General features: G+C 50.6%; 45 protein-coding genes and 1 tRNA gene (1 of these 46 running past the window's edge). 26 read left to right on the top strand and 20 right to left on the bottom strand.

The features are described from left to right. On the top strand, positions 1-416 hold the end of the coding sequence (locus Q3C19_RS02505) for an HlyD family secretion protein (protein WP_083380868.1). It extends 619 nt beyond the left edge of the window; the window shows 416 of its 1,035 coding nt (coding positions 620-1,035); its start codon lies off the left edge, out of view; its stop codon occupies positions 414-416. A gap of 7 nt (positions 417-423) precedes the next feature. After that, a complete protein-coding gene (locus Q3C19_RS02500; RefSeq protein ID WP_302727009.1) occupies positions 424-2,028 on the top strand; it encodes a hypothetical protein in 1,605 nt (534 codons plus the stop codon). 34 nt (positions 2,029-2,062) lie between these two features. On the opposite strand, the gene Q3C19_RS02495 is transcribed toward Q3C19_RS02500, so the two are convergent. Continuing rightward, on the bottom strand, positions 2,063-2,335 hold the full coding sequence (locus tag Q3C19_RS02495) for a hypothetical protein (protein ID WP_277121479.1): 273 nt from the start codon (positions 2,333-2,335) through the stop codon (positions 2,063-2,065). 145 nt (positions 2,336-2,480) lie between these two features. On the opposite strand from Q3C19_RS02495, the gene Q3C19_RS02490 reads away from it, so the two are divergent. The 10 genes from Q3C19_RS02490 (at position 2,481) to rodA (ending at position 16,896) form a co-directional block, all read left to right on the top strand. Continuing rightward, on the top strand, positions 2,481-3,011 hold the full coding sequence (locus Q3C19_RS02490) for a hypothetical protein (protein WP_159434429.1): 531 nt from the start codon (positions 2,481-2,483) through the stop codon (positions 3,009-3,011). A 612-nt stretch (positions 3,012-3,623) separates the two neighbouring features. Next, positions 3,624-4,199, top strand: a complete 576-nt coding sequence (locus Q3C19_RS02485; RefSeq protein ID WP_022162983.1) for a flavodoxin family protein — start codon at positions 3,624-3,626, stop codon at positions 4,197-4,199. A gap of 136 nt (positions 4,200-4,335) precedes the next feature. Further along, positions 4,336-6,330 (top strand): ribosomal protection-like ABC-F family protein, encoded by a 1,995-nt coding sequence (gene abc-f, locus Q3C19_RS02480; RefSeq protein ID WP_302727005.1) that lies wholly within the window; start codon positions 4,336-4,338, stop codon positions 6,328-6,330. Between the two features lie 48 nt (positions 6,331-6,378). Next, positions 6,379-8,415, top strand: a complete 2,037-nt coding sequence (locus Q3C19_RS02475; protein ID WP_302727003.1) for a M13 family metallopeptidase — start codon at positions 6,379-6,381, stop codon at positions 8,413-8,415. An 831-nt stretch (positions 8,416-9,246) separates the two neighbouring features. After that, complete coding sequence (purH, locus tag Q3C19_RS02470; RefSeq protein ID WP_302727001.1) at positions 9,247-10,773, top strand: bifunctional phosphoribosylaminoimidazolecarboxamide formyltransferase/IMP cyclohydrolase; 1,527 nt, start codon at positions 9,247-9,249, stop codon at positions 10,771-10,773. Positions 10,774-10,913: 140 nt separating this feature from the next. Next, the gene (locus tag Q3C19_RS02465) at positions 10,914-11,936 is read left to right on the top strand and encodes a rod shape-determining protein (RefSeq protein ID WP_022163505.1); all 1,023 of its coding nucleotides are present in this window, start codon (positions 10,914-10,916) and stop codon (positions 11,934-11,936) included. A gap of 88 nt (positions 11,937-12,024) precedes the next feature. After that, a complete protein-coding gene (gene mreC, locus Q3C19_RS02460; protein WP_022163506.1) occupies positions 12,025-12,867 on the top strand; it encodes a rod shape-determining protein MreC in 843 nt (280 codons plus the stop codon). A 7-nt stretch (positions 12,868-12,874) separates the two neighbouring features. After that, the gene (gene mreD / locus Q3C19_RS02455; protein ID WP_022163507.1) at positions 12,875-13,378 is read left to right on the top strand and encodes a rod shape-determining protein MreD; all 504 of its coding nucleotides are present in this window, start codon (positions 12,875-12,877) and stop codon (positions 13,376-13,378) included. A 55-nt stretch (positions 13,379-13,433) separates the two neighbouring features. Then, a complete protein-coding gene (mrdA, locus tag Q3C19_RS02450; protein ID WP_022163508.1) occupies positions 13,434-15,299 on the top strand; it encodes a penicillin-binding protein 2 in 1,866 nt (621 codons plus the stop codon). Positions 15,300-15,435: 136 nt separating this feature from the next. Beyond that, on the top strand, positions 15,436-16,896 hold the full coding sequence (rodA, locus tag Q3C19_RS02445) for a rod shape-determining protein RodA (protein WP_277121484.1): 1,461 nt from the start codon (positions 15,436-15,438) through the stop codon (positions 16,894-16,896). On the opposite strand, the gene Q3C19_RS02440 is transcribed toward rodA, so the two are convergent. From Q3C19_RS02440 to metF, 4 genes are all read right to left on the bottom strand, one after another. Beyond that, a complete protein-coding gene (locus Q3C19_RS02440) occupies positions 16,850-17,377 on the bottom strand; it encodes a gliding motility lipoprotein GldH (RefSeq protein ID WP_302726997.1) in 528 nt (175 codons plus the stop codon). The genes rodA and Q3C19_RS02440 overlap by 47 nt on opposite strands. Continuing rightward, the gene (gene ricT / locus Q3C19_RS02435) at positions 17,355-18,971 is read right to left on the bottom strand and encodes a regulatory iron-sulfur-containing complex subunit RicT (RefSeq protein ID WP_302726995.1); all 1,617 of its coding nucleotides are present in this window, start codon (positions 18,969-18,971) and stop codon (positions 17,355-17,357) included. Before ricT ends, Q3C19_RS02440 begins: the two co-directional genes overlap by 23 nt. Positions 18,972-19,027: 56 nt before the next feature. Continuing rightward, complete coding sequence (gene holB / locus Q3C19_RS02430) at positions 19,028-20,161, bottom strand: DNA polymerase III subunit delta' (protein ID WP_302726993.1); 1,134 nt, start codon at positions 20,159-20,161, stop codon at positions 19,028-19,030. A 98-nt stretch (positions 20,162-20,259) separates the two neighbouring features. Further along, positions 20,260-21,213, bottom strand: a complete 954-nt coding sequence (gene metF, locus Q3C19_RS02425; protein ID WP_071148521.1) for a methylenetetrahydrofolate reductase [NAD(P)H] — start codon at positions 21,211-21,213, stop codon at positions 20,260-20,262. A gap of 821 nt (positions 21,214-22,034) precedes the next feature. Between metF and Q3C19_RS02420 the strand changes: the two genes are divergently transcribed. The 7 genes from Q3C19_RS02420 to Q3C19_RS02390 all read left to right on the top strand — a co-directional run bounded on the left by Q3C19_RS02420 (position 22,035) and on the right by Q3C19_RS02390 (position 29,827). Continuing rightward, positions 22,035-22,541, top strand: coding sequence for a hypothetical protein (locus tag Q3C19_RS02420; RefSeq protein WP_302726991.1), 507 nt, complete (start codon positions 22,035-22,037; stop codon positions 22,539-22,541). A gap of 100 nt (positions 22,542-22,641) precedes the next feature. Continuing rightward, entirely contained in the window at positions 22,642-23,241 is a 600-nt protein-coding gene (locus Q3C19_RS02415) for an outer membrane beta-barrel protein (RefSeq protein WP_302726989.1), read from the top strand. 214 nt (positions 23,242-23,455) lie between these two features. Then, complete coding sequence (locus Q3C19_RS02410; RefSeq protein ID WP_302726987.1) at positions 23,456-24,178, top strand: hypothetical protein; 723 nt, start codon at positions 23,456-23,458, stop codon at positions 24,176-24,178. A 313-nt stretch (positions 24,179-24,491) separates the two neighbouring features. After that, positions 24,492-25,811, top strand: a complete 1,320-nt coding sequence (gene fucP, locus Q3C19_RS02405) for an L-fucose:H+ symporter permease (RefSeq protein WP_071148523.1) — start codon at positions 24,492-24,494, stop codon at positions 25,809-25,811. Between the two features lie 108 nt (positions 25,812-25,919). After that, positions 25,920-26,837 (top strand): homoserine O-succinyltransferase, encoded by a 918-nt coding sequence (gene metA / locus Q3C19_RS02400; protein WP_277121463.1) that lies wholly within the window; start codon positions 25,920-25,922, stop codon positions 26,835-26,837. Continuing rightward, a complete protein-coding gene (locus Q3C19_RS02395; protein ID WP_277121461.1) occupies positions 26,834-28,717 on the top strand; it encodes a U32 family peptidase in 1,884 nt (627 codons plus the stop codon). Before metA ends, Q3C19_RS02395 begins: the two co-directional genes overlap by 4 nt. 39 nt (positions 28,718-28,756) lie before the next feature. After that, positions 28,757-29,827, top strand: coding sequence for a hypothetical protein (locus Q3C19_RS02390; RefSeq protein ID WP_302726982.1), 1,071 nt, complete (start codon positions 28,757-28,759; stop codon positions 29,825-29,827). A 330-nt stretch (positions 29,828-30,157) separates the two neighbouring features. Here Q3C19_RS02390 and Q3C19_RS02385 read toward each other — a convergent pair whose 3' ends face one another. Continuing rightward, positions 30,158-32,608 carry a TonB-dependent receptor gene (locus Q3C19_RS02385; protein WP_302726980.1) on the bottom strand — a complete coding sequence of 817 codons (2,451 nt, stop codon included), beginning with the start codon at positions 32,606-32,608 and terminating at the stop codon, positions 30,158-30,160. Positions 32,609-32,694: 86 nt separating this feature from the next. Continuing rightward, positions 32,695-33,312, bottom strand: coding sequence for a response regulator transcription factor (locus Q3C19_RS02380; protein ID WP_022161968.1), 618 nt, complete (start codon positions 33,310-33,312; stop codon positions 32,695-32,697). Positions 33,313-33,562: 250 nt separating this feature from the next. On the opposite strand from Q3C19_RS02380, the gene Q3C19_RS02375 reads away from it, so the two are divergent. Continuing rightward, positions 33,563-34,051, top strand: coding sequence for a DUF805 domain-containing protein (locus Q3C19_RS02375; RefSeq protein WP_022161967.1), 489 nt, complete (start codon positions 33,563-33,565; stop codon positions 34,049-34,051). Between the two features lie 139 nt (positions 34,052-34,190). Here Q3C19_RS02375 and Q3C19_RS02370 read toward each other — a convergent pair whose 3' ends face one another. The 3 genes from Q3C19_RS02370 to radA are packed head-to-tail and all read right to left on the bottom strand — an operon-like array spanning position 34,191 to position 37,634. Then, positions 34,191-35,792: an NAD(P)/FAD-dependent oxidoreductase gene (locus Q3C19_RS02370; protein ID WP_302726977.1), complete on the bottom strand. Its 1,602-nt coding sequence runs from the start codon at positions 35,790-35,792 to the stop codon at positions 34,191-34,193. 40 nt (positions 35,793-35,832) lie between these two features. Next, positions 35,833-36,219 carry a GxxExxY protein gene (locus Q3C19_RS02365; protein WP_302726975.1) on the bottom strand — a complete coding sequence of 129 codons (387 nt, stop codon included), beginning with the start codon at positions 36,217-36,219 and terminating at the stop codon, positions 35,833-35,835. Positions 36,220-36,266: 47 nt separating this feature from the next. Next, positions 36,267-37,634: a DNA repair protein RadA gene (radA, locus tag Q3C19_RS02360; RefSeq protein WP_302726973.1), complete on the bottom strand. Its 1,368-nt coding sequence runs from the start codon at positions 37,632-37,634 to the stop codon at positions 36,267-36,269. A gap of 158 nt (positions 37,635-37,792) precedes the next feature. Between radA and Q3C19_RS02355 the strand changes: the two genes are divergently transcribed. Continuing rightward, the gene (locus tag Q3C19_RS02355; RefSeq protein ID WP_071148528.1) at positions 37,793-38,335 is read left to right on the top strand and encodes a carbonic anhydrase; all 543 of its coding nucleotides are present in this window, start codon (positions 37,793-37,795) and stop codon (positions 38,333-38,335) included. A 147-nt stretch (positions 38,336-38,482) separates the two neighbouring features. Here Q3C19_RS02355 and Q3C19_RS02350 read toward each other — a convergent pair whose 3' ends face one another. Beyond that, positions 38,483-39,520, bottom strand: coding sequence for an asparaginase (locus Q3C19_RS02350; protein WP_071148529.1), 1,038 nt, complete (start codon positions 39,518-39,520; stop codon positions 38,483-38,485). A 459-nt stretch (positions 39,521-39,979) separates the two neighbouring features. On the opposite strand from Q3C19_RS02350, the gene thrA reads away from it, so the two are divergent. From thrA to Q3C19_RS02325, 5 genes are all read left to right on the top strand, one after another. After that, the gene (gene thrA, locus Q3C19_RS02345) at positions 39,980-42,412 is read left to right on the top strand and encodes a bifunctional aspartate kinase/homoserine dehydrogenase I (protein WP_302726969.1); all 2,433 of its coding nucleotides are present in this window, start codon (positions 39,980-39,982) and stop codon (positions 42,410-42,412) included. Between the two features lie 99 nt (positions 42,413-42,511). Then, positions 42,512-43,765, top strand: a complete 1,254-nt coding sequence (locus Q3C19_RS02340; RefSeq protein ID WP_302726967.1) for a cofactor-independent phosphoglycerate mutase — start codon at positions 42,512-42,514, stop codon at positions 43,763-43,765. Between the two features lie 22 nt (positions 43,766-43,787). Next, a complete protein-coding gene (thrC, locus tag Q3C19_RS02335) occupies positions 43,788-45,128 on the top strand; it encodes a threonine synthase (RefSeq protein WP_302726965.1) in 1,341 nt (446 codons plus the stop codon). Positions 45,129-45,324: 196 nt separating this feature from the next. Continuing rightward, positions 45,325-46,194 (top strand): mechanosensitive ion channel family protein, encoded by an 870-nt coding sequence (locus Q3C19_RS02330; RefSeq protein ID WP_071148603.1) that lies wholly within the window; start codon positions 45,325-45,327, stop codon positions 46,192-46,194. Between the two features lie 257 nt (positions 46,195-46,451). Continuing rightward, a tRNA-Asp gene (locus Q3C19_RS02325) sits at positions 46,452-46,525 on the top strand. Between the two features lie 185 nt (positions 46,526-46,710). On the opposite strand, the gene Q3C19_RS02320 is transcribed toward Q3C19_RS02325, so the two are convergent. From Q3C19_RS02320 to Q3C19_RS02280, 9 genes are all read right to left on the bottom strand, one after another. Continuing rightward, the gene (locus tag Q3C19_RS02320; protein ID WP_302726963.1) at positions 46,711-47,769 is read right to left on the bottom strand and encodes a hypothetical protein; all 1,059 of its coding nucleotides are present in this window, start codon (positions 47,767-47,769) and stop codon (positions 46,711-46,713) included. A 171-nt stretch (positions 47,770-47,940) separates the two neighbouring features. After that, positions 47,941-48,177 carry a hypothetical protein gene (locus Q3C19_RS02315; protein WP_302726961.1) on the bottom strand — a complete coding sequence of 79 codons (237 nt, stop codon included), beginning with the start codon at positions 48,175-48,177 and terminating at the stop codon, positions 47,941-47,943. Then, a complete protein-coding gene (locus Q3C19_RS02310) occupies positions 48,170-49,048 on the bottom strand; it encodes a CPBP family intramembrane glutamic endopeptidase (protein WP_302726959.1) in 879 nt (292 codons plus the stop codon). Before Q3C19_RS02310 ends, Q3C19_RS02315 begins: the two co-directional genes overlap by 8 nt. 208 nt (positions 49,049-49,256) lie before the next feature. Beyond that, entirely contained in the window at positions 49,257-50,216 is a 960-nt protein-coding gene (locus Q3C19_RS02305; RefSeq protein WP_302726957.1) for a hypothetical protein, read from the bottom strand. Positions 50,217-50,270: 54 nt separating this feature from the next. Further along, positions 50,271-51,488 (bottom strand): transposase, encoded by a 1,218-nt coding sequence (locus Q3C19_RS02300; protein WP_302726955.1) that lies wholly within the window; start codon positions 51,486-51,488, stop codon positions 50,271-50,273. A gap of 261 nt (positions 51,489-51,749) precedes the next feature. Continuing rightward, positions 51,750-52,772 carry a DUF6562 domain-containing protein gene (locus Q3C19_RS02295; RefSeq protein ID WP_302726953.1) on the bottom strand — a complete coding sequence of 341 codons (1,023 nt, stop codon included), beginning with the start codon at positions 52,770-52,772 and terminating at the stop codon, positions 51,750-51,752. Positions 52,773-52,791: 19 nt separating this feature from the next. Beyond that, positions 52,792-53,550 carry a DUF3575 domain-containing protein gene (locus tag Q3C19_RS02290; protein ID WP_302726951.1) on the bottom strand — a complete coding sequence of 253 codons (759 nt, stop codon included), beginning with the start codon at positions 53,548-53,550 and terminating at the stop codon, positions 52,792-52,794. Between the two features lie 31 nt (positions 53,551-53,581). Then, on the bottom strand, positions 53,582-56,188 hold the full coding sequence (locus Q3C19_RS02285; RefSeq protein WP_302726949.1) for a DUF4962 domain-containing protein: 2,607 nt from the start codon (positions 56,186-56,188) through the stop codon (positions 53,582-53,584). 169 nt (positions 56,189-56,357) lie between these two features. Continuing rightward, on the bottom strand, positions 56,358-57,629 hold the full coding sequence (locus Q3C19_RS02280) for a sulfatase (protein WP_302727193.1): 1,272 nt from the start codon (positions 57,627-57,629) through the stop codon (positions 56,358-56,360). Between the last annotated feature and the right edge of the window lie 42 nt (positions 57,630-57,671).

Genomic DNA, 57,671 nt, shown 5'->3' with positions numbered 1-57,671 from the left:
GCCTGAACTTGTCGTATACCGTTGTGCTGGCCACCTGCGACGGCGTGACCGGCCGTAAGGACATCCACGAAGGCCAGTTGGTTCAGCCGGGACAGACGCTGGTGGACATCGTCGATGGCACCGACCTGTGGGTAGTGGCCAACTACCGCGAGACACAGCTGCCCAACATCCACGAGGGAGCCGAGGTAGAGATTACGGCCGACGCCGTGCCGGGCATTGTTTACAAAGGCACGGTAGAGTCCATCTCTGATGCTACGGGAGCCGCCTTTTCGCTCATTCCCCAGGACAACGCTACGGGCAACTTTGTCAAGGTAGAGCAGCGTGTCCCCGTGCGCATCAGCCTGCAGGGCAATCGTCCCGAAGACTTGCAGCGACTGCGTGCCGGGTTCAATCTGGAGTGTGAGGTGAAATATTGAGCAGACTATGGGAGCACCGATTCTTAACGGGCCGTTCACGATGCCCATGTTCCGCGAGTTTGTACCGCGCAAGATGCAGCCGTGGATTTATGTATTCTTCGCCGTTACCTTCCAGCTTTCCGGCGGGCTTTATTTAGGCGCACTCAACCAGATGGAGGGCGGCATGTCGCTGATGCGCGAAGACCTGCTGATGTGCCTTTACTCTAATCTGGCTGGCATGGCCATTTACTTCCCGTTGCTGTTTCGCATGAAGTTTCGTTTTACCAACAAGACGCTACTCACGGCCGCTGCGCTGGGTGCGCTGGTGTGCAACCTGGTGGCGCCTTACATCACCTTCCTGCCCCTGCTGTGGGCGGTGTGCTTCATCGAAGGCATCTGCAAGATTCAGGGTACTTTCGAAGCCATGTCGAACATACAGCTGTGGATGACGCCCAAGCGCGACTTCACCGTCTTCTTTCCCCTGCTGCACATCATTATCCTGGGCAGCATGCAGCTGTCCGACCTGATGACCACCTGGTTGCTGCACCACTATCATTGGACGTACATGCACCTGTTCATGGCAGGGTTGATGCTGGTGGACCTGCTGATACTTTCGACTTGTGTACGTCATTTCCGTTTCATGAAAAAGTTCCCGCTGGTGGGTATCGACTGGACAGGCGCGATGCTGTGGGCGGCCCTGCTGCTGCAGGTAGCCTACCTGTTCGACTATGGCGACTGGTACGACTGGTGGGACAGTCCCGTCATCTGTACGCTGACGTGCACCATCGTGCTGACGGCTTACGTCAGCGTCAAGCGCATGCTGGCCATCCGCCATCCTTTCTTAGAGCCCAAGATGTGGACCTACCGCTATCTGTTGCCCATTCTGGCACTGATTACGGTGGTCGAAATGATTCTGGCTACGGAGCGTGTGCTGGAGGAAAGTTTCTACGAAGGGGTGATGCACTATGCCGAGACCGTCAGCGTTCAGTTGGACTGGTTGGCGCTGGCTGGCATTCTGGCGGGCTGTCTGTTTGCCTACTGGTGGATGCACGTGCGCCGCTTCAACTACCTGCGGCTCCTTATCGTGGGTGTCATGGCGCTGGTGTGCTACCTGGCAGGTTATTATTTCCTGTTCTCGGGCGAGATACACCTGTCGCAGCTCTATCTGCCGACGATGTGCCGCGGCTTCGGCTACGCCATACTGAGTGCCACGTTTATGGTTTGCCTGGAGGAGATTATGACCTTCCAGCACTTCTTCCAGGCGCTCAGCGTTTTCAACATGCTCCACATGGTGGTGGGCGGCGTGCTGGGTTCGGCTCTTTACGGACGTGCCCTTTCCTACTACATGACGGACAACATGGCCCGCTACGGCAGCGCCATCGACCGCGTGTCGTTCAGCAGTTCGCCCTTCCCGCTGGGTGAATATATGAAGACGTTCGTCTCGCAAATGATGGAAGTCAGCATCCGCCAGATATACGGGTGGGTGCTCTACGGCTGCATCCTGTTGCTGCTGTTGTTCCTGCTCTACGACATGCCGGTGCGGCGCCAACTGAAGGAGATGCCCAGTTGGAAGAATGTGGCGCGCGAGGTGAAGAACACCTACCGCCGTTTCCGTTCGTTGCCCGACGAGTGACGGGTACGTGTTTGGACCTGAAGTAAATGGAATGTTAACGCCCTACCTGATAATATTGTAAAATATCCCGCAAAATATCAGCCCATGATGCTTTTTTCTCCGGGGCGACAGTTTCGTGCAACCGTTCCTGATTGTGCTCGTCTACCCGCGATGGCAAAGCCTTACCGCTTCCGGTGGTTGTTGAGTCAGAAGCAGGAGAGAGGTAATGTGTCAGGTAAGGGTTGGTCGCATTCGAGTTTCTGGAAGAATAGCAGGCAGTCAAAATCAGACAGTACCCCCATATACACATGTGTTTCAGTATCTTCATGGCAGCTGTGCTTTTTACAAAGAACGGTGTTTCTTCGTAGAGCTGCAAGTAAAGAGGGTTAAATTAGTTAAAAGTGTTTATTGCAAATAACGCTGGGCATGTTTGAATTGTACCTTTACAATGTAAAGATTAAAAGTATCACGCTATGAAGAAAGTCTTTCTTTTATTGATTCTCATGGCGCTTGGCGGAGTCTCTTACTCGCAGGTTCGGATAGTCGACAACGATTCTTTGAAGTCTGTCATTACTGCTTCCGACAAGCCTTATAAACTGATTTACGTTTTCTGTGATTACTGTCGTCCGTCTGTCGAACGTTTTCCGAAACTGTTGGAGGTGTTGAAAGGCAATTCGGATGTCGCTTTGTTTCCTATTTGCGCGCAAGGCTATGGAGAAGTAGCAGAGTATCTGAAAAGAAATGGGTTTTCGGAAACAATCTACCTGATTAACCAAAAGCGGAAAATTAAAATGATCGATCTGTATAATCCGATTAAGTTTACTTGTAAACTTCTGCACAAGCAGTTGGATATTCCGACAGATAAGATGGGGGCTTCGGACTATTGTCTGTTGGATAAGGACAATAAGGTTGTTCTTCAGACCCATTGGGAGATGCCGGATAGTTTGTATTTCGGACAGCTGAAGGAGTATTTTGCTCGTTTCCGCTCGCAGCCCGACGAGTGACGGGCGCAGGGCGGCGGAAGACTGCATTTGTCTTTGTGTTTCAGTTAAGGCGTTTCTGCTTGCAAAAAGAGCCGGAAACGCCTTTTTCTGTAACACGCTCTTTCGCTGAATCCCTCGAAATAGAGGGTGGAACTGCATAAAACGGCGCTAAAACCGCATGAATATACGCTGCGGATGCCGGAATTGCATCTTTTTGCCGTCTGAAACGCTTGTGCGGAACGTGCTCTGTGCTTGTCCGGTTGCCGAACAACGCTTGTGTGGCTCGGCAACAATGCTTGTGCGGCTCGGCCGGAAGGTATGTTATAGGGAGGAACAAAGCTTTCGGCGGGGCATTCGGGCGCTTTTTTCGTCTGTTTTGGTTGTAAGTATTTCGCTATCTGTTTGGCTGATAGACGAATAGTGCGTGTGCGCTTTGAAAAAATCGGCTGCCCGTCCTTCTGGCCGCAAATACGCGATTCTCGCGGACTTGGGTGTGCAAAGTGTCAGAATGATAGTTGGCCCGTTTCTCCTTTTCTTCCGCCCATCGGGCCGTTTGTCCGAAATAATATGTATATTTGCGGATATTCTCCGGATATTTATTCGTGGGAACGAAGGCTTAAAAACGGAAGCACTATGAACATACTTATCCTGAATGCCAGCCCCCGTCCCAACGGAGGCATCGCGCGCATGTTGCAGGCCATGGAGGAAGAAGCCCTGGCGTGCGGAGCCCGGGTGGTGAACCTGCGTGTCGCCGACCTGAAGGTGCGTCCCTGTACGGGTTGCATGACCTGCCGTACTGCCCAGCGTTGCACCTTGCCCGAAGATGACGCCCAATGCGTGGTGCGCCTGCTGGGCGAATGTCAGGTGCTCGTCATCGGTGCCCCCTGCTATTGGGGCAACATGCCCGGCACCCTGAAAGTACTGTTCGACCGCATGGTTTATGGCCTGATAGAGCAAAGCGGCACCGGACTTCCACGCCCGCTGCACGCCGGCAAGGACGCCGTACTGGTATCCACCAGTACCACCGCTTTCCCCTTCAACATCCTGTTCCACCAGACCAGCGGCACCATACGCGCCCTGAAAGCCATTCTGAAGTGGAGCGGCTTCCACATCTACCGCCGCATCGAGCGGGGAGGGGTGCGGCAGAAGCCCGTCGGCGAAAAAGATTTGAATCGTTGCAGGAAAGTGATGCGGAAGTTGTGCAAATAATCACTACCTTTGTGCCCTTGCAAACCGCGATGTAACTGTCCGGTTTTGTAGGTTTTTGCCGTTTACAGGTCCGTGCCCCCTTGCGAGGCTCCGGCTTGCAGGCCGAAAAACGTATCAACTTAAGATTATTGACTTTATGATATCTGTAGAAGGACTGAAAGTAGAATTCAACGCCACGCCGCTGTTCGAGGACGTGTCCTACGTCATCAATAAGAAAGACCGCATTGCGCTGGTCGGTAAGAACGGAGCCGGCAAGTCCACCATGCTCAAGATACTGGCCGGACTGCAGCAGCCCACGGAAGGCGTGGTAGCCGTTCCCCGCGACTGTACCATCGGCTATCTGCCGCAGGTCATGGTGCTGAGCGACTCGCGAACCGTGATGCAGGAAGCCGAGCTGGCTTTCGAACACATCTTTGAGATGCAGGCCGACATCGACCGCATGAACCGCGAGCTGGCCGAACGCACCGACTACGAAAGCGAGGACTACCAGAAACTCATCGACCGCTTCACCCACGAGAATGAACGTTTCCTCATGATGGGAGGCACCAATTATCATGCCGAGATAGAGCGCACGCTCCAGGGCTTGGGATTCAGCCGTACCGACTTCGACCGCCCCACGAGCGAGTTCTCCGGCGGATGGCGCATGCGCATCGAGCTGGCCAAGCTCCTGCTTCGCCGCCCCGACGTGCTCCTGCTCGACGAGCCCACCAACCACCTCGACATCGAGTCCATCCAGTGGCTCGAAAACTTCCTGGCCACCCGTGCCAACGCCGTGGTGCTCGTCAGCCACGACCGCGCCTTCCTGAACAACGTCACCACCCGCACCATTGAAATCAGCTGCGGGCACATCTACGACTATAAGGTGAAGTACGACGAGTTCGTCACCCTGCGCCGCGAGCGCCGCGAACAGCAGCTGCGCGCCTACGAAAACCAGCAGAAGCAGATTGAGGACACCGAAGCCTTTATCGAACGCTTCCGCTACAAGGCCACCAAGGCCGTACAGGTGCAGAGCCGCATCAAGCAACTGGAGAAGATAGAACGCATCGAGGTGGACGAGGAAGACAACTCCACCCTGCGCCTGAAGTTTACCTGCTCCAGCCGCAGCGGCAACTATCCTGTCATCTGCGAGGACGTAGCGAAAGCCTACGGCGACCACGTTGTCTTTCACGACGTCAACCTGACCATCAACCGTGGCGAAAAGGTGGCCTTTGTGGGCAAGAACGGTGAAGGAAAATCCACCCTCGTGAAGTGCATCATGGGCGAGATAACCGACTATACCGGCCGCCTTACCCTGGGACACAACGTACAGATAGGCTACTTTGCCCAGAACCAGGCACAGCTGCTGGACGAGAACCTGACGGTGTTCGACACCATCGACCGTGTGGCCGTTGGCGACATTCGTCTGAAGATACGCGACATATTGGGCGCTTTCATGTTCGGCGGCGAAGCCTCGGACAAGAAGGTAAAGGTGCTCTCCGGAGGCGAACGCACCCGTCTGGCCATGATCAAGCTGCTCTTGGAGCCGGTGAACTTCCTCATCCTCGACGAGCCCACCAATCACCTGGACATGCGCTCGAAGGACGTACTGAAGGAAGCCATCCGCGACTTCGACGGAACAGTAATTATTGTCAGCCACGACCGTGATTTTCTGGACGGACTTGCGACTAAAGTTTATGAGTTCGGCGGTGGATTGGTGAAGGAGCACTTAGGAGGCATTTACGACTTTATACGGAGTAAGAGTCTTGAGAGCTCCTCAGGCCTCACCCCCGACCCCTCTCCCAAGGAGAGGGGAGGGAGGCTGGACTCCCTCTTTGCCTCCAATAATAAGAAGAATACCGCTACCACTCCCCTCTCCTTGGGAGAGGGGCAGGGGGTGAGGCTCTGGCAGGAACAGAAGGAACTCAACAAACGTCTGAAGAAGCTGGAGCGCCGCGTGGCCGACTGCGAAGCCGAAATCGAACAGACCGAAAGCGCCATCGCCATTCTTGAGGAGAAAATGGCTACTCCCGAAGGAGCCTCGGACATGTCGCTCTACGAGCAGCACCGCAAGCTGAAGGAACAGCTCGACCACGTAATGGACGAGTGGGAGACAGCATCGACGGAGCTGGAGGAAGCCCAAAAGGGAGCCTGATGGCCGCCGGGTGAAGAACGGAAAACAACTTTATAAAACAGTATAACAATGAACATGAAACATTTTCTTCCCGTTGCAGCGATCTGCCTGCTGGCAGCATCGTGCAACACGGGCAAGCAGACGGCCGAACAGACAGCCGGCATTCAGCTTGCCAATCTGGATACCACGGCTCTGCCGGGTACCGACTTCTATCAGTATGCCTGCGGTGGCTGGATGAAAAACAATCCGCTGACCGACGAATATTCGCAGTATGGTTCGTTCACTGTGCTGGCCGAGAACAACCGCAAGCAGATTCAGGGCCTTATCGAAGAACTGGCTGCTTCGCAACACGAAGCCGGCAGCGTGGCACAGAAGGTAGGCGACCTGTACAAGATTGCCATGGACAGCGTGAAGCTGAATCAGGACGGTGTTGCCCCCATTCAGGCCGAACTGAAGGAAATCGGTGCGCTGCAGAGCAAGGAACAGCTTTATCCGCTGCTGGCACAGCTCTATAAGAAAGGCATCGCAGCCTATCTGGCCCTCTACGTGGCAGCCGACGAAATGAACAGCAACATGAACGCTGTACAGATAGCCCAGTACGGACTGAGCATGGGCGACCGTGACTACTATCTGCTGAACGATGAGGCTACTACTAAAATTCGTGAGGCTTTCAAAGTACATGTGAAGAAGATGTTCGGCCTGGCCGGATATTCCGATGCCGACGCTGACCGTGCCGTGAAGGTAGTGATGGACGTAGAAACCCGTCTGGCACAGGCTTTCCGTTCGCGTGTCGACCTGCGCGATCCTCATGCCAACTACAACAAGATGTCGATGGAAGACATCAAGAAGCAATACCCCACCTTCGACTGGGATGCTTATCTGAAAGGACTTGACCTGAACGATGTGAAGGAAATCATCATCGGTCAGCCCGCTTCGCTGGAGGCTTCGGTGAAGATTCTGGACACACTGCCCCTGGCTGACCAAAGCCTGTACTTGCAGTGGAAACTGATTGATGCCGCTGCTTCTTACCTGAACGATGCGATGAAGGAGCAGAACTTCGACTTCTACAGTCGTACGATGTCGGGTACCCAAGAGATGCAACCCCGTTGGAAGACAGCTGTCGGCGTAGTAAGCTCTACACTGGGCGAGGCTGTCGGACAGATGTATGTCGAGAAGTACTTCCCCGCCGCTGCCAAAGAGCGTATGGTGACCCTCGTGAAGAACCTGCAGGAAGCACTGGGACAACGCATCCAGAACCTTTCGTGGATGGGCGATTCGACCAAGGTGAAAGCTCTGGAGAAACTGGCTACCTTCCACGTGAAGATAGGTTACCCCGACAAATGGAAAGACTACAGCTCGCTCGAAATCAAGAACGACTCGTACTGGGCAAACATCGAACGTGCCAACCTGTGGGGACACGCCGAGATGGTGGCCAAGGCAGGCAAGCCCGTCGACAAGGACGAATGGCTGATGACGCCGCAGACCGTGAACGCTTACTACAACCCGACGACGAACGAAATCTGTTTCCCCGCCGCCATCCTGCAGCCGCCTTTCTTCGATATGAATGAGGATGACGCCTTCAACTACGGTGCCATCGGTGTGGTTATCGGACATGAGATGACACACGGATTCGACGATCAGGGTCGTCAGTACGACAAGGACGGTAACCTGAAAGACTGGTGGACCGAAGAAGATGCCAAGAAGTTCGAGGAACGTGCCAACGTGATGGTAGCCTTCTTCGACAGCATCGAAGTGGCTCCGGGCGTACACGCCAACGGCCGCATGACACTGGGCGAGAACATTGCCGACCACGGTGGTTTGCAGGTAGCTTTCCAGGCCTTCAAGAACGCTACTGCCGCTGCTCCGCTGGCAGTAAAAGACGGCTTCACACCCGAACAGCGATTCTTCCTGGCTTATGCCGGTGTATGGGCCAACAACATCCGTCCGGAATATGTGCTGCAACTGACCAAGATTGACGTACACTCGCTGGGCGAATGGCGTGTGAACGGCGCACTGCCGCACATCGGTGCCTGGTACGATGCCTTTGGTGTGACCGAGAAAGACCCGATGTTCGTGCCGCAGGCCGAGCGCGTCTCCATCTGGTAACAGGACGGTGATATAACCCTATATATGAGAGGGGAGGATTCTTCTTCGCAGACTGTCTGCGGCGGAGAATTCTCCCTTTTTTGTGCCCGTCAGTGAGTGCAGGGAAGGGATGAAAGAGATTTTGACAATGTGCTTGCCAGATAATGCGTTCTGCTTTCAAATTGTCGGGAAATGTTTTTTTGAATTGACAGACCTGTTTTCCGAAAGTAGGCTGAAAATGTGAAAAGTGGGCGGAATAGGTGCTGAATCTGCATGAATATGCGTTGGGTATGCGGGTTTTATACGCTTTTTGTCCCCAAAATGCTTGTCCGGCGCGCGCTCCGTGCTTGTTCGGAACGGGAGCAACGCTTGTGTGGCTCGCGAACCATGCTTGTGCGGCTCGTCAGCAACGCTTGTTGTGCTCGTCGGGATGGCTTTTTGGCGGTGGAAACAAGGCTTTTGGGGGAGCCGGAGGGGAGGCGTTTTTCTCTTTCAGATGTAAGGATTTCGCTATCGTGCTAAGAGGCAGCTATATGCGGATTTTTACTTCCGAAATTCTGGGACGGCGGGCTGTCGGACGGAATTTCGCGATTCTCGCGGCGTTGGCGGAGCAAAGTGTCACATTGTCAAGTACGGTGCGTGACGCCATTCCCGGTAGCGAATCTGCCCTCTGGACTGTGCGGACGGAGGTATTCGTATACGTCTGGCAGAAACAGGCGGACGTACGGGGGCTTGTCATTAAAAAGTATAATTTTTGCGATTAATTGCCTGTGTATGCGTCTCCTTACGAACAAAATTTGTAACTTTGCGGCATTATAGATTTAATTTGCGCGTAATTTAAATAACTGAATCATGTCCGAAACAAAAAGAATCAAAACAGCTTTGGTATCTGTATACCATAAGGAAGGTTTGGATGAGATTATCACCAAACTGCATGAAGAAGGTGTAGAGTTCCTTTCGACAGGCGGAACTCGTCAGTTTATCGAATCTCTGGGTTATCCCTGCAAGGCAGTGGAAGACCTTACCACATATCCCTCTATCTTGGGCGGCCGTGTGAAGACATTGCATCCGAAAGTATTCGGAGGTATCTTGTGCCGTCGTGGACTGGAGCAAGACATGCAACAAATCGAAAAATATGAAATTCCCGAAATAGACCTCGTCATCGTCGACCTGTATCCATTTGAAGCTACTGTAGCCAGCGGTGCCGACGAGCCGGCCATTATCGAGAAGATCGACATAGGCGGCATCTCGCTGATCCGTGCGGCTGCTAAAAACTACAACGATGTGGTTATCATCGCTTCGCAGGCACAGTACCAGCCCTTCCGCGACATGCTGATGGAGCACGGTGCTACTACTTCGCTCGAAGAACGCCGCTGGTTTGCGAAAGAAGCTTTCGCCGTTTCTTCGCACTATGACTCGGCTATCTTCAATTACTTCGACGGCGAAGAAGGCAGTGCTTTCCGCTGCTCGGCCGATAATCAGAAGACTCTGCGCTACGGCGAAAATCCGCATCAGAAAGGCTACTTCTACGGCAATCTGGATGCAATGTTCGACCAGATACATGGTAAGGAAATCTCCTACAACAACCTGCTCGACATCAATGCTGCCGTTGACCTGATTGATGAGTTTGGCAACGACATCACTTTCGCTATCCTGAAGCACAACAACGCCTGCGGTCTGGCTACACGTCCGACTTTGCTCGAAGCTTGGAAAGATGCCCTGGCTGGTGACCCTGTATCGGCTTTCGGTGGAGTGCTCATCACCAATGCCGTTGTCGACAAGGAGACAGCCGAGGAAATCAACAAAATCTTCTTCGAAGTCATCATCGCTCCCGATTATGACGTGGATGCCCTCGAAATACTGGGTCAGAAGAAGAACCGCATCATCCTGGTACGCAAGCCTGCCGAATTGCCTAAGAAGCAGTTCCGCTCGCTGCTGAACGGTGTGCTGGTACAGGATCGCGACCTGAAGATTGAAACTCCTGCCGACCTGAAAGTGGTGACCGAAAAGGCTCCTACCGCTCAGGAAATCGAAGACATGCTGTTTGCCAACAAGATTGTGAAGAACAGCAAGTCCAACGCTATCGTGTTGGCTAAGGGCAAACAGCTGTTGGCAAGCGGTGTAGGACAGACCAGCCGCGTAGATGCTCTGAAGCAGGCCATCGAGAAGGCCAAGAGTTTTGGCTTCGACCTGCACGGTGCCGTGATGGCCAGCGATGCTTTCTTCCCCTTCCCCGACTGCGTCGAGATAGCCGGCAACGAAGGTGTTACAGCCGTTATCCAGCCGGGCGGAAGCATCAAGGACCAGCTGAGCTTTGACTACTGCAACGAACACGGAATCGCTATGGTGACTACCGGATTCCGTCACTTCAAGCACTAATCGATAATGAAGAACGAAGAGTGAAGAATGAAGAATTTCCATGCGGCGCGTAGTTGCCTACCTGAATTCTTCATTCTCCATTCTTCATTCTTCGTTTAAATAGATTCTTCATTCTTCATTTATAATTCTTCATTTATAAGATGGGATTTTTCTCTTTTACACAAGAAATAGCGATGGACCTCGGCACAGCCAATACCATCATTACCGCTGGTGGTAAGATTGTGGTGGACGAACCTTCGGTGGTGGCCTTGGACCGTCGTACAGACAAGATGATAGCCGTGGGCGAGAAGGCAAAGCTGATGCACGAGAAGACCCACGAGAACATACGCACCATCCGTCCGCTGCGCGACGGCGTGATAGCCGACTTCTATGCCTGCGAGCAGATGATTCGCGGACTTATCAAGATGGTGAACAACCGTAACCGTCTGTTCTCGCCTTCGCTCCGCATGGTGATCGGTGTTCCTTCGGGCAGTACCGAAGTCGAGCTCCGTGCCGTACGCGACTCGGCCGAACACGCCGGCGGACGTGACGTCTACCTCATATTCGAACCCATGGCAGCAGCCATCGGTATCGGTATCGACGTGGAAGCTCCCGAAGGAAACATGATTGTTGATATAGGCGGTGGCTCTACCGAGATTGCTGTCATTTCGCTCGGCGGTATCGTATCGAACAACTCCATCCGCATTGCCGGCGACGACCTGACAGCCGATATTCAGGAGTACATGAGCCGTCAGCACAACGTCAAGGTCAGCGAACGTATGGCCGAACGTATCAAGATACACGTAGGCGCCGCCCTTACCGAACTGGGTGAAGACGCTCCCGAGGACTACATTGTACACGGACCGAACCGCATCACAGCCCTGCCTATGGAGGTGCCTGTCTGCTATCAGGAAGTGGCACACTGTCTGGAGAAGTCTATCTCGAAGATCGAGACAGCCATTCTGAGCGCGCTTGAGAATACTCCTCCCGAACTTTACGCCGACATTGTGCACAACGGTATTTACTTGGCCGGTGGTGGTGCCTTGCTTCGCGGACTCGACAAGCGTCTGACGGACAAGATCAACATCCCCTTCCACATTGCCGAAGACCCCTTGCATGCCGTAGCCAAGGGAACGGGCGTGGCGTTGAAGAACGTTGACCGCTTCTCGTTCCTGATGCGGTGATTTGTAAATGAATTAGTGAATGGATATTTGATAACACATCTGTCGGTTATCAACTATCCATTATCCATTGTTAATTAGTATAGAACTCGTGCGGAATCTACTGAACTTCCTTCTTAAATACAATTACTGGTTCCTCTTTCTGCTGTTGGAGGTAGCCAGTTTTGTTTTATTGTTCCGCTTCAACCACTACCAGCAGAGTGTGTTCTTTACCTCGGCTAACGAAGTGGCGGGACGCGTCTACGAGATATCCGGAGGCATCAGCTCTTACTTCCACCTCAAGTCGGTGAACGAAGACTTGCTCGACCGCAACCTGCTGCTTGAACAGCGTGTGGCACAGCTCGAAAAGATGCTGCGCGACAAGGGAGCCGACTCGGCGCGCCTCTACAGTCTGGACCACATGGAGGCAGGCGATTACCGCATCTTCAAGGCAAACGTTATCAAGAATACGCTGAACCGTGCCGACAACTACATCACTCTTGATCAGGGTGCATCGGCAGGTATACGGCCCGACATGGGAGTGGTCGATGCAAACGGAGTAGTCGGCATTGTCTACAAAACCTCGCCTCACTATTCGCTCGTCATTCCGTTGCTCAACAGCAAGTCGAGCATCAGTTGCAAGATTGTGGGCAGCGAATACTTCGGCTACCTGAAGTGGGAAGGCGGTGACTCACGCTTTGCCTATCTGAAAGACTTGCCCCGCCATGCCGAGTTCAACCTGGGTGATACGGTGGTGACAAGCGGCTATTCGGCTGTGTTTCCGGCCGGTGTCATGGTGGGTACGGTGGACGATATGTCCGACTCGCACGATGGGCTTTCGTACCTGTTGAAGATAAAATTGGCTACAGACTTCGGTAAGGTGAGCGACGTACGCGTCATAGCCCGTAACGGTCAGGAAGAACAAAACAATTTGGAGGTAGAAGAAACGAATTAATACACCATTGGTACACAATTATCTGCATAAAATAGGATGGTTCGTCGGCTTGCTGTTGTTGCAGGTGCTGATATTGAACAATATGCATATCGTCGGATATGCCACTCCCTTTCTGTACGTCTATCTGATACTGAAGTTCGAGTCGGAGACTTCGCGCAACGCGCTGATGCTGTGGGCTTTCTTTTTGGGCCTTGCCATCGATGTCTTTTCCGACACGCCGGGTATGAATGCTGCGGCAACGGTTTTTCTGGCCTTTTTGCGTCCGGTACTGTTGCGTCTGTTCACACCGCGCGATACGGTCGAAAGTTTTGTACCGGCTGTCCGCACCATGGGTATTTCGCCTTTTCTGAAGTATCTTTCGTTCAGTGTGCTGGTCCATCATGCCGTGCTGCTCTCCATCGAATTCTTTTCGTTTGCCCATTTGGGCACGCTGTTGCTGCGCATCCTGTCGAGCAGTGTGCTTACAGTGGCGTGTGTCATGGCGGTCGAAGGTATACGGAAAAAGCGGTAGCAGTCCGTCGGCCTGATCGTACATTTACTCAATTATCTATTTACCCATTCGTTCAATGAAGGACTATCAGTTAGAGAAACGGAAGTTTGTAATCGGCTTGGCGGCAGTGATTATTGTATTCATTTATATCCTGCGCCTCTTCGACCTGCAAATCATGACAGATGATTACAAGAAGAATGCCGACAGCAACGCTTTCCTGAATAAAATACAGTATCCTTCGCGCGGAGCCATCTACGACCGTAACGGTAAGTTGCTTGTATTCAACCAACCTGCTTACGACATTACCTTCGTACCCCGCGAAGTGACACAACTCGATACGGCCGATTTCTGCCGTGCCCTGAACATCACGCGCGAACAGTTCGACAAGCGCATGAAGGATGTGAAAAACCGGTGGATGAATCCCGGATATTCGAAATACACCCATCAGACTTTTATGACACAGCTTTCGTCCGAGGAATGTGGTGTGTTTCAGGAGAAATTGTTCAAGTTCCCCGGTTTCTACATACAGCGTCGTACCATCCGGCAATACACCTACAACTCTGCCGGACACGTGCTGGGCGACATCGGTGAAGTATCCAAACGCGACATTGAGAAGGACGATTATTACATTCGCGGCGACTACATTGGTAAGCAGGGAATAGAGCGTTCTTACGAGACCTACCTGCGTGGCGAAAAAGGCGTGGAAGTGTTGCTTCGCGACGCCCACGGCCGCATTCAGGGGCATTACATGGACGGTCAGCTCGACCGCCCTTCCATTCCTGGCAAGAACCTTACGCTGGGTATCGATATCGACTTGCAGATGCTGGGCGAACGGCTGTTGCAACATAAGATTGGTGCCATCGTAGCCATCGAACCCTCTACGGGCGAGATTCTCTGTATGGTATCGTCGCCCTCGTTCGATCCACATATACTGATTGGCCGTCAGCGCGGAAAGAATCATCGCCTTCTTCAGCTCGACAAGCGGAAGCCTTTGCTGAACCGTGCCATTATGGGAGCCTATCCGCCCGGATCGACATTCAAGACGACACAGGGACTCACTTTCCTTCAGGAAGGCATCATACACGAAGAAACAACGTTGTATCCCTGTTCTCACGGTTTCAGCTACGGTAGTTTGCATGTAGGTTGCCACGGACACGCTTCGCCGCTTTCACTGGTGCCGGCCATTGCTACTTCGTGTAACTCGTACTTCTGCTGGGGCTTGTTTCGCATGATAGGCGACCGCAAGTATGGTTCACCCCAAAAGGCTTTGACCGTCTGGAAGGACTACATGGTTTCGCAAGGATTCGGTTACAAACTTGGCACAGACTTGCCGGGCGAGATACGTGGTTTCATCCCCAACGCCAGTACGTACGACAAAGTTTACCGCGGCTCGTGGAATGGACTTACCATTATCAGTATCGCCATCGGGCAGGGTGAAATTCTGGCTACACCTTTGCAGATTGCCAATCTGGGAGCTACGATTGCCAACCGTGGTTACTTCATAACGCCTCATGTGGTGAAGGAAATACAGGACAACGAACTGGACAGTTTGTATCGCACCCGCCGCTATACGAGTATCGACCGCAAGTATTACGAAGATATTGTAGAAGGTATGCGGGCAGCCGTTACGGGCAGTACGGGTAGTGCTACCTGTCGTATGGTTGGAACCATTTTGCCGGGTGTAGAAGCTTGCGGAAAGACGGGAACGGCGCAGAACCGCGGAAAAGACCACTCCGTCTTTATGGGTTTTGCACCGATGGACAATCCGAAGATAGCCATAGCTGTGTATGTGGAGAACGGTGGCTTTGGGGCTACGTTTGGTGTGCCGATTGGTGCAATGATGATGGACCAGTATCTGCATGGCAAACTGTCGCCCGAGAACGAGAAACTGGCAGAAGATTTCAGCAATCGAGTCATCTACTACGGCGACGAAGAACGGTAGGAGAAGTTAAGCCTCACCCCCAGCCCCTCTCCCAAGGAGAGGGGGGGAGGATGTGATCAGTACTGAAGAAAGGTATAAGTGCAACTTAAAAACTTAAACGAACTTAGAAATTCAAGATTTGACTATGATAGAGAATTTGGCAACAAGGAGGGACAGCATCTGGAAGTCGCTTGACTGGACGACGATTATCGTCTATCTGCTGCTGATTGTATGCGGTTGGTTCAGCGTGTGCGGGGCAAGCTACGATTACGGCGACCGCGATTTTCTGGATTTCTCGACCCGTGCAGGCAAGCAGTTCGTCTGGATTATCTGTTCGTTTGGACTTGGGTTTGTGCTGCTGATGCTGGACGATACGCTGTACGACATGTTTGCTTACCTTATATATATAGGCCTGATGCTGCTGCTTATCGTCACCATTTTCATTGCGCCCGATACGAAAGGGTCGCGTTCATGGCTCATATTGGGGCCTGTCAGCCTGCAGCCGGCGGAGTTTGCCAAGTTTGCTACGGCTCTGGCACTTGCCAAGTACATGAGTGCCTATTCGTTTACACTCCGGAACTGGAAGAAAGTGTTGATGGTGGCTTTCCTGATACTTTTTCCAATGATGCTTATTATTCTGCAGCGCGAGACGGGTTCGGCACTGGTTTACCTGGCTTTTTTCCTGATGCTCTATCGCGAGGGAATGCCTGGAGTAGTGCTGTTTTCGGGTATCTGTGCTGTCCTTTATTTTGTAGTGGGCATCCGCTTTGCCGAAGAATGCATAGCCGACACGCCGACACCGATCGGCGAGTTTGCTGTGTTGCAGATGGTGTTGCTGTTTGCTGCGGGGATGGTGTGGGTGTACGAGAAACGTTGGGTGCCGGTACGCAATATGCTCATTGGCTCGGTAGGAGGAGTGCTGCTGGCATTCATCGTGTCGGAGTATATCGTTCCTTTCAACCTGGTATGGGCGCAGTGGGGGCTTTGTGCGCTTGCCGTGGGCTATCTGTTTTATCTTTTTCTGAGTGAGCGTCGCTGGTCTTATCTGCTGATAGGGTTGTTTGCGATGGGCTCCATCGGCTTTCTGTATTCCAGCGATTATTTCTTCAACAAGGTGTTGGAACCCCACCAACAGGTGCGTATCAAGGTGGTACTGGGCATGGAGGAAGACTTGGCCGGTGCAGGATACAACGTCAATCAGTCGAAGATTGCCATCGGTTCGGGTGGTCTGACGGGTAAGGGATTCCTGAACGGCACACAGACGAAGTTGAAATACGTGCCCGAGCAGGATACCGACTTCATCTTCTGTACAGTAGGTGAGGAAGAGGGCTTCGTTGGCTCTGTTTTTGTACTACTACTGTTCTTGACGCTGATATTGCGTCTTATTGCGCTGGCCGAGCGTCAGCAATCCCCCTTCGGGCGAGTGTATGGCTATTCGGTGTTGAGTATATTTCTGTTTCACCTCTTTATCAATATCGGTATGGTGCTGGGACTGACGCCTGTAATCGGCATTCCTTTGCCGTTCTTCAGCTATGGTGGCTCGTCGTTGTGGGGTTTTACGATTCTGCTGTTTATTTTTCTGCGGATTGATGCGGGTAGGAACCGCCGGCTTGTCTGACAAGGCGGATGCCGATGTCGTTGATGCCTGGCAGTGTTTCGTTGGGCAGGGTATGGATCAGTTTGAGGCGATAGGTGCCAGCACTGTCGATGCGGATGGTACCTGCCGGAAAGCGTGTCTGATACAGTCCGCCCCAGCCTTCGCCTTTCCAGTGCCCTTGTCGGTCGGCCAGAATGTAGTGCAGGCTGTCGGTTGTCGTCTGGCTGATGCCCGGACCGCAGTAACACAGTCCTAATCCGATGTCCTGATACGGGTAACGGTTGGTGTTTCTGATTTCGATGTCGAGCCTGTAGTGCGTTTGCGAGTCGGGCACAGTGACGTCGAACACAACCGTGTCCTGCTTGCTCCAGCCTTCGCTGGGCAAGGAGTGGAAGTTATGGTATACAGCCTGCTTGTCGCATGCGCATAGGGCACATACGGCAAGCAGTTGTAACAGATTCCGGCAGAATGCCGTCGGATTAGTTTTGCGACGGCTGTTCATTGTTGCTTTGAGTTGGTTTGGCTTCCTGCCGTGGCTTGGGCTCCTGCTGGGGTTTTGCTTCCTGGCGGGGCTTGTCGCCTTGTTGTTTTCTTTCGCCTTGCTGGTTCTTCTCCTTCGGCTGGTTCTTTCGGGACTGCTGTTGTGGACGTTCGCTGCCAGCGGGTTGCTTTTCAGCTTTGGGGGCTTTTTCGCCTTGAGGGGCATTGCCCTGCTGCGGCTGCGAAGCGGCTTCCTGCTGTTGTTTAGGGCGGTTGTTGCGTCCGTTTTTGCGCTTGTTTTCACCCGATTGACGCTTATTGTTTTCGCCGGCTTCACCGTTGTTAGGCTGCTTGGCCGGTTGTTTGGCGGCTACGGCTTCGGTCTGCTCGGCGTTTTGTGCGCGTGCGGGTTGCTGCTTGGCTGGTGCGGCAGCCTGCTGTGCGTTGTCCGGCTGACGGTTGGCATTGCCTTTTTTCTTCTTCTTGCGCGAGTTTCCGCCGCCGTTGTTCTCGCTGGCTTCTTTGGCTTCGGCGTTGTTGTTGCCTTTGGCTTTGCGGTTGCGGTCGAAGCGGGTCAGGCTTTCCTGTTCGAGCAGGTCGGTTGACTTCTTGCTGTCGTTTCGGTTGGCTTCTTCGTGCAGACTGTCTGGTTTGATGCCACGCTTGTTCATGCCAATCACTTCGAAGGCACGGCGGCTGCTGATGGTTACCAGGTTGGCTGGGATGCTCTTGTCGGTGGAGTAGGTAATCTGATTGCTCAGAATGTCGGCCTTGAAATAGTAGAAGAGACCGTCCTTGGTTTCGAGTTGGATTTCCTTCGAGGGCAGGCGCTTCTGGGCTTCCACGTAGCAGTCCACTTCGTAGTTCAGACAGCACTTCAGCTTGGCACACTGTCCGGCCAGCTTCTGCGGGTTGAGGGAGATGTCCTGGTAGCGTGCGGCGCTGGTCGATACGGAGACAAAGGTTGTCATCCAGGTGGCGCAACACAGCTCGCGGCCGCAGGGACCGATGCCGCCTATGCGTCCGGCTTCCTGTCGGGCTCCGATTTGCTTCATCTCGATGCGTACGCGGAATACTTCGGCCAGGACTTTGATGAGCTGGCGGAAGTCAACACGTTCGTCGGCTATGTAGTAGAAGATGGCTTTGTTGCCGTCGCCCTGGTATTCGACGTCGCCTATCTTCATCTCCAGCTTCAGGTCGAGGGCTATCTGGCGGGCACGGATCATGGTGCTGTGCTCGCGGCTCTTGGCTTCGTTGTACTTCTCCATGTCCACGGGCTTTGCCTTGCGGTAGATGCGCTTGATGTCGGCCTCGGACTTGAGGTTGGCTTTGCGCATCTGCAGGGGCACGAGGCGTCCGGTCAGGGTTACGACGCCGATGTCGTGACCGGGAGTGGCCTCTACGGCTACGATGTCGCCCTTTTCGAGGGGGATTTTGTTGCTGTTGCGGTAGTACCCTTTGCGGGTGTTCTTGAACTGCACTTCCACGTACTCGCTTTCTTCGGCATTGCCGGGAATGTCGGCCAGCCAGTCGTAGGTGTTCAGCTGCTTGTCTTGTCTGCCACAGCTTTTGCAGCAGAGGTTTCCGCTTCCGTTATGTAGTTTGAATTCATTCATATCGTTTGGTTGAATATAATGTTAGTTTTCAGGTTCTCAAGTGTGCGGGGTGTTGCTTATCCCGTTTTCAGCAGAACGATCATCTTCAGTGCGAAGTCGAAAAAGACCATGCGCGGGTTGACGTTCTGTTCGATGTGTATCTGCGCTTCGGTCAGTTCGTGAACGATGCCCATGACGTTGCGCTCGTTGACGAAGGGGGCGAAGCGTGTCGAAAAGTTCTCTTCCTGCAGGGTCATGTAGTTCATGTCCGGACGGTGGAAGTTGTAGATGAAGTTCTCGCGTATCATGCGCTGGCAGTAGTCCAGAAAACTTTTCTGGCGTTCGCGGCCGATGGAGGCGAGTTGCTCGCTCCATTGCTTCATCTCACGTATCTTGCGCTGGTAGGACAGCCGCATCAGGCTGACGAACCAGTTGAAAAAAAGTTCGTTTTCTTCGTTCAGTTGGATGGCTTCGAGTGCCTTGATGAAATCGCCACCGGCCAGGTGGGCTATCTTTTCGCTGTCGACGGGTTGCACGCCGTACTTGCTTTGCAGGGCAGCGGCAATGTTGGCCTCGCTGATGCGGGGGATATTGATGCGCTGCGTGCGGCTTTGTATGGTGGGCAGTATCATGTCCGGCGTTTCGGTGATGAGCAGGAAGACGGTGCGTGCGGGTGGCTCCTCGAACAGCTTGAGCAGCTTGTTGGCACAGGCTTCGTTCATCTTTTCGGCCATCCAGACGATGGTCACCTTATAGCCTCCCTCGCTCGACTTCAGGCTAAGCTTGCGGATGATTTCCTCGCTCTCCTGTGTGAAAATCTGCGCCTGCTTATTTTCGGCATCCATGTCGTCCAGCCAGTGGCTGAGGTAGAAGTAGGGATTGGCGATGAGCTGCTGCCTCCATTGGGGCAGAAAGTCGTTGCAGACGGATACTTTGGGGCTCTTGGCCTTGTTGACGATGGGGAAGATGAAGTGGACGTCGGGGTGTACCAGTTTTTCCCACTTCACGCACGAAGGGCAGGTGCCGCAGGCATCGGTGGCGGTGCGGTTGGGGCAGCACAGGTAGCGTGCATAGGCCAGGGCGAGGGGCAGTTTGCCGCTGCCCACGGGGCCGCAGAAGAGCTGTGCGTGGGCGATACGTCCTTCCTGCACTTCCTGTATCAGGCGTCGTTTTACCTGCTCTTGTCCGATGATGTCGTTGAAACTGAACACGTTATTTAAATCCTTTTTAGTGAATGAGGCATGTCATTTCAGCTCCTTTTATGGGTGGATTCCAAATCCTTCATTCCTCATTCTTCGTTCTTCCTTTATTAATAAATCTGTCTGGCTACTTCTCGGATGCTGTCGGCTGCTCCTATCGAATAGAAGTGCAGGCTGGGCACTCCGTGGTCGATGAGCTCGCGGCATTGCTTGACGCACCACTCGATGCCCACGTGGCGTGCCTCGTCGTCGTTGGTGCATTTCAGCAGTTCGTGGGTCAGCTCTTCGGGCAGGTCTACCTTGAAGGTCTTGGGTATCATGCTGAGCTGCGACAGCTTCTTGAAGGGCTTGATGCCGGGGATGATGGGAATGGTGATTCCCTCCTGGCGGGCGCGCTCTACGAAACTGAAGTACTTGCGATTGTCGTAGAAGAGTTGTGTGACGGCATATTCGGCGCCGGTCTCCATCTTCTTTTTCAGCCAGTACAGGTCGGTCTCCAGATTGGGGGCTTCTTCGTGCTTCTCGGGGTAGCAGGCTACGCCGTACGAGAAAGGCGTACGGGTGATTTTCATCTCCGACCCGTCGACGAAGATACCTTTGTTGAAGTTGTTGATCTGCTGTTGCAGTTCGACGGCGTGGGCGTGTCCGCCCGGTTCGGGCACGAAGACAGACTCGTGCTTAGCCTTGTCGCCGCGCAGCACCAGCAGGTCGGTGATGCCGAGGAATTGCAGGTCGAGCAGTTGATACTCCGTGTCTTCCTGCGTGAATCCGCTGCACAGGATGTGGGGCACAACGGTGATGTTGTACTTGTTCTGTATGGCGGCAGCTACGGCCACGGTGCCCGGGCGGCGGCGCAAGCGGTTGCGTTGAAACAGTCCGTTGCCCAGTTCTTTGTAGACGTATTCGCTGCGGTGGGTGGTGATGTTTATGTATTTGGGGTCGAATTCACGCAGCAAGTCGATGGTCTCGTACAGTTTCTCGATGCCCGTGCCTTTCAATGGCGGCAGTATCTCGAACGAGAAGGCGGTCTTCTGCGTGCTGTTTATCAGGTCGATTACTTTCATCTTCTTTTCTTCTATTTCCTTTTGTCTGGTAACAGACTTGTACATTGGGAACAAAAATACGAAAAAGAAACGAGAAAACCATACGACTTCCCTACTTCTTGCTTTCGAGGCTTCCGGCAGGCATGTTTGCAGGGCGTTTGAGCCACACAAGTGTTGCTCGTGAGCCGTGCAAGTGTTGCTCGCGAGCCGTACAAGTGTCTCTCGCGAGCCGTGCAAGTGTCCCACAAATGCCATGCAAGTGCTGCTGAAAAGCGGTTCGGCTGGGGTGGAAAAAGAGGTAAAATACTGCTGCGGTAGAAATAATATTGTAAAATTTTGCCGAGCCGGTTTTTCTGTTTAGTTCAAAATAAGTCCGGATAGTGTCGCGTTTTGGCTGTTTAGTTCGGATTTTGGATTTTTCAATGCGCCATGGTTCCCTTTCAGGGACGAAAAAAAAGAGTTTCGAATTGCTAATTTTTTGGAAATTAGTCTATCTTTGCAAGGTCTAGGTTTCTCTGTCAAATGGTTTAGTGGTAGTGAAAATAGGCGTTTTATGTATGCGGAGAGCGTTTTTTAGCAGCATTTTGCTTGTGTGGAAAATTACGGATTTTTCAACCTTTTTAAGTGAGTTTGAAACATAATGAATAAGCTCTTTTTGTAAGTATAAATATCTGTCATGTGACGGTGATATAATCTTTGAAGAAAGAATCGGTTGTTCATTATTTATAGGTGTTTGATGTCCGATGATGTTTCTGTACGGAGATATGAGGCTAAAACAGTTCCCACGTCTCTTCCTTTATTAAAATCCGTCTGGGGAACTACGGACTATTATTAAAATTCGTATGAAGAATTGTTTCTGTTTCGCAGCATTGTTAGGCCTGATTCTGTTGGCCATGCCGCAAGGAGCTAAAGCTCAAAAGGTAGAATATCGCCAGTCGCAGAGCCGTTTGATCGAACCGCAGCAACAAGTGTTTGTTCGTCCGCTGGTTGTTGACCTGCAGGTAATCACGAATGAAAGACAGAAGGCAGTATGGCCTTTCCCAGATGTGGATATTACGAAAATGACAGTGCAGGATATTGATAATCTGAAAATTAATGCTCTTTATCTTACTGCACAAAAATGTGATGCAGACGTAATAGTTGCTCCTACTTTTGACATCCGTACTGTGAAAAAAGGCATCGAAATAACAGTAATAGGTTTTCCTGCCAAATACCAGAACTGGAAAGTGGCTACCAAAGAAGAAGACTATAAGTGGATTCAGGATGTTTATGGCACCAAGATTCGTTTCGTAAATCCTTTCCAGTCTTTGGGCGATAATAAAGCCAAGAATTCTGATACTGAAAAATAACGGAGTGGGTATTTTTATCAATCAATTCATAAATAGTCTGAGTCTTGTTTAGGCTCTTAATCTTTTAATTTTATTAGCGATGAAAAAGTTTTTATTATTTGTGGCAGTGGCATTGGTTTGCTCCACAGTAAGTGCACAGTTGGTAACTAGTTCGACTTACAAAAAACAAAAATCTAAAGCCGTATGGTATGTAAAAGCAGGTTTGGATATTGCTGGAGTGAGTGGTGACGGCTGGGATGAAGTAGGTAATAAGACCGGTTATGTAGTAGGTCTTGCTTTCGACCGTCCCATCGGTGGCAGCGGTGTGTTCTGGGGTATGGGACTGCAGTTGGCAACTAAAGGCTTTAAGGAAAGCGAAAGCGGCGTTGAAGTTTCATTGAATGCGAACAAGCTGGAAATCCCCTTAAATTTTGGTTATAAGTACAACATCAATGACGACATTGCAGTAGATGCACGAATCGGTGGATTTATCAATTATGATGTTTTTGGTAAGTTCAAAATGTCGATGGATGGTGAAGAGGAAAGCGTTGACCTCGGTGATATCGAAGGATACGATCGTTTGGGTGCCGGTATGCAGTTTGGCGTAGGCGTATGGTATCAAAGCTTGAATTTCAACATTACTTATCAGAAAGGCTTCGTTGAACAGTTTGAAGGCGGTAAAGAAAACAACTGGATGATTTCTTTGGGATATGCCTTTTAATAGATGAAATTTATAAGAGTGCCGCAAGTGGTGATATACTGCCACTTGCGGTATTTCTTTAACCTTAACTGTGTAATACAAAATATTGTCAGAAAGAAATAGTGGCAGGAAACGAAATTGCCGAAGTAAGGTAAACATGTGCTGGCGCAAGCGGAAGTTTCCTGTGGTAGAAAAAATGAATAAAGGTTGAATCGTTAAATAATAAATAGGTTTGATGCAAAAAAATATTTTTCTGTTTATATGCAGTTTGTTCCTGCTTTGTCCTTTGGTGAATGCACAGTCAGTTCCTTCTCCCTATACGGTAGTGAAGGACAAAGTAGTCATATCCCAGTTTCATACACTGGAACAGCCATCTACCTCTGAAGGCATATTCGTAAATGCTCTTCTGTGGGCTATTGACCATCGCGAGTTTGCCGATCTGGATGAAGAAGAAAAAGAAAAGATGGCTTTTGCCGTAGATTATGATAAACGGCAGTTTACTGTAGAACTAATGCAGAAAGGTGCTTCTTCCGGTGCTTGTTATAATAGTTTGCTCTCTGTAAAAGTGGCGGACAATATTATCACCATTTTGGCTTCTGATATCAGCTGCGAGACACAGGTTGCGCCGATTAAACTGGTTCGTCGGATGCCGTTCGAGAAACTTCAACCGGAGAAGAAAGAAAAACATAAGGAGAATTTGGATGAGTTTGCAGCATTATATGAAGCATATACAAAACTGATGTTGGAATATATCGTTTCCACTAAGTCGCCTGTTATTACGCATTGGGCAGAAATCAAAGCCAAGGAGGTGGTAAAGGGCATGACAGCTGCCGAATGTTTGCTTTCCATGGGAAAACCGGCATCGGTACAGAAGTCTGGTGGAAAAGAAGAATGGATGTACGACTCTTATACTTACTTATTTTTTGAGAACGGCAAGCTTGCTTCGTTTATTAAGTAAGTAAGCTGTATTCTTTTTGATATACTGTGTGAAAGAAATGCCGGAGGAACATGCTCGTTGTTTCCCGGCATTTTGCTGTCCGGATGTGGGCTGGGAGTGTCGCCGATCCCGCATCTTTGCTTCATGTGTTGTAAAACACTTCTTCGGATGTTGCTTTTCTGCGCGAAAATGCAGTTCTTTGCATCAGTATAGTTCAGCACAGATGAATCGTGGAATCCGCTGCCGGAAAACAGTCGGAAACCTCGATGAACACGATGTGGAAACAGCTATGTATCTTTAGCAGAAATAATGAAGTAACAACAATCTAAGAACCATGAACAAGAACAGTAATCAAACAAAAGAGTCTATTCTCAGCAAAGACGGAGTCAGTTATCTCATTCCCTTTATACTTGTAACTTCCTGTTTTGCCCTGTGGGGTTTTGCCAACGACATTACCAATCCTATGGTGAAAGCTTTTTCCAAGATATTCCGGATGAGTGTTACCGACGGAGCACTGGTGCAGGTAGCCTTCTATGGCGGATATTTTGCCATGGCCTTTCCGGCTGCCATGTTTATACGACGGTTTACTTACAAGGCCGGCGTACTGCTGGGACTCGGACTGTATGCCTTGGGCGCGTTTCTGTTCTTTCCCGCCAAACTGACGGGCGATTATTATCCTTTCCTGATAGCCTACTTCATCATGACCTGTGGACTTTCGTTCCTCGAAACGAGTTGTAATCCGTATATCCTGTCAATGGGTACTGAGCGGACGGCCACACGCCGTCTGAATCTGGCGCAGGCTTTTAATCCGATGGGGTCACTGTTAGGCATGTTTGTGGCAATGAATTTCATTCAGAATCGTCTGAATCCGATGGATACCGTCGAACGAAGCCAACTGACGCAGGCCGAGTTTGAGCAAGTGCGCGATTCCGACCTGGCAATACTTATCGCTCCTTATCTGGTGATTGGGGTCATCATTCTGATTATGCTGTTGGTGATACGCGCGGTGCGCATGCCGCATAACGGCGACCAGTCTCATTCCATCGATTTCCTGCCCACGTTGAAACGCATTTTCTCCATCCGTCATTATCGCGAGGGCGTGGTGGCACAGTTCTTCTATGTTGGTGCACAAATCATGTGCTGGACGTTTATCATCCAGTACGGTACACATCTTTTCATGTCGCAGGGTATGGAAGAGCAGGCAGCCGAGGTGCTTTCGCAAAAGTACAACATCGTGGCTATGGTGATATTCTGCATCAGCCGTTTCATTTGTACCTTTATGCTGAAGTATCTCAATCCGGGCACGCTGCTGAAGGTGCTTGCGCTGGTAGCTTGTGTACTGACTCTTGGAGTCATGTTCCTGCATAACATCTTTGGCTTGTATTGCCTGGTGGGCGTATCGGCCTGTATGTCACTGATGTTCCCCACTATTTACGGTATAGCCCTGAACGGCTTGGGCGACGATGCCAAGTTTGGTGCCGCCGGACTGATTATGGCCATTCTGGGAGGTTCGGTACTGCCGCCGGTACAGGCTGCTATCATCGACTGCAAGGTGCTGATGGGTATGCCTGCTGTCAACCTGTCGTTTGTGCTGCCGCTGGTGTGCTTTGTGGTGATTGTGATCTACGGCCACCGCGTAAGGCGCATTCGTTAGAAGGTCGGGTGCGGGCGGGGCATAGCCTGTTCTTAAAAAGCAAGGGTAAAATTCGTTCCCTTTCGGGGAAAAACGCTACCTTTGCCGATTAAAGAAAATCAATACGTTATGCCATTAAATTTACCCGATAAGCTGCCTGCCATCGAGTTGCTGAAGGAGGAGAACATCTTCGTCATCGATACCTCCCGTGCAACCCAGCAGGACATCCGCCCGCTGCGCATCGTCATTCTGAACCTGATGCCGCTGAAAATAACTACCGAAACGGACTTGGTGCGCCTTCTTTCGAACACCCCGTTGCAGGTGGAGATACAGTTCATGAAAATAAAGAGTCACACCTCGAAGAACACCCCTATCGAGCACATGAAGGCGTTCTATAACGACTTCGAAAAAATGCGTGCCGAGAAGTTCGACGGTATGATTATCACCGGTGCGCCGGTCGAGCAAATGGACTTCGAGGAAGTGACTTACTGGGACGAGATTACCGACATTTTCGACTGGGCACGCACGCATGTCACTTCGACTTTGTATATCTGCTGGGCCGCGCAGGCCGGACTTTATCACCACTATGGCGTGCCCAAATATCCGTTGGACAAGAAGATGTTCGGCATTTTTGCCCACCGTCCGCTGCAACCGCTCCATCCCATTTTCCGCGGATTCGATGATATGTTCTACGTGCCCCACAGCCGCCATACCGAAGTCCGCAAGGAAGACATTCTGAAGGTGCCCGAGCTGACACTGCTCTCCGAATCGGAGGATGCCGGCGTACACTTGGTGATGGCACGCGGAGGTCGTGAGTTCTTTGTTACCGGACATTCCGAATATTCCCCGCTGACTCTGGATACCGAATATCGCCGTGACCTGGCCAAAGGCCTGCCCATAGAGATGCCCCGCAACTACTATGTGGACGACGATCCCGAAAAAGGTGTCCGCGTGCGTTGGCGTGCTCATGCCAATCTGCTGTTCTCCAACTGGCTGAATTACTTTGTATATCAGGAAACTCCGTATAACATCAACGAAATAGAATGATCAGACAACGGAAAATCGAACTGCTGGCTCCCGCCAAGAATCTGGAATGCGGGATAGAAGCTGTAAACCATGGAGCAGATGCTGTCTATATCGGCGCGCCCAAGTTCGGTGCGAGGGCTGCTGCCGTCAATTCGCTGGAAGACATTGCAGCTCTGACGGACTATGCCCACCTGTATGGCGTACGCATCTACGTGACGGTGAACACCATCCTGAAGGACGAGGAACTGGAGGAAACAGAACGCATGATCGATGCCCTGTACCGCATCGGTGTAGATGCACTGATTGTGCAGGACATGGGCATCACGCGGCTCAACCTGCCACCCATTCCTCTCCATGCCAGTACGCAGATGGACAACCGCACCCCCGAGAAAGTACGCTTCCTGGCCGATGCCGGTTTCAAACAAGTGGTATTGGCGCGCGAACTGTCGCTGCATGAGATTGAAGGCATCCACCGTGCTTGTCCCGACGTGCCGTTGGAAGTATTCGTACACGGTGCGCTGTGCGTCAGCTACAGTGGGCAGTGTTATGTCAGCCAGGCCTGCTTCGGACGCAGTGCCAACAGAGGCGAGTGCGCGCAGTTCTGTCGTCTGCCTTTCAGCCTGGTCGATGCCGACGGAAAGGTGATTGTCCGTGACAAGCACCTCTTGTCGCTGAAGGACCTGAACCAAAGCGAACTGCTGGAACAACTGTTGGATGCAGGTGCCACTTCGCTGAAAATCGAAGGCCGGTTGAAGGATGTGACCTACGTAAAGAACGTCACCGCAGCCTATCGGCAGAAGCTGGACGAAATCCTGGCACGCCGTCCGGAGTATGCACGTGCTTCGTCGGGCCGGTGTCATTATACGTTTACTCCCCGTCTGGACAAAAGCTTCAGCCGTGGATTTACCCACTACTTTCTGCAAGGACGCGAGCGCGACATCGCCTCGTTCGATACCCCCAAGTCGCTGGGCGAGGCGATGGGAACAATGAAGGAACAGCGCGGCGGCTGGATCAGCGTGGCAGGTGTCAAGCCTTTCCACAACGGTGACGGCGTCTGCTATCTGGACGAACAGGGGCGTCTGCAGGGGTTCCGCATCAACCGTGTGGACGGCAACAAACTGTATCCGGCGGGCGAAATGCCCCGTATACGTCCGCGCACGCCGCTCTTCCGCAACTACGACCAGGACTTTGAGCGGCTGTTGGGACGCAAGTCGGCCGAACGGAAAATCGCTCTTGGCTGGGAATTGGCCGATACGCCCTGGGGATTTGCCCTGACGGCGACCGACGAAGACGGCTATCATGTTACCCTGGGATTTGCCAGCGACAAGCAGCCGGCACGTACCCCGCAGGCCGACAACCTGCGCACACAGCTGTCCAAGCTGGGCAACAGCCCCTTCGAAGTGGCAACGGACAAGAAGACGGGTGCGCCCGACATTGCGCTGCGTTTGTCGGACAACTGGTTCATTCCCTCGTCGGTGCTGACCGACTGGCGCCGTCAGGTGGTGGAGCGGCTGACAGCCGTACGCCGCGCAGGTTACCGTCGCGAGCTGGCGGTGTGGAAACCTACCACTCACCGTTTCCCGGCCACTTCGCTGACATATCTGGGCAATGTGATGAATGCCGCTGCTCAAAGCTTTTACCAGGAACACGGACTACAGTCCATTGATCCGGCGTTCGAGAAACAGTCGGTGCCCGAGGCTGTGCTGATGTTCTGCAAGCACTGTCTGCGCTATAGCATGGGCTGGTGTCCCACGCATCAGCACGGTCGTTCGCCCTATCGCGAGCCCTACTATCTGGTGGGAACCGACGGACGCCGTTTCCGGTTGGAGTTTGACTGCAAACGGTGTCAGATGAAAGTAAGCCTGGCTTCCGGCCCCACTTCCAAAGAGAGGGGAGAGTGAGGACGGCCAATGAAAATGTATTGAAAGAAAGAATGAAGCATGAGGAATGAAGAATTTGTAAAGGGAGAACGCCGGTTGAAGAGCATACGGACAGACGGCCTGAAGAGGGTCGGCAGAGCTTTGTGTGCCCATTTTCTTTCTTTATATGCACGGATTGGGCATATATTTTTTTTATTCTTCCTTCTCTCGCTGTCTTCCTGCCACTATCCGCGCATTGCGCTCGATTCGGAGGAACTGACGGGACGTCAGCGCGATTCGCTGGCATGCCTGTACAAGTACAATTATGCGTGGAACACCAATCTGGAGCTTCGGACTGATTCGGTGGAGCTGGCCTGCCTGCCGGTGAAGGACAGTTACAAGACGCTCCACAAGGGCGACCGTGTGGTAGTGGCCGAGTTTGCCATTCATCCGGCCGACTCGGTGGACTCGGTATGGGTGAAGCTGGCCCACACGCAAGAGGTGCAGGGATGGTTGCGCCAAAGCGACATGAAGCGTGCCTTTGCGCCTACCGACAGCATTTCGCAGGCCATCTACCTGTTTAGCGACACGCATGCATCCTATTTCGTCATCGTATTTGCGCTGTTCGTAGCCGTGTGGCTGTTTCGGGCATTCCGCAAGAAACAGCTGAAACTGGTCTACTTCGACGATATCGACAGTGTATATCCGTTGTTGCTCTGCCTGCTGATGGCCTTCAGTGCCACGATTTACGAGTCGATGCAGGTCTTTGTGCCCGCAACGTGGGAACACTTCTATTACAATCCGACGTTGTCGCCCTTTAAAGTGCCGTTCGTGTTGTCGGTGTTCCTCACCAGCATCTGGCTGTTCCTCATCGTGTTGCTGGCCGTGCTCGACGACCTTTTCCGCCAGCTTTCGCCAGCAGCTGCCGTATGCTATCTGTTGGGGTTGGCTTCGTGCTGTATCTTCTGCTATTTCTTCTTCATCCTGACCACGCACATCTACGTGGGCTATCTGTTTCTGGCTGTCTTTGTCTGGATATTTGTACGCCGGTTACGGCTCTCACTGCGTGCCGACCGCTACCGTTGCGGCAACTGCGGAGGCAAGATGATGCACAAAGGTATATGCCCGCATTGCGGAGCGGTGAACGAGTAACGACAGCCTTGTTTTGGATGCTTGCTTTTTGAGTACTTTTCTGTTTTAATCTCCTGATAATGTGTCTGTTATTTCCGTAAACTGCGCAACTCTGTTGTGCCCGGTTTGTAGAACACTTGTGTGGCTCGTGAGAGACACTTGTACGGCTCGCGAGCAACACTTGCACGGCTCACGAGCCACACTTGTGTTGCTCAAACGATTTGCAAGTGGCTTGAAATGGGTAGATGTGGCGCAGGTGGACGGCGGGCAGAAAACACAGATTCCCGCCTGCAGCCGCAACCCCAGATGGGGGGAGCGGCGACAGGCGGGAACCTGTGAAATGTTTATTTTTCAGAAACGGCAGCGCAGGTCGATGCCTATCTGTACGGGGCGTCCCATCTGGGCGAAGCCACGGCTCATGGTCTCGAACCAGAAAGCCTGATAGCGGGTGTTCAGCGCATTGTTCACCCACAGGGCTATTTGTCCGTTGCCTTTGTTCAGGCTGATGCGGCCGTTCAGGGTGCCGTACAGGGCCTGACTGGCGTTGTTCTCCTCGGTCCAGTAGATGCGTCCGGCAGCTTTGTAATGGGCGTTCAGGGTGATGTTGTCCAACCAGGCACCTTTCTTCAGACCGATGATGTATTGGGCACCGATGTTGAACGTGTGTTTGGGAACGAAGGGTACGTAGCGGCCGTTGTAGTTCACTTCGTCGCTCACGACGTAGTCGGTGAATGTGGCGTAAGTGTAGCCGTAGCTTCCGTTCAGCGTCAGGTCGTTGGTCAGTTGGGCGCGCAGGGCTGCTTCGGCTCCCAGGCTCCGGCTTTTTCCGGCATTCACGGTGATGCGTCCCAGTCCGCTGGCGGCGAAGCGCGAAATCTGCTGGTCGCGCGTGTCCATGTAGAAGGCGGCAAGGTCGGTCTGCAAGCGTCCGTCGAGCAGGGTGAGGTGGGTACCTACTTCGTAGTTCCACGAATATTCGGGGCGGTAGAGGGTGGCTTGTCGTACGTCGGTTTCGGCTTTCTGTGCCATGCCGTTCAGCATGCCGATGATCTTCTGTTTGGTGGCGTCGTCTATCATGCCCACGCCTTCGATGACGGGGATGGTGGCCGATGCCACGTCGCCCATGTTGGCGCTGCGCATGTCGGTCTGCAGCAGGTCGCTGAACATCTGTATGTTGTAGCCGCCCGAGCGGTAGCCTTTGGAAACGCTGGCGTAAATGTTGTTGCGGCGGTCGAAGTCGTATTGCAGGGCTACTTTAGGAAGCAGCTGGATGTAGTCGTGGTTCAGTTTGCCGCGGTAGCTGAGGCTCTGGTCGAAGCGGGTTTCGGGCACCATGGGGATGACGCGGTCGCCCGGTGTCAGCTTGCCGCTGAGCGAGTAGGTGTGCGAATAGGTGCAACCGGTGTTGTAGTCCAGCTTCAGACGTTCGTAGTCCATTCGCAGACCCAGTGTGAGCGAGAGACCCTCGGCGCCGAAGAGGTCGTTGAAGGTGGACTGGTGGAAGAGGGCGGCGTTTAGCACGGGTGTGTCGAACACGCCGCTGATGGGCAATGTGCTGCCGCCAATCACGTCGCTGAACACGAATTGCATGGTCATGGGACCTTGCGAAATGGTGGGCAAGTAGCGGTTGGCATTGTCGTTGGTCATGCTGTTCAGCCATGCCATGCCGTCGCTCTGGAAGGTGACGGGGGCATCTGTGTGCAGCCATTGGTAAAAGGCACTGGCTCCCGTTGTCCATTGCCAGCGACGGCCGGGCTTCGACTTCAGTACCAATTCTTCGCTCAGCGTCTTCGAGTTCTGCTTTTGCATCATGGTGTAGATGTTCTGTTCGGTGAAGTCCTGGTCCAGATCCATGTGGTCGTCGAGCAGCTGGAAGCCCGTCACGCTGCTCAGCACAAAGTTGTCGGCCTGGTGCTCCAGGTTCAGACCGCCGTTCAGCAAGTTACGTTTGTAGCCGCTCCGGTGGTTGTAGGCGATGCGGCCGATGTAGTCGGCATGGTCTTCCTCGCCTTTGGTCACGCCGGTATATTCGTAGGGATATCCGCCCTGATGGGTGTATTCGTAGTTCAGGGTGAAGTCCAGTTTCAGGTTTTCGTTGGGCAGCAAGATGGCGCGCAGGCGTCCGCCGAACTCGTCGTCCTTGTCCACCCGTTCGTTATTGAGTGCTGCGTTCTTGAAGAACCCGCCCTTATGCTCGTAGAAGAAGTTGGCCGAGAAGGCAAACTGCTGGCTGATGCGATGGTAGTGGCTGACGCTGGCCTTGTAGTTGTTGTAGGTGGCGGCGCTCAGCGTGAGGTCGGTGCCCTGATAAGTGAAGGGCGATTTGGTGAAGACACGTATCAGTCCGCCCATCGTGTTGCGTCCGTACAGGGTACCCTGCGGGCCGCGCATCACGTCGATGCGTTCGATGTCGGAGTAGTTGAAGTCGAAGGCCGACTTGTCGATGAAGGGAATGTTGTCCACGTACAGTCCGACGGCGGGCGTGTTGATACGCGAACCGATGCCGCGCACGTAGACCGAAGTAGTCAGTTTCGAACCGTAGTCGGGGATAAACAGGTTGGGCACAAGGGCCGACAGGTTCTTGACCGACTGCACGGCGTTGTTGCGCATGTCGGCCTGCGACAGCGATGTGGCCGAGAGGGCCTGTTGGCGCAGTCGGCTGTTCTCTTTCGGTGTGGCGATGACTACTACTTCTTCGATATCGACCACTTTGGTGGTGTCCTGTGGAACTTCTTCTCCGCGGACTGTCTGCGTTGCTCCGATGGCCAGCAACGCCAGTACGTTCAGGATGATTTTCTTCATGAGCTGATGTATTGTCTATTCAGGCCGCAAAGTAAAGGCAAATCGGCGGAACGTGCAATCCTCACTTATGAGGAAATCGGGGTGGGTCAGATGGCGTCGGCTTCCACATAGCCGTGCATCACGGCATAGATGGTAAGCCCCGAGACGGACTTGATGCCCAGCTTCTCGGTGATGTTCTTGCGGTGGCTGATGACGGTGGTCAGACTGATGTTCAGACGGTCGGCTATCTCTTTGTTGATGAGGCCTTTTACCACCAGTACCAGTACTTCGATTTCGCGCGCCGTCAGTTCGTGACCGGCGGGCATGTTGGCGGGTTTCTCTCCGACGGGCATGGCGGGTGCGGGCAGCTTACCGGGATGCCCGTGTTTGTGTCCGTGGCCGTGCAGGTGTACGATGCTTCGTACAAGGTCCTTCTCGGGCTGGCAGATGTTCAGTGTCAGCACGCCGGCCAGTTGCGGGTTGCCTTCGCCCGCTGCCAGCACAATGGTTTTGGGGCGCCGCGGCAGGAAGAAAACCGTATGCTCAAAATAGACCTGCGCCGAAACGAAGTAGTGCGCGTACATGTCGGGCGTGTCGTCTGCGAAGGCGGCAAACGAGGGGAACATGCGGATGACTGCACCCGGTATGAGCTCTTCAAGCAGGCCGCACAGGCCTAGGCTGCTCAGTGTGTTCGGGTCGATAATGGCGATTTCGGGCGAGGGCATACTTTGGAATTAATGATTGATGTGTCTGCAAAGAACGTCATTTTTGCGGAAACCGGCAAATGGCAGAAACAAAAATACCGGTGACAGGCTGATAAAGAATTTCCTCTAAAGCTGACTGACATTCAGAATCGGGTGGAAAAAAGAACATAATTGTTTGCTTTTTGTGCATTCTTTAGTATATTTGTATAATCTTTGTTGCTTATCACAATTAAGACGCAAAACTTATTATTTACTTAAATTTAATATCATTATGTTTAAAGCTCCTTTCTCTTTCGACGGACGTATTCGTAGAATCGAGTATTTTCTGTCTGCCGTTATCAGTTCTGTTTTTGGTGGTATAGCTATGGCGCTGGGCGTAGGAACCATGTTTTTAGGCGCGGCTTCCAATTCGGCTGGCGGTTTTGGTTTTGGTGTGCTGATTGGTTTCGTTGTCCTCATTGCCGATGCATGGTTCGGTCTGGCGCAGGGTGTGAAGCGTCTGCACGATGTTGACAAGTCCGGATGGTTCATTTTGCTGGGTCTTATTCCGCTTATTAACATCATTCTGGGGCTGTACATGCTGTTTGCCGATGGTACGGTAGGTCCTAACCAATATGGTCCCGACCCGAAGAACCGTATGCCTTACCAGCAACAGCCCTCTTCCATCAACGTAACAGTGAACGTAGGTGGCGAAAAAACAGCCAGTCAGGCTTCGCAGGCTCCTTCTTCAGCTCCCGCCGAAGGAGAAGAGGTAAAATAACGTTCCCTCTGAGGAATTAAGAATATCCGCAACTATCATTCGCAAAGGACAGGGCAATACGGGGTTTATCCGTTGCCTTTCCGAAGCTTTGAAGGAAGTTGCGGATATTTTTTGTACAAGTACTTTATAGACTGTATATTTAAAGAACTCCGCAATACTGTGCTGCCGCCTCGGCACACCGCTCTCCGTCTACTCCGGCAGAGACGATGCCGCCTGCATAACCGGCTCCTTCGCCGCAGGGGAAGAGGCCGCGAAGGCGGACGTGTTGCAGGGTGTCGCGATCGCGTACAATGCGTACGGGTGCCGATGTACGGGTTTCGACGGCTATCATCACGGCTTCGTTGGTCAGGAAGCCGCGGGCATTGCGGCCGAACTGCTGGAAACCTTTGGCCAGGCGGTTGGCGATGAACGGAGGCAGCCAGAAGTGTAGGGGCGAAGCTATCAGCCCCGGAGCATACGACGACTCGGGCAGGTCGGCACTGAGGCGGCTGTTCATAAAGTCGGCCATGCGCTGGGCTGGTGCCGTCTGACGGCGGTTGCCCTGCTGCCAGCAGAGGCGTTCAAGGTGTTCCTGCAGGAAAAGCATGTTCAAAGAAGAACTTCCTTCGCCTGTCTGTAGTAATTCTTCAGTCTTCATTCCTAATTCTTCATTCTCCAAGTCTTCCGGTCTGATTTCCACGACCATTCCGCTGTTGCTCCAGCGCGAGCCGCGGTTACTGGGACTCATGCCGTTCACCACAATCTGTTCGGGACCGCTGGCTGCGGGCACGATGAAGCCACCGGGGCACATGCAGAAGCTATAAACGCCACGGCCTTCGACCTGCGTGACAAAACTGTATTCGGCTGCGGGCAGATACTTGCCGCGTCCGTTTTTGTTGTGATACTGTATCTGATCGATGAGGTGGGCGGGATGCTCCAGTCGCACACCTACGGCGATACCTTTGGCCTCTATCTCTACGTTGTTGGCGGCCAGCCAGCGATAGACGTCGCGGGCAGAGTGGCCGGTAGCCAGGATGACAGGGCCGAGGAATGTCTGTCCCGTGTTGGTCTCGATGCCCTTTACTTCATCGTCTTCGATGAGCAGGGCGTCCATACGGGTCTGGAAGTGAACTTCACCGCCGCACTGAAGGATGGTGTTGCGCATGTTCTCGATGACGCGGGGCAGTTTGTCGGTGCCGATGTGCGGGTGTGCATCCACTAGAATGGAGGTGGATGCGCCGTGTTGGCAGAAGACGTTAAGTATCTTGTCCACATTGCCGCGCTTCTTGCTACGGGTGTACAACTTGCCGTCGGAGTAGGCTCCTGCGCCACCTTCGCCGAAGCTGTAGTTCGACTCAGGGTCTACCGCCTGCGTGCGGCTTATCTGGGCAAGGTCTTTTTTGCGTTCGCGTACGTCCTTGCCGCGCTCTACCACAATGGGGCGCAATCCCAGTTCGATGAGGCGCAGGGCGGCGAAGAGTCCGCCGGGGCCGGCACCTACGACGATGACTTGGGGGCGACCTTCTACATTGTTGTATACGGTGTGCAGGTATTCGTCGTCTTTGGGCACTTCGTTGACGTAGGCACGTACGGTGAGGTTGACAAACACTGTCCGCTGGCGGGCGTCGATGCTCCGCTTCAGGATGCGGGTGGCGTTGAGTGTTTTCTCGTCAAGGCCTTTCTCGTGTACGAGGTAGGCTTTCAATTGCTGTTCGTTAGCGGCTACTTCGGGTAGCACTCTGATGTTATATTCTTGTATCATATTGTTTTATTAAACGCAGATTAACGCAGATTATCGCAAATTAAAGGACATATCTTCTTATGCCATTCTGCAAATTCATATTATAGAAATTAATAAGTAAGCCTAAATGAACTTGGCTCAATCTTAAATAAGTCATTATCTGTGCTGTATGGATAGGTGAAATTTTCTCCACAGTTTTCAGTTCGATAATGATTTTGTTCTCTACTAAGATATCGATGCGGTAACCGCAATCCAATGTTATACCTTTATAGAAGACTGGTAAAGGCTTTTGCCGTTCGTAATGGATATTCTTTCCACTCAGCTCATAACACAGACAGGCTTCATACACACTTTCCAATAAACCAGGTCCCAGTTCTTTATGTACATTATATGCACATCCCAGTACTTGATAGGATAATTCGTTTGTTTCTTTATCTATATTTACCATAGTAAATTTACTTTGCGTCAATCTGCGTTAATCTGCGTTTTATATCTCTATCCAAACAGTGCCCTAAATGCTTCTTCCACCTTCCTCACCGGCACCAGTTCGATGCTCAGTTTCTTCGTGTTCAGCCCCTGCAGGTTGTACTTAGGCAGGAGGAACTGTTTGAAACCCAGTTTCTCGGCCTCGCCGATGCGTTGCTCGATACGGTTCACGGGACGGATTTCGCCCGAGAGGCCTATCTCGCCTGCCATGCAGACGCCCGGCTCAATTTCCGCATCCATGTTGCTGGAAAGGATGGCACTGATGACAGCCAGGTCGATGGCCGGGTCATTCACCTTGAGGCCGCCTGCAATGTTGAGGAAAACGTCTTTCTGCGCCAGCTTAAAGCCTACACGCTTTTCGAGCACGGCCAGCAGCATGTTCATGCGGCGGATGTCGAAACCCGTGGCCGAGCGTTGCGGATTGCCGTAGACGGCGGAACTGACCAGTGCCTGTGTCTCGATGAGGAAGGGACGTACACCTTCGATGGCCGAGGCGATGGCCACACCACTCATGCCTTCGTGATCCTGACTCAGCAGCAGTTCGGAGGGGTTGCTCACTTGGCGCAGACCGTCCTGACGCATTTCGTAGATGCCCAGTTCGGCGGTGCTGCCGAAGCGGTTCTTGATGCTGCGCAGAATGCGGTACATGTAGTGCTGGTCGCCCTCGAACTGAAGGACGGTATCGACGATGTGTTCCAGCACTTTGGGACCTGCGATGCTGCCTTCCTTGTTGATGTGGCCAATCAGGATGACTGCCGTATGCGTTTCCTTGGCGAAGCGCAGAATGCTGGCGGCACACTCGCGCACCTGGGCGATGCTGCCCGGCGAGGATTCCAGTGCTTCGGTCGAAATGGTTTGTATGGAGTCGATGATGACCAGGTCGGGGAGTGTGTTCTTGATGTGGACGTAGATCTGTTCGAGCGACGTCTCGCACACGATGAGGCAGTCCGACGATTGTTTCGTCAGCCGTTCGGCACGCAGTTTCAGCTGTCGCGCGCTTTCCTCGCCCGAGATGTAGAGGATGCGTTTCTCGGGCATCCGCAGGACGGTTTGCAGCACCAGTGTCGACTTGCCGATGCCCGGCTCTCCGCCTATCAGCACCAGCGACCCTTGCACCAGTCCGCCACCCAGTACGCGGTTCAGTTCGGCGTCGTGCAGGTCGATGCGGGGTTCGTCGGCCGCTTCAATCTCGTCCAGGGTGACGGGCTTGGACTTGACGGTCTCGATGCCCGAAACGGGGCGTTTGTTGGCGGGCTCCTTGCGTACGATTTCTTCGACGAAGGTATTCCACTGTCCGCACGCGGGGCACTTGCCCTGCCATTTGGGCGACTCTTGTCCGCAGTTGCTGCATACGTAGACGGTTTTCTCTTTGGCCATAATCGGAAGATTTAATGAATTATGGCCTCAAAGGTACTTTATTCACCACAGAGTACACAGAGTTTCACGGAGTTTTTTTACTTTTGTTCGTGCGGTGCACGGGCCGACGGCTGTGTGTCGCGATGTGAATATGAACCGATTCTTTAACAACTGAAATTATGATAGACGAAATTCTGAAATTCAACAAGCAGTTTGTGGCCGACAAGGGATACGAGAAGTACATCACGACGAAATATCCCGACAAGAAGATTGCCATCCTGTCGTGTATGGACACCCGGCTGACGGAGTTGCTGCCAGCGGCTTTGGGCATCAAGAACGGCGATGTGAAAATGATTAAGAATGCGGGAGGCATCATCTCGCACCCCTTCGGCAGTGTGATCCGAAGCCTGCTGGTAGCCATCTACGAGCTGGGCGTGACGGAGGTGATGGTGGTTGCCCATTCGGACTGCGGCGCGTGCCACATGAGCAGCGAGCAGATGATTGAGCACATGAAGGCCCGCGGCATCCATCAGGAGACCATCGACATGATACGTTTCTGCGGTGTGGACTTCGAGTCGTGGCTTTACGGCTTTGGCGACACTGAGAAATCGGTACGCGAAACGGTCAGTGCCATCCTGAACCATCCGCTTATTCCGCACGACATTCGTGTGTCGGGTTACATCATCGACTCCGTAACGGGTGAGCTGACCCCCGTAGAATAGCTTCCTGAAGGGGTTGTGAGACCGGTTTGTGGGACACTTGCACGGCTCGCGAGCAACACTTGTACGGCTCGCGAGCCGCGCAAGTGTCCCACAAATGTATTGCAAGTGTGGCTCGCGGCACTTGCAAGTGGGGTTCAAAAACGTTTTTTATACTGTGATTTCGCCGGCCAGCGGTCGCTTCATCAACTCTCTTACCTTGGCTGGTTCGTAGTCGTGTCCCAGCAGGAACATCAGCTTGGCCACGGCCGATTCGGTAGTGATGTCGTAACCCGACACGACGCCTGCGCTGATGAGTTGATAACCGGTTTCGTACCGCTCCATTTCGACGGTGCCCGAGCTGCATTGCGTCACGTTGACGATGACGATGCCCCGGCGGCTGGCATCGGACAGCAGCTGTAGGAACCACGGCTTGCGGGGAGCGTTGCCCGAACCGTAGGTTTCCAGTACGACGGCTTTCAGTCCTTCGGTGGCGAAGAGCGAGCGCACGACGTTCTCCTGAATACCGGGGAACAGCTTCAGAATGGCGATGTTGGTGTCGAGCAGGAAGTGCGGTTTCAGTTCGCGGCGGATGCCGTGGGGATGAATCTGCACATTATTATATTTAATATGTATACCTGCCGAAGCCAGTACAGGATAGTTGTACGAGCGGAAGGCGTTGAAGTTTTCGGCATTGATTTTGGTTGTCCGGTTTCCACGCATCAGGTGGTTCTCGAAGAAGATACATACTTCGGGCACGATGGGGCGGCCGTTGCTGTGGCAGGCTGTGGCTATCTCGATGCTGGTCAGTAGGTTTTCCTTACCGTCGGTACGCAGCACGCCGATGGGCAGTTGCGAGCCGGTCAGGATGACGGGCTTGTTCAGCCCTTCGAGCATGAAGCTCAAGGCCGAAGCCGTGAAGGCCATCGTATCGGTGCCGTGCAGGATGACGAAGCCTGTATATTGTTGGTAGTTGTCGCTGATGATGCGTACCAGCCTTCGCCACGCTTCGGGATCCATGTCCGACGAGTCCATAGGCGGGTCGAACTGGTAAGTGTCGATACGGAAGGCAAACTTCTGGAGTTCGGGCACATGCTTTTGGAGCTGCTCCAGATTGAAGTTCTCCAGCGCGCCCGTTTCCGGATTCTCGATCATTCCGATGGTTCCACCAGTGTATATTAACAAAACGGAAGTGTTCTCTGGGGTCATACGCTCGTTTCTTTCGGTTCTACTGTGCAAAGATAATGATATATATTGTAAATTCTAACAAAGTGTAAGAAAAGAACATTCCAATCTTCTTTCCGAGGACTGTAAACGGCACAGTTTGTCAGTTGTGGATTCGGCATATTTCTGCATATTTTGGGCTCTTTCTATATTTTTATCGTAAAAAAGTGGCAAAAAGTGATAGAATGAACGTTTTTATTGTTACTTTTGCAACACTTATCAGAAACGATAGAAACAAGAGCTATGAACAAGTACTTCCAACATACCGTCACATCCATGTGGACCATGACCCTTAGGGGTTAGGGGATAGTATTTGTGTTTCTACGTGTTACACCATTTCAAAACAGCTTTATTTTTTTGATGCGAGGAGAGAAGATCTTTTTTTCTTTCGTCTCGTTTCCTTTTTCAATTATCTATTATCGTCAATAAAAACAGTCTAATATAATGAAAGTAATGAAGTTTGGCGGTTCGTCCGTAGGAACCGCAAGCAGTATCCTGAGTGTGAAGAAAATAGTAGAAGCGGTCGATGAGCCGGTCATCGTTGTCGTATCGGCCCTGGGCGGCATTACTGATAAGTTGCTCAATGCCTCGCGGCTGGCAGCGGCAGGCGACGCTTCGTACGAGAACGAATTCAAGGAAATAGTCTACCGCCACGTCGAGATGGTGAAGGAAATTATTCCGGCAGGCGAAGAGCAGGTGACCTTGCAACGCGAAGTGGGCGAGTTGCTCAACGAACTGAAGGATATTTTTCAGGGCGTATACCTGATAAAAGACCTGTCGCAGAAGACCAGCGACACCATCGTAAGCTATGGCGAACGCCTGTCGTCGCTCATTGCGGCACGTCTGACAGGAGCCGAGTGGCGCGACTCGCGTCAGTTCATCAAGACAGAAAAGAAATTCTCGAAACACATTCTCGATGCCGACCAGACCTATCGCCTGGTGAGTGAGACCTTCCGCGAATTGCCTCGCCGTACGCTGATACCGGGCTTCATTGCTACCGACAAGACGACGGGCGTCGTGACCAACCTGGGCCGCGGAGGTTCGGACTACACGGCAGCCATTGTGGCCGCTGCGCTCGATGCCGACAGTCTGGAAATCTGGACCGATGTGGACGGCTTCATGACCGCCGATCCGCGTGTCATCTCCACTGCCTACACCATCAAGGAGTTGAGCTACGTGGAAGCTACCGAACTTTGTAACTTCGGTGCCAAGGTAGTCTATCCGCCTACCATCTATCCCGTCTGCCACAAGAACATTCCTATTCTGATAAAGAACACTTTCAATCCCGAGGGCGAAGGTACCATCATCAAGCAGGAAGTTTCCGATCCGCAGAGTAAGGCCATCAAGGGTATCTCTTCGATCAACGATACGAGCCTCATTACCGTGCAGGGTCTCGGTATGGTGGGCGTCATCGGTGTCAACTACCGCATATTCAAGGCATTGGCCAAGAATGGCATTAGTGTCTTCCTCGTGTCGCAGGCATCGTCGGAGAACTCGACATCCATCGGTGTGCGCAATGCCGATGCCGACCTGGCTTGCGAAGTACTGAACGAAGAGTTTGCCAAAGAAATTGTGATGGGCGAGATCTCGCCTATACAGGCCGAGAAGAACCTGGCTACCGTAGCCATCGTAGGCGAGAACATGAAGCATACCCCAGGTATCGCCGGTAAGCTGTTCGGCACGTTGGGACGCAACGGTATTAATGTGATAGCCTGTGCGCAGGGAGCTTCGGAGACCAACATTTCGTTTGTAGTAGACAGCAAGTCGTTGCGTAAGTCGCTTAACGTTATCCACGATTCGTTCTTCCTCTCTGAATATCAGGTACTCAACCTCTTCATTTGCGGCATTGGTACCGTGGGCGGCAGCCTGATACAGCAGATTCACAGCCAGCGGCAGAAACTGATGCAGGAAAACGGTCTGCAACTCAATGTTGTAGGTATCGCCGATGCCAGCAGAGCGATGTTTGCCCGCGAGGGGCTCGACTTGGCCAACTTCCGTGAAGAACTCGCCGCAAAGGGTAAGGAAAGCACTGTAGGCATTTTGCGCAACGAGATTATCGGAATGAATATCTTCAACTCCGTCTTCGTCGACTGTACGGCGAGTGCCGAAGTAGCTTCGCTCTACAAAGACCTGCTGCAACACAACGTATCGGTAGTGGCAGCCAACAAGATAGCCGCCTCGTCCGAATACGAAAACTATCGCACGCTGAAGCAGATTGCCCGTCAGCGTGGTGTGAAGTATCTGTTCGAGACTAACGTGGGAGCCGGTCTGCCCATCATCAATACCATTAACGACCTCATCCATAGTGGTGACAAGATATTGAAGATAGAAGCCGTGTTGAGCGGTACGCTGAACTACATCTTCAACAAGATCAGTGCCGACATCCCCTTCAGCCGTACCATTCGCATGGCGCAGGAAGAGCGCTATTCCGAACCCGATCCGCGTATCGACCTCAGCGGTAAGGACGTTATCCGCAAGTTGGTCATCCTGGCCCGCGAAGCCGGTTATCGCCTGGAGCAGAGCGACGTGGAGAAACACCTCTTCGTACCCGACGACTTCTTCGAAGGTTCGCTGGACGACTTCTGGAAGAAGGTGCCCAGCCTGGACGCCGACTTCGAAGCCCGCCGCAAGGTGCTCGAAGCCGAGCACAAGCACTGGCGTTTCGTAGCCAAGCTGGAGGACGGCAAGGCTTCGGTAGGCTTGCAGGAAGTAGGCATGGGGCATCCGTTCTACGGTCTGGAGGGCAGCAACAACATCATTCTGCTCACTACCGAGCGCTATAAGGAATATCCGATGATGATACAAGGCTACGGTGCTGGAGCCAGTGTGACTGCCGCCGGCGTGTTTGCCGACATCATGAGCATTGCAAACGTGTAAATAATGGAGAATGGATACTGGTTAATGGATAATTTGCAAATATCGATGCAGCATCCATTTCCCATATCTCATTTTCAAATTTCAATGATCCATTAAACGATGAAACACATTATCATATTAGGGGACGGCATGGCCGACTGGCCTGTCGACTCGTTGGGAGGCAAGACACTACTACAGGCAGCCGACACACCCAACATGGACCGGCTGGCTCGCATGGGACGCACGGGCCGTCTGGTGACGGTGGCCGACGGTTTCCATCCGGGAAGCGAGGTGGCCAATATGTCCGTACTGGGTTATAATCTGCCGCGGGTGTACGAAGGCCGCGGACCGCTCGAAGCCGCCAGTATTGGTGTGGACCTGAAGCCGGGCGAAATGGCCATGCGCTGCAACATCATCTGCATCGAAGGCGACCATATCAAGAACCATTCAGCCGGACACATCACAACTGAAGAGGCCGACGAACTGGTACGCTACCTGCAAGAGCAGCTGGGTGACGACCGCATCCACTTCTATACAGGCGTGCAATATCGTCATCTGCTGGTAGTCAGGGGAGGGGATAAACGTATCGACTGTACGCCGCCTCACGATGTGCCTCTGAAACCTTTCCGTCCGCTTATGGTGAAGCCTCAGGCTGGTACCGAACACATCTGCGTGCCCGAAGGTAATGCTGACCTGACGCCGGCACAAACGGCCGAACTGTTGAACGACCTTATTCTCCGTTCACAGGAACTGCTGAAGAATCATCCTGTCAACCTGAAACGCATGGCCGAAGGCAAGGACCCCGCCAACAGCATCTGGCCCTGGAGCCCGGGTTATCGTCCGCAGATGGAACCGTTCTCGCAAACCTTTCCGCAAGTGAAGCGGGGAGCCGTCATTTCGGCAGTCGATCTTATTAACGGTATCGGTTACTATGCCGGTCTGCGCCGCTTGAACGTGGAAGGTGCTACCGGACTGTACGATACCAACTATGAAAACAAAGTGGCTGCCGCCCTTGAGGCATTGAAGACGGACGACTTTGTCTATCTGCACGTCGAGGCCAGCGATGAAGCCGGACACGAGGGCGACATCGCACTGAAGATGCGTACCATCGAGAATCTGGACAAGCGTGCCGTAGGCCCTATCTACGAAGCCGTGAAAGACTGGGACGAACCGGTAGCCATCGCCGTGCTGCCTGACCATCCCACGCCCTGCAAACTGCGTACGCATACGGCCGAGCCAGTGCCTTTCCTCGTCTGGTATCCGGGCATCGAACCCGACGAAGTGCAGACCTTCGACGAAGTGGCTGCCTGCAACGGCATTTATGGGCTGATGAAGGAAGACGAGTTTATCAACGAATTTATGAAACAAGCATAAGCAACTCACAGAAACAGAAACTATGAAATACTACAGTACCAATAAACAGGAAAACAACGTCAGTCTGGAAGACGCGGTGGTAAAAGGACTGGCTATCGATAAGGGACTTTACATGCCCGATGTCATCAAGGCCTTGCCGCAAGAGTTTTACGACCAGATAGATACGCTGAGCTTTCAGGAAATAGCTTATCGGGTAGCCGATGCTTTCTTTGGCGAGGACGTGCCTGCCGATACGTTGAAGCAGATTGTGTACGACACGCTGAGCTTCGACGTGCCGCTGGTCAAAGTTACCGACAACATCTTCTCGCTCGAACTGTTTCACGGCCCGACGCTTGCCTTCAAGGATGTGGGCGGTCGCTTCATGGCCCGTCTGCTGGGCTATTTTATCCGTAAGGAAGGCAAACGGCAGGTCAATGTGCTGGTAGCTACTTCGGGCGATACGGGCAGTGCCGTGGCCAATGGCTTTCTGGGTGTAGAGGGCATTCACGTGTATGTGCTCTATCCCAAAGGCAAGGTCAGCGAGATACAGGAAAAACAATTCACTACGCTGGGGCAGAACATCACTGCCCTTGAAGTGGACGGTACCTTCGACGACTGCCAGGCACTGGTTAAGTCGGCCTTCATGGATCGTGAGCTGAACGAGCATCTGCAGTTAACTAGTGCCAATTCGATCAACGTGGCCCGTTTCTTGCCTCAGGCGTTCTACTATTTCTATGCCTATGCCCAGTGGGTAAAGCAAATGAAGGCACGCTTTGGCGAGGGCGAACAGCTTGCTGCGGTATTGTCGCGTGGTCCTGTAGTCTGTGTGCCCAGCGGCAACTTTGGCAACATCACGGCCGGTCTGTTCGGCAAGCGTATGGGATTTCCCGTCAGTCGCTTCATTGCTGCTAACAATCGTAACGACATTTTTTATCAGTATCTTCGCACGGGAATCTATACCCCCCGTCCTAGCATCGCTACCATTGCCAATGCGATGGATGTGGGCGACCCCAGCAACTTTGCCCGGGTACTCGACCTCTACGGACATAGTCATGCAGCCATTGCAGCCGAGATCAGCGGAGCTACCTATACCGACGAGCAGATAGCCGACACTATGCGCTGTGTGTGGAAGGAGCATCAATACCTGCTCGATCCGCATGGCGCCTGCGGGTATCGTGCCCTTAGCGAAGGTTTGCAACCGGGAGAGACTGGTATCTTCCTCGAAACAGCCCATCCGGCCAAGTTTAAGGACACAGTGGAGGGTATTCTGGGCGAATCCATCAGCATCCCCGAGAAGTTGCAGGCTTTTATGCGCGGCGAGAAACAGAGCATCCCGATGTCGAAGGAGTTTGCAGCTTTCAAGCAGTACTTGATGACGGTATAAGAGATATGTAGAGACTGTTTGCAGAACAGTCGGAAACTTGGTCCGCCGATTTTCCTTATAAATCTTCAGAAAAGGAAAATCGGCGGACATGCGTGAAGAGGATATTGCTTTTTTACGGAAAAACAGAGAGAAATGTGAACGAAAATGCTGCTTTTTTGTTAGTTTAGCATCAGTTATTAAAAAAAGAAGAATGTATATGTTATCTATTTTGTTAACGGCAGCGGCGACTGCTGAAAAAACTACAAATGAATTGAGCCGTTTGCAGGTGTTTGCGGAACAAATGTACGACTGGGGCATCAATGCCGGTAAACACCTGATCAGTGCAATTATCATTTTCATAGTGGGACGTTTTCTGATCTCCTTCTTGCAACGGATGGTTGCAAATATCATGATAAAGAGGAAGGTAGATCCAGGTATACAGAGCTTTGTCAGGAATGTGATGAGTATTTTGCTGACAATTCTGTTGGTAGTGGCTATTATCGGAAAGCTGGGCATTGAGACTACCTCGTTTGCTGCTTTGCTGGCATCGGCCGGTGTGGCTATTGGTATGGCGCTGTCGGGCAATTTGCAGAACTTTGCCGGTGGACTGATTATATTGATTTTGCGCCCTTTCAAAGTGGGCGACTGGATTGAGAGTCAGGGTCAAGCCGGTACCGTGCGCGAAATTCTGATTTTTCATACTTTGCTGACTACTGCCGACAACAAGGTAATTTATATCCCTAACGGTTCCTTGTGCAGCGGAACGATTGTCAATTACAGCCGTGAAGAAAATCGTCGTGTAGAGTGGATAGTAGGTGTGGAATATGGAGAAGATTATGACAAGGTAGAGAAAACCGTTCGTAGCCTCATAGCTGCTGAACCACGTATTCTGACTACTCCCGAACCTTATGTGGCTTTACATGCATTGGATGCCAGCAGTGTAAATGTGGTGATACGTGTGTGGGTGAAGACTTCAGACTACTGGAATGTCTATTTCGATATGAACAAGAACATTTATGCCGAGTTCAATAAGGAAGGCATTGGCTTCCCGTTCCCGCAACTGACGGTTCACCAGGCCGCAGACTGATTTGGTTGTGGAATCTTTTTCTGATTCAAATAGTCCGGAAACATATTTCATCGAAGTGTTTCCGGACTTCCTATATAAATGCCTTTAGATGCTTATGTGTCTAGAAATAAGGATGATATAAAGACGCCTCTATTTGCAGGGTATAATTTTAAATTATAAAATACTGTTAAAATATCGTTCTTCTATTGCGGATTAGAAATAAATGCCTACCTTTGCAACCGCAATCGAGAGAGATAGCAACAAAACAATGAAATAATGGTGCGTTAGTTCAGCTGGTTAGAATACATGCCTGTCACGCATGGGGTCACGGGTTCGAGTCCCGTACGCACCGCAATAAACATTGAAAATCAATGTTTTACAAAATAAACACCCGATTTTACACCCAAGAATGTAAAGTCGGGTGTTTTTCATTAAGAAGCAAAAAGAAAGGGGGCTTAACTTACTTGAGTTTGCCCCTTATCTTGATTTTGGCATTAACAGTTCCGCTCGGTATTGATGATTTGTCTAACCCTATCTTTATTCAACTTGCGACAGGTCATTTATTAATACTTGCTCTAATTGTGGTGCTAATGGGGTTACTATTGTGCTATCTATATTCCACTTAACTTGGGAGGCTAATTTTGACTTCAAAGTTTTTTTGTACAGTCTCATTTCGTCTTTTGTAATATACTTGTGTTCCAGAACATATAGTTCATCAAAGATTTCAATCATCTGTTCTTTGGGATCTTTCTTGTGGCTAAAGAACAACTTTCTATAGCTCTTTCTGTTTATTAAATCCATATAGGACTGATATTCTGAATTATAGATGTAATTCTCCGTCTGATAAAAGTTTTCGAGGCGTGTTGTGTAACCAAAAAGTGTTTTAGGCTTCTTTCCTTTTGTTGCAAGAACATCATATTCCACTCGTAATACTTTCTGTATAGTATCTATCCTTATTGCACCTCCAACCATTTCATTTAACAGAAGTCGGCTGTCTATACTATCAGTATTATATTTCCAGCCTTCTTTTTTCAGTGTTTCCATTAAAGTGAGTCCGTCCAAATTTGGAGTATAAATGTATTTATCCACAAGAGTGTTTGCCCTTTCCTTATCCTTATCAATCAATGAATCGTTCTGGAAGTTACGAATCTTTATTACAAGTTTTTCTGCATCTTTATGTTTTGTATCAATAAAGAAATCCAGGTATCCATCCCTGAAATATTTCATACAGGAATCATTCAATTGATAGCTTCTGAAGTAAGTCCTAAGATGAATATATTCTCTATTCTCCGCTGTAACTGTTACAGCATCCAGCTGATACTCGATAGGCGTTAGATAAATAGGAGTATCTTTCTTAAAAAGAGAGGATTTGACACTCTTAGGGTTGTACGCGATATGCTGAATAGTAACATTTTCGTCGTTTAAGTCCTGAGGCAAGTTGCCCTCTATATCAGTCGTACCCACAACTGCTCCCTTATTGTTTAAAATCTGTGCATAAGATATACATTGACCGGTAGTTTTGTCAAGCAAGACAGCCTGCCCTGAAACATTAAGACTCACAAAGAGTAATAAAATGGTAAAGATCTTGAATTTCATACTTTCAATAGACTAAATTTATATTTTAAACGTAAATTACACTAATAAGCAAAAAATGAACCAAGAGTTGCTATAGTTCTTATGCCGCAAAGGTATGCGCAAAGAAAATTAGTTTATGTTATCGCTATGTTATCTTTAGGTTAAGAGACTAAGACTAAAAGATTTATCAAACTATGTATAAGGATGGCATAAACAATATTTCTGCTGCTTTATCGAGTATCTGCTATCAATGCCATAGGCGCATAGTACTGCAGCAGGTACGCAAACGACACTGCCTACAACATCTGCCAGATGAAAATCATTGATATGGTTCTCATACACATACGGACGATACGTGTGCGACAGTACCAGCCCAATAACGGCAATCAGAATACCTGAAATTATAAACTTCAGTTTCAAATCATTCATTTTCCTTAAGATTCTTAGATACAAGTTTTATTAATACAAAAACAGAAGGAAGTAATAATATCGTACATATAATAGAACCTTCAAATCCAAATAATCCACCATTTATTAAATTGTAAGAAGGGTATTCTAATTTAATAAGTGATTGATAAAATTCTCCACCACTGACATTGAAACCAAAAATAGAACCTTGTAGCCAATTCCATGCACAATGTGAAATTACAGCCGTCCAAAGACTTCCGGTCAACAAAAAAATACAGCCATCAAAAAAACCACCTAAAAAAAGATTAACAGCTGAACAGATACTCATATCAGGATTTGCTAGATGTAAAGCAGAAAATATGAGAGAGGTTATACTTAAACTTATCCAGATATTCAAACCAGACCGACATAAACGTGTCAACAAATAACCCCTTATAAGAATTTCCTCATAAAAAGCACCAAAAATGAACATTATTAGACTTAAAGATAAATCTTTCCAATGTAATTGAACTGCTGATATATTTGCTGAACCACTCAATATACAAATTATCAGTCCGAGAGTGAATACAATAACAGTCCACAATATAATAATCTTAGAAAATTTTCCTAACTTATTAAAAGAACACAGGCCTAGTTCGCTTAAAGGACGTCTGTCTATGATACAATGCAAAAACAAGACAACCAAAGACACCATTGAACAGGACAGTATAGCAGACAATAAATAATAACGGTCATTTTCATAACCAGTTGAACCCAATAAAGACAAAGTGCACTCCTCTGCTATCAAGGCTCCAAAAAAGAAACCCAAAATTAAAAGCAGCAAATCACCCCAAAGAGGTATTCTATTTTTCTTTTCAATATGACACATAAACATAACCTTTTTATCCTCCATTATTTATTCAACCAAAGACAAGTTAGATACTTATCCTTTTCCGCATGATAACAAATATCTTCCTTTCCCCATTACGCTCTATCTCCAAAGTAAGGCTCTCTGCTTGTCAGATATATGTTTCTAATTTGCCGCTTAATACGGACATGATGCATGAATCGATAACCCCTCTATCTACAGCGATTACCTTATCTACTAATATTAATCTTGCTTATTTTCTTACTTTCAGGTAGAGGTCTTTGTTTGGCTTGCCATGCTCATCAAGAGAATAATGTAATACAAAATTGCATTGGTGCATAAATTTAGCTCCAATATAGTTGGCATTCACCACGCGGCTATTAACTACCTCACAAGAATCAACCCGTGTTCCGGCAACCGTAACGGGAATCTTGAAAACGGTGAGCGTATCGGTCAATTTCCCTCCGTGCTGTTTGATTTTTTCTTCGTAAGGAAAGTGCGTTTTCAGCCGGTCTGCAAGTGCGTTGTTTATCTCCAATACTCCTGTATAACCCAAATCGAGCGTAAAGCGTACTTCTTCATTCAATCCATTCATATAAACCGGAATGGAATCCTCGCGCAATCCTTGAGGGAGATAGGTCATTCCTGCGGTCTCCTTCGCCAGCAGATCTTTGTTATTGGAATGGAAAAGCGTCATCGTGCCCGCTTCCGTGTCGAATTTCCACGTGCCAATAGCCAACATTTCCGTTCCGAACACGCCTTCATCTATCACATCATATATCACGTTATCTTTGCGAATGCCGTTGAACATCGGTTCTTGGATGCTTGCCTCACCAAAAGCAATAGAAGTGAATGTGTACAATTCCGGAGAATTTTTCTCTTGATACGCATTGGTGCTTTTAATCGGCAGATTCCCCCAGTATTCGCCACCGTAGGCTTGGATGGAATCTTCGCGCATAAGGCTTGTCGCTTGCGTGTCGATACGGAGCGGAACTTTGTGCGTGCCGTTGAGGGTACAATCAATCAGAAACCAACCCTCTTTGCTGTACTGAATCGGATATTGATAGCACGCGTTTCCCGGCAGGGCTGAACGGTATGCAAGCGTATGCGAACTATAACGGATGAAAGGATAAATAAACCAAGCGGCTCCGGCAGCAATCAAGACTATCACTATCGCTGCGATAATCAAATTACGTTTTGTCTTTTTCTTCATTGTATTATTTATATATGTTCATTAAAACAATAGTTCGTTAAAAATTAGCCCAGCCTAAGCGGCTCTGGCAGTAAATAAAATGAGTTCTTTGAAAAGTTTGTCAATTAATTGCGTGTTTGGTTCAATCCCAGACACGCAAATAAATCGTTCAAGCATGTAAGCATTGTGTATGACTGACTTGCATGATGATATGGAATATTTTATTCCCATCTTCTTACAGGCAGCCTTGGCGAGGTTTATAGCTGCAAGTGATGCATTAAAGTGGAATGCCAGTTTCCTGAAGTCTGTAGACTGACAGTTTGTTATTCCGGCATGTTGCTTGGCATCCCGAAAGCAGAATTCGAGTTGGAAACGTGTTCTGTAAAAGTCCAGGACATCCTGTGCGTTCTGTATTTCGTTTGTAGAGAAATACAGCTGCCATTTGTCCGTTCTTCCATCCATGGGGTACCATACAGCCAGGCTCACAAAGCGTTTGAGTGCTTTGGAGTATGCTTTCAGTCCGTAAAGTTTACCCTTGTTCACTTTGTACTCGGTACATCTTGTGATGTCCAGATTTTCAAAGTCAATTTTCTCGTCATGTAATTTTGGACGTCCGCGTTTTCCTGTCCTATTTTCTAAGGTGGGATAAAACAATACGGCATCATTCCTGAAACGGCTTATTACGTGGAAACCGTTATCGTACAATGGTTTGATGAAAGTTGCCTTTGAAAAGAACGCATCACATACGACTGTGCCAGAAATACGTTTCAGCTGTTCCTGTATGCTGATAAGGTAAGAGCTGTACCAGTCAACAAGATTCTTCTCACAGCTTTCCAGCGTTGCGTTGTCAGGTGTCTGTACAGAGCCCAAAGTCATACATTCATGGTTGTCAACGTCTATAACTCCAATACCGGTTATTTCCAGTCCACGTTTGTATTCACCGGCACAACCGGACCAGAAATAGCCAATCCACGGCGTTTTGCTGCCTGATTTTGGAATGAAAGACGGATCAACGGCTATCGCCTTGCGACCACCTTTAAGGTGTTCCCTGATGATGGCTTCATTGAAGGAAAACCAGTCAAAGCCGTCGTTCTCAAAATTGTTGCGGTATGTCTGTTCCGAGAAACATCCATACCGTCCCATTTGCAGGAAATTGATGCGGTCAGGTATAGCCATGAATAATTTCATTGCATCCATGAATACTTTCTGAAAAGATTTGCTTATATTTACAGCTGATTCGAGAGCGTTTCTGCACTCGGATTGGTATTGCATAAGGAGTGATTCTTTAGTCATAATTAAAAGTGGTGAAGTACTTCTAATTTACTAAAAATCAGTGAATTATGCAATACTTTTTCTGTTAATTTTCAGCTGTTTAGCATATCTTTTTCATCCCTTTTCTTACTCCTTGACGATTTATTCTTGACAGTATTTCAATGATCTCTTGAATATAATTTTGAACCGGATTATGCCGATTCTATGTTTAATTTTAATTTATCGGTAAAAATTTACCGAAGTATTGTATAAATATAGTTACTTAATTATGCTTGTTTTCATTTAAATGACCTCTACCTCCATGTCTATCTCGTCGTCGAAGTCGGGATCAATGCCCACACCATCCTCAGCCAGGGCTGGATCGGCCGTAAGGAAGTTGTCACGAACGGTGGTAAGCATGCCGGGAGTACAGCGTAGGCGTATGATGGAGCGTGCCACGGTCTTGTTCTGGCCATCCACCACTTCCACCTCTACGGGCACAACGGTGTCGGCCTCGTTGCACAGTACATAATCAAAGCCTATCTCAAAGTCCTTGACAGATGTTTCGGGCAGGGTAAACTCCTTACTATAGCTCATGTAAAGCAGAGAATTGCGCAACTGCCCGGTAAGCACATCAAAACCCATAGGTAAATAATCGCTGTACTTCACACGCACGGTGAACTTGTTGCCACTTACTTCGCCTGCTGAAACCTTGTCTATCAGCTTGTCGAGGTCGGTAGCCAGCAGGCGATAGCGTGCCACAGGACGGCTGAGTGTCAATTCAAGAGGCACCTGCACGTTCCAGTCGTTGCGATAACTGCTCAAGTCCACTTTCTGCATGGCATAAAAGGCGTCTTTCCAGTCGGTGTTGCCTTGATAGCGTCCATTGCCGATGACAGGAGTCAGGGTAGTGGTATCGTAGAACCAGTCAGCCCTCTGGTCAGCCTGCACATAGTCGGCCCAAACAGCCAGTCGGTAAGGGCGTGCGTGAAGTTTCAGGGATACGGGCACAGTGAGCAGGGTGCGTCCGTCCACTACTTCTTCGTAAACAACCTGCCGTACGGAAGTGGCGTCGCTCAGATAGGCATCCACAATAAAACGGTGCAAGTAGGCAGCATCGCCCTCTGCGCGGGTAGAGAAAGCTTTCGACGCGGCATCGGAAACAGTTAGACGGAGCGACAACTGTGCCTTAACCGTCACCTCTGTAGGGTCTACCCCCCACTCTCCTGTAGCTGTCATTTCGGGTTCTTCGTGCAACTGGCAAGAGGCCAACAAGAAGATGCAACTGCCCAAGAGGCTGAAAATATGTTTGAATATCTTTTTCATTGTCTTCATATATTTAAGATTAAAGGCGATAGACCAGCGAAAGTCCCAAACGGGTCAGTCCCCAATAGTGACGGATGCGGGTATTAATCAATGCGCCGTTCTCTATATTATAATAGGTATTGTATTTCAGGTTGGCATAACCCACACCTACATTGAACTCGGCTCCCCAGTGTTGCCCCAAGGGTAGTTTGTAACCATAGCTCAGTCCGGCTCCCAATAGTGGACGACCGACGTCCTGATAGCGATTGTCTTCCCACTTAAAGTTGAACCAGACGGTATGGGCGTGCAACCCAAAGAAGTGTCCCCGTCCGACCTCGCTTCCCGTCCACCAGCACAACTCGGGCTGCAAGGCAATGACGCGAAGGGCATGTTCACGCTGCGCATCCCACAGACTCCACATCACAGGCAAGTCGAGAGTCATCTTGCGGTGTAGCTGCACTTCGTAAGCCAAGTTGAGCACACCGATGGCATCAAAAGCCACGTTCGTTTTCAGAGCATGATATCGATTACCCGTAACGGGCACAGCTGTCTTCTTTGCTTTCTCAACGACAGGATTCTTACCAGCAGACTTCTTTCCGGCAGACTGTTTCACCAAAGTGTTTTTCTGCTTGTGGGCAACAGGCTTGGACGTCGGTTTGCCCGAAGGTTTCCACACTGCCGTTTCTTCGGGCTCGGCCGAAGTCTGTATCAGAGGCTTCACAGGAACCTGTGCCCCAACAGTCAGCGCGGCAGCCAAGCAAAAAGCCGACAGAAGAATACGTAATATGAATGTTTTCATGATGAATCAGTTTATGAATAAGTGGTACAATTCAGATTTCCAACTCGGGAACTTTGTCGCGCATGGTAGTGACGTAGCCATTCTCATCTACGATGGTTTCCTGCCCCTTGTAGGTAATGCTCACCTTGTCCTTGGTACTACGTATGAAAAACGAAGGTGCGCCTTCGGCCTTGAGGTTAACACTGATAAGCCAACCACCGGCCTTAATACGGCCGTCCTCCAGAATTTCGGGTGCCTTGGCAGGATACTTCACAGCATGAGTGTTAATAATGGTGCCAAAACGATAGACTTTGGCTTTCTCCGACTTGGCCGTAAAATGATAATGGTTAGGATACTTTTTAAAGTTACCTTTATCATCGGCACGCAACCAGTTATGGGCTGGTACAAAGAATTGGCTGGTAGTATCGGTCTGCAAAACACCTGTAGAGAAAATGTAAGCATCCGAAGCTCCCCCTCGTCCCGAGAGACCCTGTACATGAATATAACGTTTATCTGTTTTATCCACGCTCATTGGTTGAGTCACCGTATGCAACATAAAGGTATAATCAGCCGGTTCGGATGCTTCCAACTCATCGTAAATAAAAATATAACCAGTATTACCCAAGTTAACGATGTGGCGACGAAATTTCGTAAGAGGCACATCATCCCAACCATTCTCCGGTGTATAATGTACATCACTCTGCTCACCACGTTTCAACCACAGTGGAGAAATTACCTTACCATAAGCATTGGATGCATCACCCAGCACATAACCGATTTTCTCCCCTACATAATAGCGGGGAATCCATCCATAACCTTCCACACCTATGCGTTGTCCCATACCATTAACAAGAATTGTATTATGGGCACGCGTACCACGATGACAAAGCATGCTATGCACATCAGTAAATTCGATATGGTGGCCACTGCTGTAGAAAATGGGCTTACCGCCGAAGAAGGTATTGAAAGCATTCTGGTTGGCCAAAGCATGGGAGGTCGAACCATAAGGGCTACTTCGGAAACTCCACATGGCGTTGCTGCCCACACGATCCCAATTAGTCTGGAAAGATGCTAAGCCGGTTTCGGGGAAGACATATCCCCAAGGTAAAGCTGTCAGACCAGGACCATCAGGCAAAGGTTTATCACACTGTAGACGGAACCAGGCCAAATCACCAGGCTTAGCCAGCAAAGCCTTCTTCAAGTAAAGGGGGTCAACTTTAAGGGTACGGCGTACAAAGTCGGCTGCATAAGTATTGCCAGTAAGACGAGCCAAAGCATCCAAATAACCGATACGTATGCTATTAGGACGTGCAACATTCTGATGTGAACTACCATTACCACCCGATTTGGAAAAAGGAGGCTGCTGGAAGATGGTATACATTACATTGTTGGTATACCAAGGATCACTGAAGAAATCAAAACCTGTAAGTTTTGTATAATAATAAGGCACTTCAATAAGAGTACGCGTATTAACCGTGAAATAGGAATCACCATTGTGCCAACCTCCATCTTTGTTCAAACCAGGAAAGCGCGCCAACCATACGTTATAGCAGTAGTCAGTCCATGTATCGGCCTCGGGCAAGTCACCATAAGTGGCAAAAGCAGCCATGGTTAGAATGCGGAGAGTCATTTGCCAGATATGATTCTCGGCAATATGATTCTCCATATAGTTATTGAAATGATTATACATGCCGTTGCCCTTCTCTCGGATGTCATCTAACAATTCTTTCTTCTGAGCAGAAGTCAGCAAGTCGTAGAAAGAATCGTAGGCCATAGAACAGAGTGATAGAAGGGTGGCATCGTTAAAATCGCCCTTCACGTTCGCGTTCTTATTCCAATCGGACATGATCATCACCCGACGGATAGCTTCATCGGCATACTTACGGTCTTTGGTCAGAAGATAAGCACGTATCAAGGCTTCGGTGTTTCCTTCTTCGGCATCGATAATGCGGCGGCTTTCGCGAGTGAGGTATGAATTGATCTGCATCTGGTTGGTAAGGTTCTTCACCTGACTGGTATTGATGTCCTTCACATCCTTCATGGGTGTGGTCAACACTTTATCAGCGCGTTCCAGATACCAGGCTCTTTCTACCTTACCCAGACTTTCTTTTCTGAACTTGTCCCATTCATCCTTAATAATCCAAACGCGAGGATGCGACAAGGGCACACACGCCAATACTTCTTTCAATGAAGGCGGGCAGAAACGATGTCCGTTGTCTTTTACCTCTACCTGTAAAGTCTCGCTCCACTGTGGTTGACCGTCCTTGACATAGGCATACTGCCAGTACCACGTACCAGGCGACAACGGTTTCTCTGGGTTGTAGAAAGGCCAGCGGGTATCTGCCTGAAAACAACCTTTTCTAAATGTACTATCTTGGGCATAACGTATCTTGTAAGCCAACTTACTCTTATCTATCTTTTTGACCAAATGTTCAAAACCGTCCATGGGAGCACCATCAGACTGGGCTTCGGCCGGCAACGGCCACTGAAAAGACACGAAGCGATCGTCGACCATTGCACCGTTGAGCGGCGAAGGGGTAACACGCGATTCGTGCATCATACTTTGCTCCGTCAACCGGATGTTAGCCGGAGCTTTCTGAGCGCAGACCGGATTGATGGCTGCAGCAGAAAACAGAGAAATGAGAATCAAATTCTTCATGGTATGTATGTTTATTTAAATAATTCGCCTCATCGGATTTTCTGTTGGCAAATATCCGTATTTGCCCGAAAAAGAAGTATCGTTTTTGTATATTCTTCCTTTCAATTTTGGCGATTTCTGTTTCATTTTTGTATATCAAGCTTTCAATTCTGTACAAGCACTTATTCAATCACCTGGGAATGAAACGCATAGGAGAATAGGGACCCGGCGTAGGATGTTGCTTCATCCACTCTAACAGCAGAACACGATGCTGCTTCAACAGCTCTGTATATCGACGTTCCACAGCTAAATTGCGCATCTCTCCCCGATCGCATGTCATGTCGTAAAGCAATTCGCGGTTCTTCCCGGCTTCATACAATACATATTTGTAACGGGGTGTACGTACCATCCAGCCACACGTACCACCGGTCTGGGCAAACAAGGTTTCCGTCACCACATAGGAACGATGACTGAGGGCTGTGTCTCCACTTTCTGTCAACGCACGGAAACTGACTCCCTGTGCGCCGTCGGGCAACTTGGCTCCCGACCAATCGCAAAGGCTGGGCATCAGGTCCACACCATTATTAATAAGCTGAGGCATCACGGTTCCAGCATGCTTTGTACCGGGCAGACAGACAATGAAAGGCACGTTAACCACTTCTTCGTAAAGAGCCGTTTTCTGATTCCACTGGTGAGCAGAAGCTCCATCTCCATGGTCGGAGGTAAAAATAATGAGGGTATTTTTCCACAGGTTCTGTCGCTCTATCTCGTCCACAATTTTACCGATTTCGACATCCACATGTTCTATCAACCGATAGTAGGCATTGAGATAACATCGCCAGTCATCGGGAGTATAGTGTCGGGTCGGATACAGACGATAGCTCTGCTCACGCTCGTAGCTCAGCACATCTGCATCATAAGGGGCTATAGGAAAGTTAGCAGGCAGGTTAGGGCAGTCGTCCAGCTGGAATTCTTCAAGGTTGGCAAACGGGGTATTCTGACAACGGGCATACTCACAAATGTTATGCGGATTGTCGAACGAAGCCACAAGGAAGAACGGTCTGGTGTGTTTTCGTTGCAGGAAACTTACCGCTGACTCGGCAAGTCCGTTATCGTTATGACCATGCAGATTCTCAAAACCGAAAGCATGCGCGGCAGGCAGAGAATTAGTATTGACGTGCCACTTGCCCGCATAGGCTGTTTCATAGCCTGCCTGCTTCAACAATGTGCCCAGTGTACGGCTGCGCAGGGAGTCGGGCATGGGTGTCTCGTTCTCGGCCATACCTATTTCGGCAGGCGTATGACCGGTAAACATAGATGCCCGCGACGGACCACTCAATGGTAACGAACAGTAAGCGTTGGTGAAACGCAAACCGTGTGCTGCAAGACGATCCATGTTTGGCGTATGCAAATCAACGTTTCCAGCACAACTCATAGCCGTAGCTGTTTGCTGATCGGTCATAATGTAACGTGAGTTCGATATAAAATCAAAAAAAAGAAAGTT

Origin of the sequence: Bacteroides sp. ET489, assembly GCF_030518095.1 — a bacterium.
Classification (GTDB): Bacteria; Bacteroidota; Bacteroidia; order Bacteroidales; family Bacteroidaceae; genus Bacteroides; species Bacteroides ndongoniae.
Note: the sequence above shows the minus strand (reverse complement) of the source record. Positions and strands in the feature narration are given on the sequence as shown.

Excerpts from the sequence above, each read along its gene's own strand:
- Q3C19_RS02290 (WP_302726951.1), bottom strand. The coding sequence starts at position 53,550 with ATGAAAACATTCATATTACGTATTCTTCTGTCGGCTTTTTGCTTGGCT.
- Q3C19_RS02500 (WP_302727009.1), top strand. The coding sequence starts at position 424 with ATGGGAGCACCGATTCTTAACGGGCCGTTCACGATGCCCATGTTCCGC.
- Q3C19_RS02375 (WP_022161967.1), top strand. The coding sequence starts at position 33,563 with ATGTTTAAAGCTCCTTTCTCTTTCGACGGACGTATTCGTAGAATCGAG.
- purH (WP_302727001.1), top strand. The coding sequence starts at position 9,247 with ATGTCCGAAACAAAAAGAATCAAAACAGCTTTGGTATCTGTATACCAT.
- Q3C19_RS02285 (WP_302726949.1), bottom strand. The coding sequence starts at position 56,188 with ATGAAGAATTTGATTCTCATTTCTCTGTTTTCTGCTGCAGCCATCAAT.
- ricT (WP_302726995.1), bottom strand. The coding sequence starts at position 18,971 with ATGAATGAATTCAAACTACATAACGGAAGCGGAAACCTCTGCTGCAAA.
- Q3C19_RS02465 (WP_022163505.1), top strand. The coding sequence starts at position 10,914 with ATGGGATTTTTCTCTTTTACACAAGAAATAGCGATGGACCTCGGCACA.
- Q3C19_RS02310 (WP_302726959.1), bottom strand. The coding sequence starts at position 49,048 with ATGGAGGATAAAAAGGTTATGTTTATGTGTCATATTGAAAAGAAAAAT.
- fucP (WP_071148523.1), top strand. The coding sequence starts at position 24,492 with ATGAACAAGAACAGTAATCAAACAAAAGAGTCTATTCTCAGCAAAGAC.
- Q3C19_RS02350 (WP_071148529.1), bottom strand. The coding sequence starts at position 39,520 with ATGACCCCAGAGAACACTTCCGTTTTGTTAATATACACTGGTGGAACC.
- Q3C19_RS02355 (WP_071148528.1), top strand. The coding sequence starts at position 37,793 with ATGATAGACGAAATTCTGAAATTCAACAAGCAGTTTGTGGCCGACAAG.
- Q3C19_RS02365 (WP_302726975.1), bottom strand. The coding sequence starts at position 36,219 with ATGGTAAATATAGATAAAGAAACAAACGAATTATCCTATCAAGTACTG.
- Q3C19_RS02330 (WP_071148603.1), top strand. The coding sequence starts at position 45,325 with ATGTTATCTATTTTGTTAACGGCAGCGGCGACTGCTGAAAAAACTACA.
- Q3C19_RS02495 (WP_277121479.1), bottom strand. The coding sequence starts at position 2,335 with ATGAAGATACTGAAACACATGTGTATATGGGGGTACTGTCTGATTTTG.
- mrdA (WP_022163508.1), top strand. The coding sequence starts at position 13,434 with ATGAAGGACTATCAGTTAGAGAAACGGAAGTTTGTAATCGGCTTGGCG.
- Q3C19_RS02380 (WP_022161968.1), bottom strand. The coding sequence starts at position 33,312 with ATGCCCTCGCCCGAAATCGCCATTATCGACCCGAACACACTGAGCAGC.
- abc-f (WP_302727005.1), top strand. The coding sequence starts at position 4,336 with ATGATATCTGTAGAAGGACTGAAAGTAGAATTCAACGCCACGCCGCTG.
- Q3C19_RS02370 (WP_302726977.1), bottom strand. The coding sequence starts at position 35,792 with ATGATACAAGAATATAACATCAGAGTGCTACCCGAAGTAGCCGCTAAC.
- Q3C19_RS02475 (WP_302727003.1), top strand. The coding sequence starts at position 6,379 with ATGAACATGAAACATTTTCTTCCCGTTGCAGCGATCTGCCTGCTGGCA.
- Q3C19_RS02305 (WP_302726957.1), bottom strand. The coding sequence starts at position 50,216 with ATGAAGAAAAAGACAAAACGTAATTTGATTATCGCAGCGATAGTGATA.
- Q3C19_RS02490 (WP_159434429.1), top strand. The coding sequence starts at position 2,481 with ATGAAGAAAGTCTTTCTTTTATTGATTCTCATGGCGCTTGGCGGAGTC.
- Q3C19_RS02315 (WP_302726961.1), bottom strand. The coding sequence starts at position 48,177 with ATGAATGATTTGAAACTGAAGTTTATAATTTCAGGTATTCTGATTGCC.
- Q3C19_RS02280 (WP_302727193.1), bottom strand. The coding sequence starts at position 57,629 with ATGACCGATCAGCAAACAGCTACGGCTATGAGTTGTGCTGGAAACGTT.
- Q3C19_RS02440 (WP_302726997.1), bottom strand. The coding sequence starts at position 17,377 with ATGAACAGCCGTCGCAAAACTAATCCGACGGCATTCTGCCGGAATCTG.
- Q3C19_RS02320 (WP_302726963.1), bottom strand. The coding sequence starts at position 47,769 with ATGAAATTCAAGATCTTTACCATTTTATTACTCTTTGTGAGTCTTAAT.
- metF (WP_071148521.1), bottom strand. The coding sequence starts at position 21,213 with ATGAAAGTAATCGACCTGATAAACAGCACGCAGAAGACCGCCTTCTCG.
- metA (WP_277121463.1), top strand. The coding sequence starts at position 25,920 with ATGCCATTAAATTTACCCGATAAGCTGCCTGCCATCGAGTTGCTGAAG.
- Q3C19_RS02300 (WP_302726955.1), bottom strand. The coding sequence starts at position 51,488 with ATGACTAAAGAATCACTCCTTATGCAATACCAATCCGAGTGCAGAAAC.
- Q3C19_RS02485 (WP_022162983.1), top strand. The coding sequence starts at position 3,624 with ATGAACATACTTATCCTGAATGCCAGCCCCCGTCCCAACGGAGGCATC.
- Q3C19_RS02420 (WP_302726991.1), top strand. The coding sequence starts at position 22,035 with ATGAAGAATTGTTTCTGTTTCGCAGCATTGTTAGGCCTGATTCTGTTG.
- Q3C19_RS02295 (WP_302726953.1), bottom strand. The coding sequence starts at position 52,772 with ATGAAAAAGATATTCAAACATATTTTCAGCCTCTTGGGCAGTTGCATC.
- Q3C19_RS02390 (WP_302726982.1), top strand. The coding sequence starts at position 28,757 with ATGAGGAATGAAGAATTTGTAAAGGGAGAACGCCGGTTGAAGAGCATA.
- Q3C19_RS02385 (WP_302726980.1), bottom strand. The coding sequence starts at position 32,608 with ATGAAGAAAATCATCCTGAACGTACTGGCGTTGCTGGCCATCGGAGCA.
- Q3C19_RS02410 (WP_302726987.1), top strand. The coding sequence starts at position 23,456 with ATGCAAAAAAATATTTTTCTGTTTATATGCAGTTTGTTCCTGCTTTGT.
- thrC (WP_302726965.1), top strand. The coding sequence starts at position 43,788 with ATGAAATACTACAGTACCAATAAACAGGAAAACAACGTCAGTCTGGAA.
- radA (WP_302726973.1), bottom strand. The coding sequence starts at position 37,634 with ATGGCCAAAGAGAAAACCGTCTACGTATGCAGCAACTGCGGACAAGAG.
- thrA (WP_302726969.1), top strand. The coding sequence starts at position 39,980 with ATGAAAGTAATGAAGTTTGGCGGTTCGTCCGTAGGAACCGCAAGCAGT.
- Q3C19_RS02340 (WP_302726967.1), top strand. The coding sequence starts at position 42,512 with ATGAAACACATTATCATATTAGGGGACGGCATGGCCGACTGGCCTGTC.
- Q3C19_RS02395 (WP_277121461.1), top strand. The coding sequence starts at position 26,834 with ATGATCAGACAACGGAAAATCGAACTGCTGGCTCCCGCCAAGAATCTG.